Origin of the sequence: Uliginosibacterium gangwonense DSM 18521, assembly GCF_000373965.1 — a bacterium.
GTDB classification, from domain to species: domain Bacteria; phylum Pseudomonadota; class Gammaproteobacteria; order Burkholderiales; family Rhodocyclaceae; genus Uliginosibacterium; species Uliginosibacterium gangwonense.
Map to the genome: position 1 here is coordinate 115,344 of NZ_KB892839.1, position 57,671 is coordinate 173,014.

Annotated in this window: 43 protein-coding genes (2 of these 43 cut by a window edge); 16 read left to right on the forward strand and 27 right to left on the reverse strand. The window is 54.8% G+C overall.

Annotation, left to right across the window (positions count from 1 at the left end; all coding sequences use genetic code 11):
• A protein-coding gene (locus B145_RS28580; RefSeq protein WP_018606704.1) for a hypothetical protein crosses the window boundary here: on the forward strand, nucleotides 1-40 show its final stretch. Its footprint begins 839 nt before the window's first position; only the last 40 of its 879 coding nucleotides appear in the window; its start codon lies off the left edge, out of view; it ends in the stop codon at nucleotides 38-40.
• Between the two features lie 239 nt (nucleotides 41-279).
• On the opposite strand, the gene B145_RS0108715 is transcribed toward B145_RS28580, so the two are convergent.
• From B145_RS0108715 to B145_RS0108805, 12 genes are all read right to left on the reverse strand, one after another.
• Nucleotides 280-4,002, reverse strand: coding sequence for a hypothetical protein (locus tag B145_RS0108715; RefSeq protein ID WP_018606705.1), 3,723 nt, complete (start codon nucleotides 4,000-4,002; stop codon nucleotides 280-282).
• 692 nt (nucleotides 4,003-4,694) lie between these two features.
• Nucleotides 4,695-5,273, reverse strand: a complete 579-nt coding sequence (locus B145_RS28585) for a hypothetical protein (RefSeq protein ID WP_157288331.1) — start codon at nucleotides 5,271-5,273, stop codon at nucleotides 4,695-4,697.
• A gap of 6,953 nt (nucleotides 5,274-12,226) precedes the next feature.
• Entirely contained in the window at nucleotides 12,227-12,724 is a 498-nt protein-coding gene (locus B145_RS0108730; protein ID WP_018606707.1) for a CesT family type III secretion system chaperone, read from the reverse strand.
• Between the two features lie 1,043 nt (nucleotides 12,725-13,767).
• Entirely contained in the window at nucleotides 13,768-14,082 is a 315-nt protein-coding gene (locus B145_RS0108745) for a hypothetical protein (RefSeq protein WP_018606710.1), read from the reverse strand.
• 139 nt (nucleotides 14,083-14,221) lie between these two features.
• Nucleotides 14,222-14,704: a lytic transglycosylase domain-containing protein gene (locus B145_RS0108750; RefSeq protein ID WP_018606711.1), complete on the reverse strand. Its 483-nt coding sequence runs from the start codon at nucleotides 14,702-14,704 to the stop codon at nucleotides 14,222-14,224.
• Nucleotides 14,701-15,156: a type III secretion system chaperone family protein gene (locus tag B145_RS0108755; protein ID WP_018606712.1), complete on the reverse strand. Its 456-nt coding sequence runs from the start codon at nucleotides 15,154-15,156 to the stop codon at nucleotides 14,701-14,703. Before B145_RS0108755 ends, B145_RS0108750 begins: the two co-directional genes overlap by 4 nt.
• Nucleotides 15,157-15,240: 84 nt before the next feature.
• Nucleotides 15,241-16,266 (reverse strand): hypothetical protein, encoded by a 1,026-nt coding sequence (locus tag B145_RS28590; RefSeq protein ID WP_157288332.1) that lies wholly within the window; start codon nucleotides 16,264-16,266, stop codon nucleotides 15,241-15,243.
• A gap of 360 nt (nucleotides 16,267-16,626) precedes the next feature.
• On the reverse strand, nucleotides 16,627-16,845 hold the full coding sequence (locus B145_RS25005; RefSeq protein WP_018606721.1) for a hypothetical protein: 219 nt from the start codon (nucleotides 16,843-16,845) through the stop codon (nucleotides 16,627-16,629).
• A gap of 537 nt (nucleotides 16,846-17,382) precedes the next feature.
• Complete coding sequence (gene lptA / locus B145_RS0108790; RefSeq protein WP_018606722.1) at nucleotides 17,383-17,970, reverse strand: lipopolysaccharide transport periplasmic protein LptA; 588 nt, start codon at nucleotides 17,968-17,970, stop codon at nucleotides 17,383-17,385.
• 36 nt (nucleotides 17,971-18,006) lie between these two features.
• Nucleotides 18,007-18,588, reverse strand: coding sequence for an LPS export ABC transporter periplasmic protein LptC (gene lptC, locus B145_RS0108795; protein ID WP_018606723.1), 582 nt, complete (start codon nucleotides 18,586-18,588; stop codon nucleotides 18,007-18,009).
• Nucleotides 18,585-19,109, reverse strand: coding sequence for a KdsC family phosphatase (locus B145_RS0108800; protein ID WP_018606724.1), 525 nt, complete (start codon nucleotides 19,107-19,109; stop codon nucleotides 18,585-18,587). Before B145_RS0108800 ends, lptC begins: the two co-directional genes overlap by 4 nt.
• A complete protein-coding gene (locus B145_RS0108805; RefSeq protein WP_018606725.1) occupies nucleotides 19,109-20,128 on the reverse strand; it encodes a KpsF/GutQ family sugar-phosphate isomerase in 1,020 nt (339 codons plus the stop codon). The genes B145_RS0108800 and B145_RS0108805 overlap by 1 nt, the downstream gene beginning before the upstream one ends.
• 101 nt (nucleotides 20,129-20,229) lie before the next feature.
• Here B145_RS0108805 and B145_RS0108810 point away from each other — a divergent pair, with 101 nt between their 5' ends.
• On the forward strand, nucleotides 20,230-22,200 hold the full coding sequence (locus B145_RS0108810; protein WP_026258976.1) for a monovalent cation:proton antiporter family protein: 1,971 nt from the start codon (nucleotides 20,230-20,232) through the stop codon (nucleotides 22,198-22,200).
• 49 nt (nucleotides 22,201-22,249) lie between these two features.
• On the opposite strand, the gene B145_RS0108815 is transcribed toward B145_RS0108810, so the two are convergent.
• The gene (locus tag B145_RS0108815; RefSeq protein ID WP_018606727.1) at nucleotides 22,250-22,921 is read right to left on the reverse strand and encodes a prepilin-type N-terminal cleavage/methylation domain-containing protein; all 672 of its coding nucleotides are present in this window, start codon (nucleotides 22,919-22,921) and stop codon (nucleotides 22,250-22,252) included.
• A 207-nt stretch (nucleotides 22,922-23,128) separates the two neighbouring features.
• Here B145_RS0108815 and B145_RS0108825 point away from each other — a divergent pair, with 207 nt between their 5' ends.
• A complete protein-coding gene (locus tag B145_RS0108825) occupies nucleotides 23,129-24,853 on the forward strand; it encodes a sensor histidine kinase (protein WP_018606729.1) in 1,725 nt (574 codons plus the stop codon).
• On the opposite strand, the gene B145_RS28060 is transcribed toward B145_RS0108825, so the two are convergent.
• From B145_RS28060 to B145_RS0108845, 3 genes are all read right to left on the reverse strand, one after another.
• The gene (locus B145_RS28060; RefSeq protein ID WP_083917693.1) at nucleotides 24,826-26,787 is read right to left on the reverse strand and encodes a pseudouridine synthase; all 1,962 of its coding nucleotides are present in this window, start codon (nucleotides 26,785-26,787) and stop codon (nucleotides 24,826-24,828) included. The two genes, B145_RS0108825 and B145_RS28060, sit on opposite strands and share 28 nt — an antisense overlap.
• Nucleotides 26,788-26,850: 63 nt before the next feature.
• On the reverse strand, nucleotides 26,851-27,492 hold the full coding sequence (locus tag B145_RS0108840; RefSeq protein ID WP_018606732.1) for a transglycosylase SLT domain-containing protein: 642 nt from the start codon (nucleotides 27,490-27,492) through the stop codon (nucleotides 26,851-26,853).
• A gap of 11 nt (nucleotides 27,493-27,503) precedes the next feature.
• A complete protein-coding gene (locus tag B145_RS0108845) occupies nucleotides 27,504-29,210 on the reverse strand; it encodes a proline--tRNA ligase (protein ID WP_018606733.1) in 1,707 nt (568 codons plus the stop codon).
• A gap of 143 nt (nucleotides 29,211-29,353) precedes the next feature.
• Here B145_RS0108845 and B145_RS0108850 point away from each other — a divergent pair, with 143 nt between their 5' ends.
• On the forward strand, nucleotides 29,354-29,899 hold the full coding sequence (locus B145_RS0108850) for an RNA pyrophosphohydrolase (protein ID WP_018606734.1): 546 nt from the start codon (nucleotides 29,354-29,356) through the stop codon (nucleotides 29,897-29,899).
• Complete coding sequence (gene coq7, locus B145_RS0108855; protein ID WP_018606736.1) at nucleotides 29,892-30,518, forward strand: 2-polyprenyl-3-methyl-6-methoxy-1,4-benzoquinone monooxygenase; 627 nt, start codon at nucleotides 29,892-29,894, stop codon at nucleotides 30,516-30,518. The genes B145_RS0108850 and coq7 overlap by 8 nt, the downstream gene beginning before the upstream one ends.
• Nucleotides 30,519-30,782: 264 nt before the next feature.
• Here the strand turns inward: coq7 and B145_RS0108860 are convergent, their stop codons facing one another.
• The 3 genes from B145_RS0108860 to B145_RS0108870 all read right to left on the reverse strand — a co-directional run bounded on the left by B145_RS0108860 (nucleotide 30,783) and on the right by B145_RS0108870 (nucleotide 36,960).
• Nucleotides 30,783-31,220, reverse strand: a complete 438-nt coding sequence (locus B145_RS0108860) for an OsmC family protein (protein WP_018606738.1) — start codon at nucleotides 31,218-31,220, stop codon at nucleotides 30,783-30,785.
• A gap of 707 nt (nucleotides 31,221-31,927) precedes the next feature.
• Nucleotides 31,928-34,339: a glycoside hydrolase family 94 protein gene (locus B145_RS0108865; protein WP_018606740.1), complete on the reverse strand. Its 2,412-nt coding sequence runs from the start codon at nucleotides 34,337-34,339 to the stop codon at nucleotides 31,928-31,930.
• 152 nt (nucleotides 34,340-34,491) lie between these two features.
• Complete coding sequence (locus tag B145_RS0108870) at nucleotides 34,492-36,960, reverse strand: glycoside hydrolase family 94 protein (RefSeq protein WP_018606742.1); 2,469 nt, start codon at nucleotides 36,958-36,960, stop codon at nucleotides 34,492-34,494.
• A gap of 338 nt (nucleotides 36,961-37,298) precedes the next feature.
• On the opposite strand from B145_RS0108870, the gene B145_RS25010 reads away from it, so the two are divergent.
• Nucleotides 37,299-38,123, forward strand: a complete 825-nt coding sequence (locus tag B145_RS25010) for a hypothetical protein (RefSeq protein ID WP_018606744.1) — start codon at nucleotides 37,299-37,301, stop codon at nucleotides 38,121-38,123.
• Nucleotides 38,124-38,161: 38 nt separating this feature from the next.
• On the opposite strand, the gene B145_RS0108880 is transcribed toward B145_RS25010, so the two are convergent.
• The 3 genes from B145_RS0108880 to B145_RS0108890 form a co-directional block, all read right to left on the reverse strand.
• Entirely contained in the window at nucleotides 38,162-39,022 is an 861-nt protein-coding gene (locus tag B145_RS0108880; RefSeq protein ID WP_018606746.1) for a TIGR02285 family protein, read from the reverse strand.
• 105 nt (nucleotides 39,023-39,127) lie between these two features.
• On the reverse strand, nucleotides 39,128-40,855 hold the full coding sequence (gene ycaO, locus B145_RS0108885; RefSeq protein WP_033406745.1) for a 30S ribosomal protein S12 methylthiotransferase accessory factor YcaO: 1,728 nt from the start codon (nucleotides 40,853-40,855) through the stop codon (nucleotides 39,128-39,130).
• Nucleotides 40,856-41,084: 229 nt separating this feature from the next.
• Entirely contained in the window at nucleotides 41,085-41,816 is a 732-nt protein-coding gene (locus B145_RS0108890) for a substrate-binding periplasmic protein (protein ID WP_157288333.1), read from the reverse strand.
• A 203-nt stretch (nucleotides 41,817-42,019) separates the two neighbouring features.
• Between B145_RS0108890 and B145_RS25015 the strand changes: the two genes are divergently transcribed.
• Nucleotides 42,020-43,261, forward strand: coding sequence for an MFS transporter (locus B145_RS25015; RefSeq protein WP_018606754.1), 1,242 nt, complete (start codon nucleotides 42,020-42,022; stop codon nucleotides 43,259-43,261).
• A gap of 153 nt (nucleotides 43,262-43,414) precedes the next feature.
• Here the strand turns inward: B145_RS25015 and ulaG are convergent, their stop codons facing one another.
• Nucleotides 43,415-44,479, reverse strand: a complete 1,065-nt coding sequence (gene ulaG / locus B145_RS0108900) for an L-ascorbate 6-phosphate lactonase (RefSeq protein ID WP_018606756.1) — start codon at nucleotides 44,477-44,479, stop codon at nucleotides 43,415-43,417.
• 392 nt (nucleotides 44,480-44,871) lie between these two features.
• On the opposite strand from ulaG, the gene B145_RS0108910 reads away from it, so the two are divergent.
• The 7 genes from B145_RS0108910 to B145_RS0108940 all read left to right on the forward strand — a co-directional run bounded on the left by B145_RS0108910 (nucleotide 44,872) and on the right by B145_RS0108940 (nucleotide 50,622).
• Nucleotides 44,872-45,324: a PTS sugar transporter subunit IIA gene (locus B145_RS0108910; RefSeq protein WP_018606761.1), complete on the forward strand. Its 453-nt coding sequence runs from the start codon at nucleotides 44,872-44,874 to the stop codon at nucleotides 45,322-45,324.
• Nucleotides 45,325-45,337: 13 nt separating this feature from the next.
• On the forward strand, nucleotides 45,338-45,994 hold the full coding sequence (locus B145_RS0108915) for a 3-keto-L-gulonate-6-phosphate decarboxylase UlaD (protein ID WP_018606763.1): 657 nt from the start codon (nucleotides 45,338-45,340) through the stop codon (nucleotides 45,992-45,994).
• 1 nt (nucleotide 45,995) lies between these two features.
• The gene (locus B145_RS0108920; RefSeq protein WP_018606764.1) at nucleotides 45,996-46,871 is read left to right on the forward strand and encodes an L-ribulose-5-phosphate 3-epimerase; all 876 of its coding nucleotides are present in this window, start codon (nucleotides 45,996-45,998) and stop codon (nucleotides 46,869-46,871) included.
• Complete coding sequence (locus tag B145_RS0108925) at nucleotides 46,868-47,569, forward strand: L-ribulose-5-phosphate 4-epimerase (protein ID WP_033406689.1); 702 nt, start codon at nucleotides 46,868-46,870, stop codon at nucleotides 47,567-47,569. Before B145_RS0108920 ends, B145_RS0108925 begins: the two co-directional genes overlap by 4 nt.
• A 43-nt stretch (nucleotides 47,570-47,612) precedes the next feature.
• Nucleotides 47,613-47,873 carry an HPr family phosphocarrier protein gene (locus B145_RS0108930; RefSeq protein ID WP_018606766.1) on the forward strand — a complete coding sequence of 87 codons (261 nt, stop codon included), beginning with the start codon at nucleotides 47,613-47,615 and terminating at the stop codon, nucleotides 47,871-47,873.
• Nucleotides 47,874-47,877: 4 nt separating this feature from the next.
• Nucleotides 47,878-49,683 (forward strand): phosphoenolpyruvate--protein phosphotransferase, encoded by a 1,806-nt coding sequence (ptsP, locus tag B145_RS25020; protein ID WP_018606767.1) that lies wholly within the window; start codon nucleotides 47,878-47,880, stop codon nucleotides 49,681-49,683.
• Between the two features lie 159 nt (nucleotides 49,684-49,842).
• On the forward strand, nucleotides 49,843-50,622 hold the full coding sequence (locus B145_RS0108940) for a DeoR/GlpR family DNA-binding transcription regulator (protein WP_033406691.1): 780 nt from the start codon (nucleotides 49,843-49,845) through the stop codon (nucleotides 50,620-50,622).
• Between the two features lie 106 nt (nucleotides 50,623-50,728).
• Here the strand turns inward: B145_RS0108940 and B145_RS0108945 are convergent, their stop codons facing one another.
• The 4 genes from B145_RS0108945 to B145_RS0108960 form a co-directional block, all read right to left on the reverse strand.
• Nucleotides 50,729-52,081, reverse strand: a complete 1,353-nt coding sequence (locus B145_RS0108945) for a hypothetical protein (protein WP_211209792.1) — start codon at nucleotides 52,079-52,081, stop codon at nucleotides 50,729-50,731.
• Between the two features lie 449 nt (nucleotides 52,082-52,530).
• Entirely contained in the window at nucleotides 52,531-53,382 is an 852-nt protein-coding gene (locus tag B145_RS0108950) for a pyridoxal phosphatase (RefSeq protein ID WP_018606772.1), read from the reverse strand.
• 76 nt (nucleotides 53,383-53,458) lie between these two features.
• Nucleotides 53,459-53,740 (reverse strand): PTS sugar transporter subunit IIB, encoded by a 282-nt coding sequence (locus B145_RS0108955; RefSeq protein ID WP_018606773.1) that lies wholly within the window; start codon nucleotides 53,738-53,740, stop codon nucleotides 53,459-53,461.
• A gap of 26 nt (nucleotides 53,741-53,766) precedes the next feature.
• Nucleotides 53,767-55,215, reverse strand: a complete 1,449-nt coding sequence (locus B145_RS0108960; protein ID WP_211209793.1) for a PTS ascorbate transporter subunit IIC — start codon at nucleotides 55,213-55,215, stop codon at nucleotides 53,767-53,769.
• A 554-nt stretch (nucleotides 55,216-55,769) separates the two neighbouring features.
• On the opposite strand from B145_RS0108960, the gene B145_RS27385 reads away from it, so the two are divergent.
• Nucleotides 55,770-57,395, forward strand: coding sequence for a methyl-accepting chemotaxis protein (locus tag B145_RS27385; RefSeq protein WP_157288334.1), 1,626 nt, complete (start codon nucleotides 55,770-55,772; stop codon nucleotides 57,393-57,395).
• Between the two features lie 57 nt (nucleotides 57,396-57,452).
• A protein-coding gene (locus B145_RS27390; protein ID WP_018606776.1) for a hypothetical protein crosses the window boundary here: on the forward strand, nucleotides 57,453-57,671 show its 5' portion. 192 nt of this gene lie beyond the right edge of the window; 219 of the gene's 411 nt are visible here — the first part of the coding sequence; its start codon is at nucleotides 57,453-57,455; its stop codon lies beyond the right edge, outside the window.

Below are 57,671 nucleotides of genomic sequence, written 5' to 3' on the forward strand. Positions count from 1 at the left end.
CGGTACGCAAGATACCACGAGTTCGGATTCTTCCATGTGATGCTTGGTGTTTTCCGTATTTGCTGAACAACCAATTGCGGAAGAGCTGAGGAGGGACTTCAAGAAGTAATTTGAAGTCCCTCTTTTTTGTACTTGCTTATATGAAGCAATGTGGGTTCCATGAAGGGAGGATTACTCAAAAATGGTTATTGGTGGTCTGAGAGAAGGGCTGGTGCAATATTAATTGTGGTCCACAAGGGGCCGGCGCACAATGCATGTGCTTTTGCGGACGACGGATATTTAACTTATGTCATATCGATTGTCGATGTGCGCACCTTCTGCGCTGTGTTGGGTGCTGAGTTGGACGCCTACGTTGATGCCCTTCGTTGTTTGAGTCGACAGACGTTTGTACGATCGTAGGGAATATGGCTGTGTGTTGGCAGGTTCGCTCCATTCGGCATTGTTGGCATCCGCAAAGGCGGCGTGACCTTCATCTGTCAGTGCCGCTTGCGAACCTTCAGGTTGACGCTGCGCCAGGGTTTTGCAGGAATCCAGCATATTGATTCTATCAACGGCTTCTGGTGTGAGCATATTGCGTTCTCCGTAAGAGTGCATTGGTGTGGCTTCCTGCCGGATTTCATGCAGGAAGTTCTGTAGATTCGCTTTTTCGTGTGCTTCGTCACGTCCCCTTCCGTGCGCAGCACGTGCCACACTCCACTTGTTCATCTGTGGTTCGATATGCGCGGCGAATGAGTCTGCATTCTGATGTTCATCTTCTATAAACGAAACTGGCAGGATGCGACCGGATCGATACACAGCTTCTCGGCGCAGGGTGTGGCCTGCAGCAAACACGTCGAGGGATGCGTTGATTGCGCCATCTGTATTGCCTGAGGTAAACGTCAGCCCGGAGTCCTTGAGATTGAGGCCCGCGCCCATCTTTACACCTGCTGTGGCCCGCGCACCCCAGCCCTTGACGTGACGATCTATCTTCATGCCGCCGGTGGCATCGGTGTAATGCCGGGTGAGCGAGCTATTCGCTTCGGCGCTTATGCCTCCTCCAGCCGTGACCCGGGCAAAAGGGGCTTTGACGGAGATGCCGGCTTCAACATTGACGCCATGTTTTCTGCGGGTTTCTCCTGCCTCGCCAATACGGTTGACCACCAGGGTTGGAAATTCCTGTAATAGCTTTTTGAGCAATGACACCTGTGCTTGTTCGTTGAGCAGCGTGTCTTCACTTGCTGTGGCCGAACGGGTTGTGCCGTCGACGATGATATCGAAGAGTTTTGCAAATTCGGCGCGAACCTCTGACACTGGGCGCCCGATGCGGGGGATACGCAGGGAGATGCCATCTACCTTTGAGGTTTCTTTGCCATAGAGCAAGGCATCGGCGCTGCCGCCAGCTTTGATGACACCAATATTCGGCCCCACTGAACCGCCAAAGCCGACTTGGTGACCATGTTGGCGTTGCGTGCCAATGACGATTTCCATGTCATAGGTTGTCATGGCGATCTCGAACACAGCATGGCGTGCCAGATGTTTCCTGGCGTCAATCCGGCCACGTACAAACAAAGCCCCAGCCAAGGCTGAAAGGGTTGTGGTGATTTGGCGCAACCCGGCGCTGAAAATGCCGCCACTGGTGAGCCGCAAGCGGGCTGAGCCATCCATATTGGCGATGACCTCTTTGATGGTTTCTCTGAACTTCTCCTTATTGAAGTGATTGATGCGCGTGTCTTTACCGTAAGCTTCCTTGTGCGCTTCGGCCAGCTTCTCTTTAACGGCATTACTCCATGCCAATGGTGTATCTTCAGAACTAGGGAGGGATGTTTTCAATGCTTCGTCGAACCAGCTTTGCAGCAGCTCCATGTCAATGGTTTTGCCACTGAGGCGTTTGATCTGTTCCGTGGGGCTGTCTGTCACCATCGTAGGGTTTCTCTGCCCTGTGCCGTATTGGTGGTTGACGAGGTTGAGAAGTCTGGTCGTGATGTCGGTGATTGCGGCTGTATCGAGTTTGTATCGGTCGATGCAAACCTCATGAGGGAGCGCTAGGCAATGATCGAGGACGGCGGCACGAATCAATTGTTCAGATACCTTGTTTGGGCCGCCAGCGTGCGTGCGTGGGGCTTGTGTCAGCAAATGGTCACGTAGGCCCTCTGCGGCTTGTCTGAGGGCTCGGTCAAAAGCGACCCGATGCTTACTGAATGCAGTGCCGCGCTCAGTCTGTTGCGTGCCATGTCGTAAGGCCCGGAAGGCTGATTTTCCAGACATAGGATTACGCACATTGAGTATATTGTTGTCGCGTGAGGCTCGGTCTATCCATTTGCCCATCTTCAACATCCATGCCTCAATGGTGGCGAAATCCGAGTTGCTGCCCGTGTCGTGAAGATCATTCCTCACTGCGTTGAGCGCCCAGTTGTGAGGTCGTGCGCTGGTGGGGTCTCCCGCCAAGCGTGCCGCAGCGCAGAGGATGGCTTGGCCGGGTACGCTGGCCTGCAGGGAGCCTGAGAGCAGGGCTGATATGGGTGTGTGTTGGTGCACCTCTGCCTGTGAAGGGGGCGCAGGATGGGAATTGGCGGGCGCCTCATCAGCCACTGTTGCCGGTACGTTGTAGAGCAGATCGGCGAGCGTGATCCGTTCTCTGACCCCATCGACGTGGGTTGATGCCTTGGTGTGAGGCATTGGAGGTGTATGGGTTGTGTGTGCCTGGGCGTTGCCATGGTGCGGTTGGGTGGTGGGGGACGTTACGGTATCAGGCAGAGCGGCGATGCTTTTCAGTACCATTGCAAAGTCACGCTTCAGTGCCTCAGGCACCGCCCGACCAAGGATCGCCTGTAACACTTCGAGCCCGCTGGGCGTGGTGGCTAGCTCTCTTGCTACATGCCAGGCATCGGCTGATTGGATCAATTGAGTAGCGGAGCCTTCCTGATGCCGGTGCCAAGCATCTGTGATGTCCGCGACAGGGTCCAGTCTGTGTAGCGCGGCCAATGCCTCATGAGCCCTTATCGCATTGCCTTCTGTGGCGGCTGCAAGTGCCTGTACGAGTATGACGGCCGGAGCTCCTGGCAGCCCTACCGGTGCAATATGTGCCGGCAAGGCCGCTGCATGGTGTAGTGCCTGTGTGAGCGCTTCAGCGCTAAGCGGTGCTGGCGAGGTATGACCGAAATGGCTTGCTACAAGGGCCGCCAGATCAGGCTGCGCACTTTCCATGGCATTGATCAGGGCATAGTGTGGGTCCGCTTTGCGGGCTGCTGTTTGCGCGATGGTTTTGCCTGTTTCGCCGCTAATCTCTACCGCACGCAGCAGCAGCGATGGTAGTGGAGCACTATTGCCCGCATTGGCGAAGAGATTGTCAGCCTTGGCAAGTAGAGAGATGAAATTGCCCTGTTGCACAGCAGGTACTGATTTGTTGATCACGGCCAGTATGATGGGGTTTTGGGCATTCTGTGCGGCCAATAGCGATGCCAGCCGCCAAGCATCACGTTGCGCCAGGGTCTCGGTATGTGCAGGCGAGTGCGATTGTTGCAGGCCTGTCGCGATGTCATGCAGGGGATCAAAGCCGTGCAGGCTGTTGAGTGCAGCAACGCCACGTGATGCATCTGACCCCGTTACGGTGGACAAAGCTTCGATAAGCAAAGTCTGCCAAGTTATCTGCGTACCGGAATCCGTGTCATGGGTATTCAAGGGCTCAAACCCGCGTACAGCATTGCGTAAAGCCGATTTTGATAGCCAAGCCTGGGGGGTATTGCCAAAATGGGTATTGATGAGATTGCTGAGTTGGTGGGCTTCAGATGGCGTTTCGCCAAGGGGCCGGGAGGTGGCGCGGACGGGGTCCCTGGGGGCTGAAGGCGCTTCGGTAGAATTGCGTCTGGCTATTTGCGCTCGCCATGCAGGCGGCGCCCCGGTGTGTACTTCAGGGCGTACCCCCATGCGTTTGCCTTTTACCGGGGACTGTTTTTGAGTGAATGGTGTATCGACGGTGTTCCGACCAAGGCCAAAGAATCCCTGTACTTTTTTGAATATCTTCATGTCTGTTCATCCTTTAAGGGGGAGGCTTCTGTATGCCTGCAATAGTTGGTGGCGATGCATTTATCATTTTTATTGTGTCTTGCTAAGAAATTTTGATTTTCTAATATGACAATTGTTCGTGCATGGGATTGTTTTGTAAAATATCAAATTTATATATGATTAGTTGTTCGATATTTTTGCGAAGAAATTTTCTTTTGTGCGTGTCTGGGTGGCTATGTGAGTGTGCGATTGCGCTTGGTGGCGGATGCGTCTTCAGCCGTAAATGGCTGACTGACTGAATTTGTATGGCGTGGCTTCGCGCCAGGACATGCGTGTTCGCAGTTTGGCCCTTGAGATGAAAAATAACAGGCTATATATGGCAATGCGAATGGATTGGAAGTCAACCTTGTGTCACGCAAGCGGTTCGGGGTGACCGTGTCGCCTTGATTTACAGGCGAGATCTGTTTTACTGATGTGTATCAGTAAACAAGGTTGCTTTGTGGTAGCAATTTTCCAGACGACAGGTGGTTGGGAAGGGGAGGGGCAATCGAGTGGCTTCCGCGCAGATAGGCAAATCTGACAAAGCTGTATACAAAATATTCTATTGAAATATTTTTTGAGTCATGGCGCAGCGCCACCGTAGTCAAAAGACAACGGTGGCGGGTAGAGCAATCATATTGGGTGCTTTCTGACTGGTCGGATTAAGGGGGCGGTTACGAGCCCAGCAATTGTGCCCGCAATAGTCTTGACCACGATTTACGGTATTCCGGTTGGGGCTGTGTGGCCCCATACGAGTGGGGAAGTGCCGGGATGATGCAGTCCTTGAGGAGCTTTACCAGTTCGTCGCCGCCGAGCAGGAGTACATCACAAGCGTTCAAGTGAGCGAAGCTGGCTCCTTTTTCATCGCCCGTGTGGACGAATATTGCTGTATGCATGCCCGCAGCAACGCTCCGCGTGGCAAAAGAGCGGAGTTCATTGAAGTCATAAAGCTGGTTGCTTGGCGAGGTATGGGCTTCAAGAGCGATCCAGCCGTAGCGCCGGTAGTGTACGCGGCAAAGATAACGGTCAACGGTGCAATCTTTGTCTTCCTCGAAAGCGGCAAGTACAATTTCCCTCAGGAATATGTGAGAGATGGGGCGCAGATAGGGCAAGATGTCATCGGTATCGATGGTGCGCAATTTTTCAAGTTGGTGGCGGGCGTGAGTCGCGCCGTGGGTACGACCCAAATCCAGAAATGGGTGAATCCCATTGCGCCATACTTGATAACGACCTGCGAGTTGATTGAGTTCCATATTGGGCTCCACTGATTGAGATCAGGATGAAATGCGCGGAAAGCGACTTTTTATCGCCGCTCTCGCGTTGTTACAGCATTGGTCGGCGTTGCCCACTGCGGCTAATATTAATTTTGCAAATGTCATATATCTGTGTCGTCAGATGGTATCGCTGCCCTGAGTTGAGCGTCCGAACCCTCCGGTTTTCTTGGGCGAAGGAGGTGCAATGTTCGGTGCTGGTGTGGCAATGTTCTGGCGTGTGCTTTCCGGGCTACGGTTGGTCTTTGATGCAGGTGCCGTATTGCTTGCTGGCATTGTGGGGCTATTTTTCGCTCCTGCTTTGAACATCTCACCCCAACCAAGGGCAGGGTCAGACGTATGTGCCGGGTTTGTACGATTTGGCGTTGCTGCCGGTGTTGGTGGTGCGCTGTTGAGCGGTGTACCAAATGTTTTTTGCATGGGTGGGCGTGGCGCGCTGGTGCCATTGCTCGCCTGGAGTGACGAGGATTTTTTAATGCCGATTGCCCGTTTGACTTTCTCGCCGAAGCCTTTGTGATGGCGGGATTCCGCCTGCGGTGCCTGCGGCGATGATGGGGGAGGGTTTTCACTTGGTCTGGACGTTGTTGGCTCAAGTGCCGGATTGGCGTTCTTGGTTTTCTTTGAACCTAATTTGCCAAAATGCAGGCCGAGGAAGTGTTTACTACTTTTTTGCGTTTTGGCTTCGTTGTTGGGTTGTTCCTCGGGTATGGAAGCCAGGTTTGGCTGCTTTCGAGCTGCTTTTTGTGCTGACACTTGTGCCAGTAAGGCGATCGGGTCAATTTCATCGTCATACGACTCGATTTCTTCCGCCGAAGTTTGGCTGACCCTGCTGCCGGAGCGGCTGGGGTGCGTGGCCTCGGGCTGCGACGGAACATGTAGCCTCGTGACGACAGCTTCGTTTGCGGAAGGGACTTCGCCTTGGGGCGGGGTGAATACATCCGTCATTGTCCGTACCGGACGTTCGAAGCTTGGCTGTGTCTGCCGCAGTGTTGCTACACCTGATCGTGTGAAGGCGCCACGGCCACGCGAGACATCACTCAAGGATTCTTGTGCTGTCGGCAGAAGTTCGGCTCGTACTATGCGTGANCCCCAACCATGCTTGAGATGAGTTTCGGCCAGAAAGCGTTCTTCGGTAGCGGTGACCTCATGCCTCAAAGTCAGACCTAATCCCAAACCATGCCCGATGGTGTTGCCCTCATTGTTTTTGGCGCAATGCACGACGCAGTGATAATTCATGGGCTCTGATTCCATGATGTTCATGATCTGCTCTGCACTGAGGCGGATGTTGTCTTGGTGGTTTGATGGAGAGCCCTCTTCTGCCTCCAAACGGGCGTTTTGTTCTGTGCTGAGCGTCGAGCGTGGAACGCCTAAAATCATCAGACGGTTGGCGAGGTTGACCTTGCGTGGATCCATCTCGAACACCAGGCGTGTCTCGTTGTAGCCCCTCAGACTGGCATAGGCAGCCTTAACATCCTTGATGCCTGGGATGGCTGCTTCCACTTCGCGCGCCTTCTTCATGACCGTGCCGAGCTTGAGGTGCGAAGAGACATTATGCTGGGTAGGGTCTTTTTTGGGAACGTTGAGTTCGATGCGGGCTGAATCCTGGACCATGGGTAGGTCCAGTTCGGCAGCGTGGCTCTTTAAGAGCGTTGATTCGGCATCTAGCATGAACTTGCAGGCCAAATGCTCATCCACGTGCTTTGCTTCTGTCGCCAGTGTTTTCATTTGTGCCTTTTTCGCAGGGTCCGCGACCTGTTCGATATTATCTCCATGGCATACTGCCGACTCCATATCCTGCAGTTTGCTGACCCAGGCGCTCAATAGTGTGCGCATGGCATGGCGACCTTCCGTGCTGGTGACGTCAAGAGATTCCAGATTCTCCGCGCCAATTCCAGTCGGCAGAACCCCTTGGGGTATTTCCAGTTTTAGGCCAGGCACTTTGCGAGCATTGTCCAGCAAACTCTTCCAATCGCTGTTTGCAATGGGGGCCGTTTTGACGAAATCCGCTGTGCGTTTGTAGTGAGAGTTCCAGCTTGTTTGCAATTCGGCCGCGGAGACATCCAGCCCCAGGCTCGCGGCTCGGGCACTGGCGACTCCCGCGTCAGCTTTTCCTGTCTGGATATTCGGTGCATTGCCGAATCCATAAGCGGTCAAGCCAAGCGATGCACGTGGGCCGGAGTCCCCCTGATATTCAAAACCATTGCCTTTGGCGAAGCCCAAGCGCAAATGCAGTTCCATGGCGACTTTGTGATAGATTTCTAAGCCGAGTGCAGCCCGTAGCCCGAAATTGCCATTGAATTTTCCCCGCTTGCCCGCGTCCTGGCCTGGGTTCCATGATGCAGGGTTATGTGCGCCAAATTCTTTATCTTTAGCAAACCAGTCCTGACGGGCGACGATTCCTGCACCGCTTCGAATGACGCCTTCGGTTTGCCTCAGATTCAGGCCGATCCCCCCTTGATCGATACCCATCTTCATCAGTTCGAGGGGAGCGACCTTGTCATCAAAGAGCATGCGGCCAAACTCGTGAACTTTTTCTGGGAGCAATACAATTGCTCCGCCCTTGGCGCGGGTATGCGTACCTTCAAGCATAGCATTGGCATAGCCGCCAAAGTGTTTGTTAAGCTCTTCGTTGTGTAAACGCCCGGTTGAGGTTGGGGTCGGCTTTTGCACTGTGGGGGCTATGCCGAGGTTAGCGCCCATGCTCGCCGTTCCAGCCATGCCGCGCGTCATGAACACGATGACGGGGCCTTGTTCGGTCTGGTTGTGGTTGGAGCCGATGGCTTCTACGCCAACGAAGCTTGAGCGGTTGCCGCCAAGGTTGAGGATTCCGCCGTAACTCAGGGTCGCAAGTATGCTGTCATGTTTACCGCCACAAGCGAGGTAGGTGCCTGCCCCAAGGTTTTTCTGGATGGACCAGCCAAACACCGTGCGTGGGTTGAGCGAATTGACGGTTTCCGCCCATTTGTTTGCCCCGAGTGCGACAAATTCTTCCTTGGGCATGGTCTTGGCCTGTTGGAGATCGAGATCTGTCTTGACTAACTCGTAAAGTGGGGATCCCGGGGTCAGTCTTGTGCCACGGTTGTTGATTTGATCACGCAGATCGGTAACGGCTTCTACCATGGCCTCATAGGCATGCCAGCCTGAAAAACCGCAGTGCGCTAGTTGATTGGCGCGTGCTGTTTTGTGAGTGGTTTCAATTTCCTTGAGGGCTGATTCTGCCGTAGATGATATTTGCGTAGTGCCAGTGCCGCCTTCCGTTGCATGGACAGTGCCGAAGGTACGAACCTGAACTGCTTCGGCAAAATGTTTCATGGAAGCGATCAGGGCGGCGGATTGAATCGAATGGCTACCGTGATAGGCGGTGAAGTTCGATAGCGCGCCACGGCGTCCATCCCAGAGCTTGATATGGTTCTTTTCAAGCAGTCCGATGCAGGTCTTGATCTTGTTGATCGATTGTTGTTCGGCGGGCGAGAAGAAGTGCAGTTTGTCCTGCCCGATGCTGTCCCAGAACTTCTTGACTTGCGGGAGTGCATCACGGCTGTTGAGAGTGGTCTTGTTCAGTGAATGTGCCGCGAGGCTGGCTACCTTTCTCATCCTCTCAGGGCTACGTTCCGTGGTGCGGTCCGGTCCCAGCACGTGCGCCGTAATACACATCTGCTCGAGAGCTTCCAGGCAGCTACCCAGGGTATCGGCCACGACTCTATTGGCGACCGGGTGAGTCAGCATGTCAGGTTGAGGCGTGGTGATTTTGGCTAGATTGTCGGAGATCGGAGATTGGATATTCGGGAGACTTTTCATCGTCTCCCGTATCGCCGCATAATCCTTGGCGAGCCCCTTGCGCCCCCACAGGTCTTGCTTGAGGCGTACCAAGGCCATGGGGGGCTCTTGCACGGTGAGCCGACCGAGCTGATAGACTCGTCGCCCTAAGGCCCGGATCGGTAGTGTGCCGTAGTGAGCCAGCTTTTTGGCGGTGGAGGCGCCTTTCTCCAGATGCCGGTTGATTGCCGCGTACTGCCCTCCAAGCACCGTCCACTTCAGTGCCGTGCGTTGAGTGCCTAGTACAGGAGGGCGGAATGCATCGTTGCGGTCCATCCCAACACGAGGGTCTTCTCGACTTGTGCTGACATCCTTGAGGGTATATCGATGTTCGGTAGTGGGAGCGTATTTACGCACCTTGCCCGGCATATGTCCCAGGAATTTGTTCACAGATTTTGGAAGGCAGCGCAGCATTGATTTTGGCTGTGTGCTGTTTGCTTCCGTCGTATGCACGGGGACTTGCAGGATACGATAGCGGTCAACGGCTTCACCACCGTTTGCTTCGGCACGTTTCACCTCGATTACGGGGGTGCCGTAAAGCGAGGTCGAGAGCTGGGCGCTATGTTTGCTTTCATCTGGAATCTCTTTGCCCTGGGCATCTTTCCATTCCAGTGCGCGGTTGACCCACGTTCCCTTGAATTCGTGTGATGCGCTGCCATCCGTATGAGGATTCGGCACAAATTCGAGCAAGGCTGGCGGGGTATTTGTGTGTGCGCCATCCTTTTGGGCTAAAGCGAACAATCTCCCGTTGTCGCCAGAGACGGTGATTTGCTTCGGTGTAAAGGATTGGTCGCCAATCTTTGCTGGAGGCAGATCGAGTCGCTTTCCTTCTGTACCATTACTGGCTCGTTCTGTTTTGGAGATGCTACCGTGTTGTGTCAGCTGATACATTGCGCCACTTTTGTCGGCGGAGAGGTCAACAATTGGTGAATCGTTTGCATGCTCGGTGATTTCAGCGTGACTGGCGTGCGTGACATGGGCGTTGGCGATTGCTGGACCAGGGTGGGCCGTCAGGCGATTGGGGCTCAGCCAGGCGGAAGGCGCAGCACCGCCCAGCTCGTTAACCTCGCTGTGGGCAGGCAGTTGTTTCATGCGTCCACCAATATTAATTTCGTGGATCGAGGTTCGCTCGCCTTCTCCCAGCAAAGCGTAGACTCGCTTGCCGAAGGTTAATTCGTTTGCTCCGGTAACGATTTTCTGCACATTCTGCATTGGTGAGCCATCGTGCATCCTGAGTTGTTCCCAGCGGCCAATGCCTTGATGCTTGATGCAGAGTTCCCCCTTGGTGTTCGTTGCCAGATAGGTATTCTGGTCATACTGGATTTTCGTTTCCGGCTTGATGGTTTCCGATTGCAGGCCTTGTTCGCTTTGCATGATCGTGGCATCGGCTTTGTATTGTGGCACCCATTTCTGCTGGTCATAGACCATAGAAATCCGGTGCCCCTGGTCGCTGGCCAATACAGCATGCAACAGCGGGGTGGCAGCTCCAGATGGGGTGTCATAACCGACCGTTTGAACATGCCATTGATGGCCGATATCCAGCGGAATCTGAGTGGCAAGTTTGGCGAACGCAGCATGCTCACTGGCCTCGGCACCAGTGAGGCGTTGCCAGTGTTGCGTGCCATCCAGGGCTGCAGCCTGGTGCAAGGCTACAAATTCACCGCCCGTCGTGTGGCCGCACATAAGCTGCCCGCCCGGTACTGGCACGAGGTTTTTGAGCCCGGGCACTTCGGCGAGGAATGTTGCCTGACCATTACTGGTGAGCTGGAAGGCTTTGCCCGCATGATCGACTGCCACTGCTACAGCTGTTGAGGTGTTCTCGGTGCTCGGCAATACGTGTACGGACTGGTAGCGATCCAGGTTCTGCAGCGCCGGGCTCAGGGCGGCCTTCCCCAGTTCCAGCGGGTGACAGCGCATAAGCGCATGACCCACATGGGCGTAAAGATTGCCATCGGCATGTTGACTTAATGCCTGGGCTTCTCCTTGGTGTTGCCAGCTTGGGGGTTCGCCGCCCTTGTTCCAGACATACAGTTTGCCTTGTTCCAAACGCCATGCGGTGCCTTGTTTTTGCCCTTGGGGTGTGGGCAATTCATATATCCCGCTGAGAAGGCTGATGGGAGGCGCCTGAAGCTCACCCTTGGCCGTCGATTTGACCGCATCGAATGCAGCAAAGGGAATGTGCTCCCCACGACTGCCGATCCAGCGTCGGCCTCCATTTTTGTATTCCGCCAGGGCGCCATGACTCATGGCGTGAGGTTCAACGTCCCGGCAGCGGTGACCATCCATTGTCTTCAACGCATTCTGTACGATTTTTGCACGGGCACGCTGCTGTTTGCGTTGGGCACGGTTGAGCTTGCCCAGCCCCGTAGCACTGACCTTGACTCGCCCTTCTTTCACGGTGATATGCGGGCCACGGAAGGCAAACTGGCGGTGGGGGCGTTGGGCAAAACCCTGCAATTCAGGCGCATTTCGTTTGGCAGCCCGTCCGGTTTTCTTGTCGACCGCATGCCCGATCTTGTTGGCTACCACCAACATGTTATGGGTGAGATTGATCGCGGGCCCTTCTACCTTGAGTCCATATACGCCTTGGTGCTGGAATTTGAGCTGGGCACCCTCAAGTGGTTTGATGCCGACATCGCTGTTCTTGCCGGTGATGGCTGCAGCCAGGTGCTTGCTTGCAGGAACCAGGGTATCCGCTGCCCGATGCTTGATAGGTTTGACTACGGCGCGCTCCAGGCTCTTCGCAGCACCTTGTACGCCTTTGGCAACAGCCTGGGCGGCTGATGCGTTGGATGAGGGGGAACTGGTTTCTTCTGGGGATGGGCTCACTTTGCGTGAATGGCGCAAGAGTCCTCCCAGGCGCCCGCCACTCTGGGTGCGTGCCCTGGTTGGGTTTGATGCTCCCGGAGGAGTTTGAGGTGCTTCGTGTGCCACGCCATGGCCTGTAAAGCAGGATTTGATGCCGGTCAGAATCTTGTTTGCCATTTGAATTTCCTTGTTCGACGCTCTTCCCCTGGAAATCAAGAACAAGGAGATAGTGGTCAAAACTCAACGGATGGTCGTAATATGTTATATAGATAAGCTCTCAATATGGCATCGCTGACGATGCCTGTGGGGAGTTACGAGGGATCCATCGCTTCGAAGAGATAGTCGCGTATCACCGCATCAATCACATCGCAGGCTGCTTCGACAGTACTTGCAAGAGTCATAGGATTCAGATGGCTGCCTGCGAGTTGCTTGACCAGCACCAGGCCATGCTCGTCGTCGACAGCCAAAGAGAAACCTGTGTTGGCTACAAGCATCAGATTGAGTTCCAGCATGTAAACTGCCCAGGGTTCGTCACCAATTGCAATAGGCAGGCGCATCATGTAGCAGGCATTGACTAGCTCTGTCTCAGACACGTCCGGATCAGCGGGCAGCAAATAGTGATCGTGACCCGCAAAGCTGAAGCACCCCGCCTCATCGTTCCAGTTCGCAGCATTGTTCTGAAGCAGACGCGAGGCGTCCTTCAATAGCTGAAGACAATATTCGGAAGCCGGGCCGTATTCGGCGAACTCATCTTCGTCTGGTGAAAGAAGGGAGGGCGTTTGTGTGAGTTCAGTATTTGGCGAAAGCATTGTTATGTTCCCATTCAGTATTTGCTGCAAAGCTCAGGCAGTACCGATTAGGGTGCATTGGGCGCTGCGTGAGTGAGCGGATATAAGCTACGAATATTTAATTACATGGCATGTATTTGACACTTGCACCGATACGGGGTGCTACTGTGGTGCGAATACCAGGTTGGCCATGCGAAGATTTTATATTTGACGATTGCGGGCTACTATTTATCCGCAAATAATATGGATAGACAAAGGGCGTTTTTGAAAGGCGATGATGAAGGGAGTAAGTGCTTGAGTGTCAGAAAGCGAGCGAGTTTTTTGTAGCGACAACAGCTTACGGAGGAGATTAAATTCGCTGTGAATAACGTTAATGCTGTATGCATTGATGCGTGTTTTGATGGTTGTGTGGCGGATCAGGTGTTGCCTGTAGCATTCATCGCACAAGAGGCAGTGGGAGCCAACGTAGAATGCGCTGCGCAGTATGGCAACATGCGCAGCGTATGCTTTGATAAACTCCTACGCTAGATCCAGTGCCGGCCACACTAGCGTATGAGAGGTCCCCGCTTTTGGCAGGCTGTTATTGAAAAGCGGGGAATGCTTTGGCTCGAACAGAGTAGAGCGGGACTGTTTGGCGCTTCGTCTGTACAAGGGAGCTGTTTTTACAGTCTCCCCAGAGCGCTGTACCGCCTGCCTGGCTCGGATGTAGACTTCGAAAAGGCGATCCTTCTTGGCTTCGGGGCTTTCCAGATAGTCAATGATAAGTTGGGCCGTAGGCGCTTCCTCAATGCGGGAAAGAAGGTATTCCCATACCTTGAGTTCCATTGCGGATTTTTTCTGGTTGGAAGGAGAAAAGCTACGGTACAAATCGAATATTGAGTTCATTGTGTTCTCATTTCTCGATGTCGCAGATGGAGTGCAGATGGGTTCTTGCTTTGCGTGGGTTTCACAATGCCTGCGTGTTCCGCGTGTTTCAAAATTGCCAGAGAAGACGCTATTGCATTTGCGAACGAAGTGATAAGGATTTTCGGATGGATACATCATCGTTTCTCTTGAACGATGAATTACTTGAGCTTCAGTGTCGGGGTGTCGTCATCACCGTCATCCTCGTCAGGATCTTTGCTCTTTGGTATATCCAGCTGCTTGGGCTTGTTCTGTTGATAGATATTCATCAGTTGTTGTTCTGCATACGAATTGAACGCCTGGGCGAAGGCTTCGTTTTGTGTGCCTGAATTTGTTGTAGTAGTGTTGTTTCCGTCGTTTTTCTTGTTATTGGGTTCTTCGGGCTTATTGTTGTGACTATTGTTTTTGCTCGGTTTTTCTGGAGTTGATGTGTCGTAACTGTGGTGATGCGAAGAGGATGAAGAAACTCGGTTCATGATGATATCCTTCAATTCGATTTTGAATGAAATGTAAGAGTCCAGCTTTTTCCGTAATAATCTGCAGTTACGAACAACGGCAAGATGGATTCATTTGCAGCGTAACGCGGGGCCGTTCTGGCCTTGATGGAAAGACGAATCATCGATACGAAGTGCGAAGTTCAACGACCTGCTTTTGCGTGCCGAGTTGGTCGATCAGCGCCTTGATGCTGTTAGAGTATTTATCGCGTTCAGATGCGCTCTCTGAATGATAGGCTCCGACGGCTTTCCAATTATTGCCATACTTGTTCATCATTCTTCTAAGATGCCATGCTCCGATATAAACACTGCTGCAAGAATTCATCAGGTGTTGGCGGGTTATGCCATAGTGTGATAACTCCGGCAGATGAATGGAGTTGATCTGCATCATGCCGTAGTCGGTTGAACCATTATGATTGACATGGACTGCGTCAGGATGGCCACGAGACTCTTGCCAGGCAATGGCACGTAATACCAGGTAGTTGACGTGGTGATAGGTAGCGGCTTGCTGAAAACAGTCTGTTGCTGCATATAATGGCTGTGTCAGAAGAAGAGTGGCGGCTATGATGAATGCACGTGCCAAATGTGTTTTGATAGATCTCATGCGCGAATCCATAGGAAGGAGCCTTGTGCGAGTTGTTCGAACATTTCATCAGTGGTTTGAAGAATGTTGTCACGCCAATATCTGCCGTGTTCAGAATAGTGCGCGAGCAAATCTGCCAGCCAAGAGCCATCGATATCGTCATTGAGGTCCACCCGTGCCAGCAGGATGATGCCGCCTGTGCCTTCGTCGACCCCCATTTGCGCCTGGTCTTGAGCATAAATGGTGATATTGGCTTCAAGCATCAGGCGGAATACAGTCAGTGTCCGTCCTCCGGTCACGATTCCATATTGGAAGTGGACATACATGGTATCTGGATCGTCATCATAGTTTTCCAGTATGACGTCAAATCCTTCAACCACGATGGCACGTGTCTTAAGCACGTGGTCAACGGCAGGGATACTGAGTTCATGACAAAGTTCCGTGACGACGTCTGTATAGCGCTGTGTGCTCATGAAGGACGAAATTCAGTATTGCGGTATGAAACAGGCGGGTACTGGGCAATATGCTAGCCTGTGTGAACCGGAGGTAACGGCAGCTTAACCACCCTGAGAAGATCCTTTGATGTTGGAACTGACCGTTTTTGTGATGTTTGCGAGTGATGAGGCAAGGTTCAGCATCTGCTGGTTTTCGGCTGTTACCAGGGTTTGTTTGGTTCCCTCTTCGGCTAAGCGGCGCATTTCCTGGATGGTAGTGTTCATATCGTTGTGCTCCGTAGGACTCGCGGACGGCGGTGTGCCTGAAGGCTGACGGTGTGCTTTGCTGTGCGCGGGTGATGACCCGAATTTCAGACGTGGCTTGACGGAAATGCCAATCGGTTTTTTTTCTTTGTCTGTGTTGTGCCGTGTCTGGGGGATTTTCGTCTTCGGTTCTGTCCTCGACACGCTGGGTGAGCCCGCAGATTGTTCCCTGTGTGGGGATTCTGGTTGAACCGGTGCCTGGGGTTTCGCTGTTTGCGTGTCAGCAATGGTAGGTTCGGTCAAATGCGGGGTCGTGAGTGGTGCGTTTTTTAAGCTTGTATTGATCGATATGTCTTTGGGTTTCTGCATTGCATGTGTATCAGAAGTCGTCCCATGCTTGATGGGATGGCGATTCATAAATCCCGCAATTTTCAGGCGGGGTTTGACACTTATTCCATGGGCTTGTGCTTTGGTTGGCTTAAATGTCTTTTGAGCCGTTGAGGTCGGGCTTGTAGAGCTTGGTGTTTCAGCTGCGTGAGAGGGCGTGGGCGGTGTTGCAGAACTGCGCTGTAACAATGCAGCGATCTTCAAGCGTGGTTTGACAGACAGGCCTGATGCAAATGTGGTTTTGGGGGCAGCGGGAGTATTTTGTGCCGGAGGTGCCGCATTTTTTGAGTTGAAAATGCGTGCTGCCAATGCCGGGATTTTGAGTTGTGGCTTGACTGAAATGCCCTTGAACTTTGCTTGAGGCGTCAATCCTGAAAGCAGGCCAGAAGGCTGCGTGGCTTGATGGCGAGCGGGTTCTTGCGGCGTGACTTCAGCGTTGTGATGTTGAGCTTCACTGGGTATCCCATGTATGGACGCATTGTTGATTTTACTGACCATGGTGTTTGCCTTTCTCACGCTGATTGTTGGCTCAGCTAAAGCGCCTGTTACACTGGCATGAACATTTCCTATTGGTATGTAGTCTAGGTGTCAAGGTGATTGCGAGTGGTAGAGGTTGCGAAGGAATGTCTAGAGTTCCGAATCGCAAGCACTATCCAGGGGGGGCTCGTGATACGCTATTGCCAAGGCATATGATCCTTGCAGTCGAACGAATTGGCATGCCTTTTGGCGAAGAGGCGCCTGCAAATGGAGGTGGAATTTCTCAAAGCGAAGCAGGCCGATTGTGAAAAAAGTGCTTGCCACAACCGGCCTTTGCAACAGACCACACAGATGTGTGGCGGTGAATACCAACGGTAATGCTTAGCCGCCTTGCGAAGCACTCTTGATGTTGGAGCCAACACCCTTCATGATGTTGGCCAGACCTGCAGCGAGGGACAGTTGCAGTTGGTCTTGGGCGGTGGCGATGGTCTGGGCGACACCTTGTTGGGCCATTGAGTGCATGGCGCCGATTGCTGCGTTGGTGTCGAGGGATGTGCCTAGAGCTGCTGCGCCGGAAGCGCCTACAATGGTTCCTGCCATGATCAATCTCCTAAAGTTAAAGTACGCAGTACATCTGTTCTGAAATGAACACCTTCGTCAGCATCGCTTTGCGATCAAGTGAGTGTTGAACCCCTGCTGGAGAAACCCAACCGAACCGGTGCTTGACGTGAGGCTAGAATAACGAGTTGTTTTTCCTGCGTAACTCGGCATTACGAAGAAACCGTATTTTATGCGAAGCATCAGAGCGTGTTTCTCTTTGGGTTTTACGCAGCGGAATTTTCGGTATTCTGACTTGAAGCTTTGAATGTAAGCGGTAGGAAGAATGAGATTGTATTTTATGTAATTAACATATACGGTATGCCTGATTCAATCGTGGTGCGCATGTTTGCGTAATCGTACCAAGATCAATAAATGGCTTGGCATGCCGTGACACGCCGGAGTATTTTCTGGTTAAGTAATTTATACGTCATTGTGCTTTTTTAAGCTTGCATGTAAAAATGGGAAGTCCGAACCACCTTGCGATGGCTTGGACTTCCCATTGTAGAAAATGAGTGGCTTTTTAAACGGTGTAAATGCTTAAGGTTTGGAAGGCTCTTTGTTTGTATTTTTGGTTGTTGCCTTGGGCTTGGGTTGCAGAATGACTTCAGTCTGCTCGCCACCCGAAATGGAGGTTCCGTTCGGGCCGTTGGTGACGCGGAAGGTTTCGGAATAGCCGTCGCGCTCGATATAGCGTCCGCGTACATCTCCGTCGGATTTTTTGATGTGGGCGCGCTCGAAGAGTTTGGCTTTTTCGCTGCGGGTGTCAAACTCGATGCGTTCTGCTTCGCCTTCGATATATTCGTTGCGCCCTTCCTGCTTTTCGCGGAAGTGGGCCAAGCCACCTGCACCGCCTGTGGCGACGCCCTGGTAATAGCCGTCCGGGTCTTCTTTGACTTCGAGCTTGTCGGTGAGGATCTGGCGCGTGCCTTGGGTCAGGATGACGTTGCCTTGGTAAACCTGGGTTTTACTGCGGTCATCGGTGAATGAGGTGGATGACTTGATCCGCACAGGTTGGTCGCGGTCTGCGGGTTCGGCCAAGGCTATGTGGGGCAGGTATGCCAGCATGGCAATCAGTGTGGCACGCAATAAGGGAGTGGATGCAAGACCTGTTTGTTTGGTAGTCATGATGGTTCTATTTGGAATATTGGGCTTGACAATGGCTTAGCGCTTGCCTGCGTGGGTGGGACTTTCCAGTGTTGCGTCAACTTGATGCATGCGCAGGGTGCCTTGGACATTGTCCCACTCTGCTCCCGTACCATCAATTTTGGTGGCACCCTGAGTCATGGTGACAGGGCCTTCTGCTGTAACGATTTCGTCGTCTACCCGAACAAGCATCGTCTCCGCCTTGAGCACTTGTATCTTGGGGTCGTTGGTGATTTGACGGGTGGCGACTACATTGCCATTGAGTGTGACTTCGCGGGTCATGTTTGAGCCGTGCCCGCTCTTTGCACTCAGGTGCATGACGCGCTGGTCACGGTTGAATATCAGCCGTGGCTCTGTGAAGGTGGCGGTATCGTTTTCTGCGTAGTGCTGCATTGTGTCGGCGACGAGGTGGAATTGGTGCTTGCCGTCGACATTGAAGTGGTCGAGTTCAAGTTTCTCTACAATCGCATCGGGTGCCCGGGGGTCACTGCGCAAGCCGGATGTTTGTTCATTGTTGACCACAAATTGCAGCCAATAGGTGGAGGCGGCCAGAAAAGCGGCAACAGCGAGTGGAAAGAAGTGGCTGAGGCGTTTGATCATGCGAGGTAGGCTTCCAGCATGGCTTCGAGTTTGTTCTGAGTGCGCAGGATATGATCGCACACTTCGCGCACGGCACCTTTGCCGCCGCCTTTGAGGGTGCAGTAATCTACGTGCTGTTTTACAAAGTCGTGACCATCGGCCACGGTGGCTGAAAAGCCACAGGCGCGCAGGATGGGGAGGTCTACCACATCGTCTCCCATGTAACCGATCTGCTCACGCTGCAGGCCAAGCGAGGTGGCCAGTTCGAGCATGACCTCGCGTTTGTTGTGAACACCTTGGTAGATGCGGGTGATCCCCAGGTTTTCAGCACGGCGCGCCACCATTTCGGATTGGCGCCCGGTGATGATGACGACTTTGATGCCTGCTTGTTGCAGCATTTTCAGGCCATGACCATCCAGGCTGGAGAAAACCTTGATTTCGTCTCCGGCGGGGGTGAAATACAGATCCCCCGTTGTGAGTACACCATCCACATCAAAGCCCATCAGGCGCAGTTTGGCAGCAGTGTTTGTGGCGTGGCTCATCAGATGACTTTCGCGTCCATGAGGTCGTGCGTATTCAGGGCTCCGACCAGTTTGCGCTCTGCATCGCAGACCAGTACCTGGGTGATGTGGAATTTGTCCATCATCTGCACGGCTTCAACGGCCAGCGCTTCAGGGCTGATCACGCGTGGGTTGGTGTGCATCACGTCGGCAATGGACACGCTCCGGATGTCGCCAATGCGCTCTAGCAGGCGGCGCAGGTCACCATCCGTAAATATACCCAGTACATGGCTGTCGTCGTCGCAGATGGCGGTCATCCCCATGCCTTTGCGAGAGATTTCCAACAATGCTTCGGCGAAGCTGGCGGTGGGGGGGACGCGGGGAAGCTCTTCGCCTGTGCGCATCAGATCCCGTACCCGGGTGAGCAGCCGCCGCCCCAAGGCACCACCTGGGTGGGAGCGGGCGAAATCATCCGGCCCGAAGCCACGCGCCGTCAGCAGTGCCACGGCCAACGCATCACCAAGCGCCAATGCGGCAGTGGTACTGGCTGTGGGGGCCAGATTATGCGGACAGGCTTCTTCGGTGACGGCTGCGTTCAGGTGGACATCGGCCAGTTCTGCCAGGGGGGAGTCATCCCGCCCGGTGATGGCAATCATCTTGACGCCCAAGCGCTTGATGATCGGGACGATAGTCAGGAGTTCTTCTGTGCCGCCTGAATAGGAAAGCCCTATGAATACGTCGTTGTGGTCGATCATACCAAGATCGCCGTGGGCCGCCTCGCCAGGGTGAACGTAGTAGGCCAGGGTGCCGGTCGAAGCAAGGGTGGCGGCAATTTTGCGGGCGATATGTCCTGACTTGCCTACGCCGCTGACGATGACGCGCCCTTTGCTTTCGAGCACGATGCGTATGGCGCTGGCAAAGCGTTCATCCAGGCGTTCGGCAAGGGCCGCGACTGCTTCAGACTCGATGCGCAGGGCGCGACGGGCTGTGTCCAGCAGAACGGCGCTGGAGGGAATTTCATACTGCCCTCTGGGCAGTTTTTGTTGGAGGTTTTGGCTCATTGGTTTGCAGCGGTTAAACTAGTGAAAGAGTATAGCAAAGCTGTAAGCCCAATCCCTGGTTTGCTTTGCGGCCTGATTTTCAGAAAAAAGACAACGACCCCATGCATGGAACCCTTGAAATCGTGCTCGTGCTTCTGGCTGTGGCTGTCTGCGTGGTCATTGCCTTTCGCGCCTTGAGCCTGCCGCCTGTCCTTGGCTACCTGCTGGTCGGTTGCGTGCTCGGACCGCATGTGGCGGGAGTGGTTCCCGATACCGTGCAGGTGCGTTATCTGGCCGAGTTCGGTGTGGTGTTCCTGATGTTTTCCATCGGGCTGGAGTTTTCCCTGCCGCGCTTGTTTGCCATGAAGCGTATTGTGTTGGGGCTGGGGGGCTTGCAGGTGCTGACGGCCTTGGTGGTCTTTACAGTGCTGGGGCGTTTCTGGAGTTTGAACTGGGCTGGCAGTTTTGCCGTGGCCAGTGTGTTGACCATGTCCTCTACAGCGGTGCTGTCCAAGTTGCTGGTTGATCGCTTGGAGCTGGAGTCGGCCCATGGTCGTCAGGTAATTGGTGTGCTGCTTTTCCAGGATCTGGCCGTGGTGCCTTTGTTGATCCTGATCCCTGCCTTGGCTGAACCCGCTGATCGCTTGGTGCCGACCTTGTCTATGGCCGCGCTGAAAACAGTGGGTGTGTTGGCGCTGATCCTGTATATCGGCCATCGCCTGATGCGGCGCTGGTTCTTGGTGGTGGCCCGGCGCAAATCTTCTGAACTGTTCATGTTGAATGTGTTGCTCATCACCTTGGGTTTGGCCTGGGTGACTGAGCGTGCTGGCCTGTCTCTCGCGTTAGGGGCGTTCCTGGGCGGAATGTTGATTTCAGAAACCGAATACCGCTTCCAGGTGGAGGAAGACATCAAGCCATTTCGGGATGTGCTCCTGGGGCTGTTCATGGTCACCGTGGGGATGTTCCTCGATGGCGGGGTCATTCTGCACAATTTCCTCTGGGTGGCGGGGCTGTTGCTGATCATGCTTGCCTTCAAGTTCGTACTGGTGGCGCTGGCTTCCCGTTGGCTGGAGGGGCAGGCGGGGGCTGCCGTGCGGTCTGGTTTGTGGTTGTGTGCGGGCGGGGAGTTTGGCTTCGTGCTGCTGACTATGATCTCGGACGTAAAGCTGGTGCCCGATAGCGTTTTGCAGATCGTGATGGCGACCTTGGTGCTCTCGCTCCTGATCGCCCCCCTGATTGTGGCCGCCAGCGACAAAATCGTGCTGCGCTTTGTGGCGTCCGAATGGCTTTTGCGCTCCATGGAGTTGACTCGCGTGGCGGCGCAATCGATTGCAACGGATCGCCATGTGATCATTTGTGGGTATGGCCGTACCGGGCAGTATCTGGCGCGCCTGCTGGAGCAGGAAAACATTGGGTATGTGGCGCTTGATCTGGACCCCGACCGCGTGCGGGAGGCGGCGGCGGCGGGTGACACGGTTGTGTATGGGGACTCAGTGCGCCATGAAACCCTGGTGGCCGCAGGGCTGATGCGTGCAAGTGCGGTTGTGATCTCTTATAAGGACACGGCGGCGTCAGAAAAGGTGATGCACCATGTGCAGCAGGCTCGCCCGGATATTTCCATAGTGGCGCGTGCGCGCGATGAACGGGACATGGAGCGACTGTTTGAGCACGGGGCGGCTGAAGTGGTGCCAGAGACCCTGGAGACGGGCATCATGCTGGCAACCCATACATTGGCCCTGATCGGGCTGCCCTTGAGCCGGGTGATCCGCCGCATGCGGGTGATCCGCTCACAGCGTTATGAGACCATGCGGGGATACTTTGTCGGCGCATCGGACGTGGATGAACGCCCCGATGCTCTGCTGGAGCGGCTGCATTCCCTGACCCTCTTGCCTGCGGCCTATGCGGTAGGAAAAACGCTGGGTGATCTGGTGCTGGAGCCTCTGGGCGTAAAAGTGGTCTCCATCCGTCGCAAAGGGGTGCGCCGTGTTTCGCCGGAAGAGCATACGAGCCTGGAGTCCGGGGATGTGTTGGTATTGCTGGGTGTGCCCGAGGATTTGGCGATAGCCGAGTTGCTCTTGCTCAAAGGGGGCTGAAAAACACATGGCCCCGGAGTACGGGGCCATGTGTTTGAGGCAATGAAGCCTAGAAACTGGCGCAGATAGTGTAAAGCGTGCTTTCTGCGGGGGCAGATGACGAGGCAACCGGGGTGATGGTTCCATCGCTATTCGATATTCCGAAGCGCACTGAGCCTTTGTCTGAGCTGCCATCATCCATGGTGGTGTCGACCTGCTGGGCAATCCGCCCGGAAATATTGCTTTGACACACGAACAGGCGCCCCGGCCACCCAGCTACAGGGACTGTACTTTGCACGCCGATACGCCCGCCTTCTGTGTTGCGGGGGAGCCAGTCTGTGAGGGACGCGGCACTTGCCGGGTCTGTTGTATCGCCAGCCGCCAAGCCTGCCAAGCGTAAATGTTGCCACAGCAGTACAGACTCATCTGTTGCTGTGCTTGAATTCCAGACTCCGCCAATTAGGCCGTCGCCCGGTGTGCCGGTTGCATTGACTGCTCCGCTCAAATGCTTGGCAGCATTGGCGTCATCGCCGGGCAGGGCGCGGAAACGATCCTGGTAAGCGGCAATCATGGTGGCGGTATTGCGGAAGTCACTGATCACAGCCTTGGATTTGGCGCTGTTGATCAGCTCCTGCCCTTTCAGTACGCCACCGAGCAGCAGGCCGATAATGACCAGCACAATGGCGATTTCAACCAAAGTGAAGCCCGATTGTTGGTGTCGGGCAAGGCGATAATTTTTCATTCTCTGATTCTCCACAATCCAGGCGATCAAGCGCCCTCATACGGGGCGGAATGATAGGGGATTAGCAAGTAAAATGCCTGATATGTGGAGAGAAAATTCTGCCCTTTTGGGCTTCCTGATCCTGATGGCCTGTCAGATTTCTGACGTTCTGGTGAAAGAATGGCGCCCTGTGTTTTTTACTGACGCAAAGTGGAAAGGTTCGCGCACATGAGGCTCAAACGCGAAACGCTCATGCTTTTGCTGGTACTGGGCTCATTCCACCTGGGGCTTCTGCAAGATCCTGCCACGCCTTTGAGTAAGGCGATACTGTTGGTCCACCTGGGGCTGGTATTGCTGTGGCAGCGTTTGGTCAGCCCCAATTATCAGGTGTCTGGCCGGACGCTGGCGGGGATTGTGGCTTTGATCGGTTTGATCGGAGTTTTTATTTCCTGGGGGATGGTACTGGTCTGGAGCCTGATGCTGGCGGGCGCAATCGGTGGGCGTTTGTTTGTGCATAGTCAGCCCAGGGCACGGGTACCTTATTGGCTGGCACTGGTCGCCGTGGTGGTCGGGCAGGTGGGGCTGGTGGTGCCTGAGCTGCTCAAGCTTCAAGGGCAGACAAGTGGCGCCTTGACTATGATAGCTGCCTGGGGTGTGTGGCCACTTTTTCTGCTCATTATGGTGATGCCATTGCAAGAGGATGAAACAGCGCAGTCTGGCGAAATGGACTTGGTTGGCAGCCTTTTGATTGTGTTGGTGTTCACGGGCATTATCCTGGGGGCACTGGCGCTGATGTTCCTCTATAAGCTTGATTATCTGAGCGCCCTGTTTTCTGCCTTGGGGCTGATGGCGGCCTGTCTGCTGATTTTGGCGTGGTTGTGGGCGCCGCATGGCGGCTCGGCTGGTTTGGGGTTGGAGGTGACTCGCCGCATGCTCTCCGGTGGTGGCGATATGCCATTGGATCGATGGTTGGATCAGTTGGCGGATCTTGCCATGCAGGATATCAGTCCTGAAAACTTTCTGCGTAGCATGTCGCAGGGCTTGCTGCATTGGCATGGTGTCTGTGGAATGCGTTATGCGTATGGGGCAGGTGCATGGGTGGTTTGTGGTGAGGAAAGCGCGCAGGGCTATCGATTTGAGCATCGGGGCTTGGTGATTCAAACCTTTACCCGTCAGCCCCTGGCTAATACTGTGCTCTGGCAGTTGAATCTGCGTTTGCGGATGATGGTGGAAATCCATGCTGCCAAGCTGCAGGCCCGTCAGTTGCAGGCAGATTCCTACTTGCGTGCGGTCCATGAGACGGGCGCACGCGTCACACACGAGATCAAAAATCTGCTGCAATCTCTGCATGGTTTGTGTTTTGCGGTGATATCCGCAAAAGACTCAAAGGATGATCGCGCCTATCAGTTATTGCTCAAGCAATTGCCGGTTATTGTGGAACGTCTGGAACAGGCTACGGCCCGGATTCGCAAACCCAGTGCGCAGAGCATGCGCATGGAGGCAGTGGCGCGCTGGTGGCCGCGTCAGCAGGAACGTTATGCCGATAAGATGATCGTGTGGTGCGGCAATGCCACAGGTGATCTGGACGGTGAAATACCCGCTGCATTATTTGACAACGTGCTTGATAACCTGTTGGAAAACGCTCTATGCAAAGCAGGCGTGTTGGTCACCGTCACACTGTCGGGGAATGTCGCTGGCTGGGAACTGGAGGTGAGTGACGACGGGGCTGCCATCGCTGTTACGCAGGCAGAATCCCTGTTTTTGGCGCCCATGCCTTCAGATAGCGGGATGGGGATCGGTTTGTATCAGGCGGGGCGTTTGGCCGAATCAGCAGGCTATCACCTGCGATTGCTCCGCAACCGAGATGGCGAAGTCTGCTTTAGTTTGAAAATGGCCGGAAAGGAACCCCCTCCGGCCATGAGCGATCAAAATACTTCGTGTTCGCCCAGATAGCGCCACATGCCAACGGGTAGTTTGGAGAGCGTGACGCGACCAATGCGGATGCGCTTGAGGCCCACAACGCGCAGCCCCACCAGCTCACACATCCGGCGGATCTGGCGCTTGCGCCCTTCGCGCAGCACGAAGCGGAGCTGATCCTCATTTTGCCAGCTGACTTTGGCGGGCATCAGTTCGACCCCATCCAGTTCCAGCCCGTGGTTGAGCATCTTCATGCCTTCAGCGCTCAGATTGCCTTCCACACGCACAAGGTATTCCTTCTCCACCTCGCTGCGTTCCCCGATGATCTGTTTGGCAACTCGCCCATCCTGGGTGAGAACCAGCAGGCCAGTGGAATCGATATCCAGGCGCCCTGCGGGGGCCAGCTTACGCAGGAAGCGTGACTCGATACGGATCTTGCACGGGTCTTCTTCCCAATGATTTTCATTGGTGACCAGGACACTGGCGGGCTCATAGCCATCTTCAGCCTGACCGGAAACATAACCAATCGGCTTGTTAATCAGGATGGTGATGCGTTGGTTTTGCGCTGATTCCGCCTGGATGCTCAACTCGATCTTCTGTTCGGGCTGCACCTTGCTTCCCAGTTGATCCACGACCACGCCATCCACCTTGACCCAGCCGCGCTCGATGTACTCGTCGGCTTCCCGGCGCGAGCACAGGCCCAGTTCTGTCATGCGTTTGGACAGGCGAACAGAACCTTCCTGATCATCTTCCCGAGGTTTTGGGAGGCGTTCAGCTTGGCGGGGGCGCCATTCCGAACGCCAATCCTTGCGCTCTTCGCGGGGAGCGGTTTCGTTGTTGGAATACTCGGTTCGCTGGTATTTATCTTCTTCCTCCCGGAAGCGCGGCGAACGGCTTGGGCTGCGGCGTTCCTCGGTGAATTGGGGCGCCTCATCACGTCGATCACTGCTGAATCGGCGGCCTTCGCCGCGTGGGGTATCGCCAGCGGGACGGCGGTCATCAAAGCGTGGGCGGTCTTCGCCGTGAGGGCTGCTTGGACGTTCGTCACGACGGAAGCTGGGGCGCTCGCCAGAGCGAGAATCCGAATCGGTGCGTGGGCGACGATCTCCGTCAAAACGGCGGCCTTCACCGCGTGGAGCATCATCGTGCGAACGGGCAGGGCGATCACCAAAGCGTGGGCGGTCTTTGCCTGCGGGGCGACTGGGACGTTCGTCACGACGGAAGCTGGGGCGCTCACCCGTGCGCGAATCGACATCTGTACGCGGGCGACGATCTCCATCAAAGCGCCGCCCTTCACTGCGTGAGGCATCACCGTCTGGACGACGATCACCAAAGCGTGGGCGGTCTTCACCGTAGGGACGGCTGGGGCGTTCGTCACGGCGGAAGTTGGAGCGATCACCAGAACGTGAATCGGAGTCGGTACGCGGGCGACGATCTCCCTCAGAGCGACGACCTTCGCCACGTGGAGCATCATCATTCGATCGGGCAGGGCGGTCGCCAAAGCGTGGCCGGTCTTCGCCGTGAGGGCGACTGGGGCGTTCATCACGGCGGAAGTTGGAGCGATCACCAGAACGTGAATCGGAGTCAGTACGCGGGCGACGATCTCCCTCAAAACGACGGCCTTCACCGCGTGGGGCATCATCATGCGGTCGGGCAGGACGGTCCCCAAAACGTGGCCGATCTTCGCCATAGGGGCGGATGGGGCGTTCGTCACGACGGAAGTTGGAGCGATCAACGGAGCGAGAATCACCTTCCCGGCCTGAGCGCGCATCCGAATAGGGGCGACGGCTGTCATCCCTACGCGGGCCTCTTTCCTCTTCATTGCGAGGGCGGGGACGTGGGCGGGGTGTGGAACCGTCACGTGCCTCCAGTGCCTTGTTGGCGCCACGAATGGGGCGGCGCGGTGTTTCGCGCTCAGAGCCTTCGGTTTTGGCGGGAAGAGAGAGTCGGCGTGGTTTGGAGTCAGTCATCAAAAGCTCAATAGACCGCAGCAGGCTCCTTTGGAAAAGGCCCGAATGCGGTAAAAAAGGGGATCAGGGGGTTGGGGCGCCCGTGCCTGCCTGGGCAAACCGCATGGGCTGATAGTCCCAGTTCTTTTGCCAGGCGGCACGAACCATGTTGGGATACTCAGGCCGACCCAGGCTGCCGTTATAGCGGCCCAGCGCACGGAAGAGGTTGCCCTTTTCAATGTCCAGATAGTAGCGCAGGATGGTGCAGCCGTAGCGCAGATTGGTACGCAGATGGAACAGATCCTGATCTGGTTTGCCAATCGAGCGAATCCAGAAGGGCATGACCTGCATCAGCCCGCGAGCCCCCGCGCCGGACACTGCGTACTTGCGAAAGCCACTTTCAACCTGGATCAAGCCCAGCACAAGCTGGGGGTCCAGCCCGGCACGTTGGGCCTCGTAATACACGGTCTTGAGGAAATCGACGCGCTCCTTTGTGTCTGGGAAGCGCTTGGCGAGTTTGGGCGACATGGCATCCAGCCAGTGCAGCTTGGCTTCCTGGCTGGTGAACACGGGCTCGGGTGAGGCCATGTCGGCCACGGCACTATGCAAGGCAGCCTGTACGCTGGCTGCAAGCACTTCTTCACGTTGGGCGCCTGCCTGCGCTGCCTGGCTGAACAGGAGTACAGTTGAGAGCAGCACAGAGGGGAGCAGGCGCAGAACTTTCATAGGCGTACAGGTTAGAGCAACTTGGATTTGACGTGGGCGGCGATCTCGCCAACAGCGATTTTGGCGGCGGCCGCGTCACGGCGGCCCTGATACTCGGCCATGCCTTCTTTCAGACCACGGTCACCAATGACCACGCGGTGCGGCACGCCGATCAGTTCCCAATCGGCAAACATCACACCAGGGCGCTCATCACGGTCGTCAAGAATCACTTCGATCCCCGCTACGGACAATTCATTGTACAGGGCCAAAGCGGTGTCGCGTACCGCTTCAGACTTGCTCCAGCCCAACGGTACGATCACCAGTTGGAAGGGGGCGATGGCATCCGGCCAGATGATGCCGCGCTCGTCGTTGTTCTGTTCGATGGCTGCAGCCACGATACGGGTGACGCCGATGCCGTAGCAGCCCATTTCCATGACCTGCTCTTTGCCATCTTCGCCGATGAACTTACAGCCCATGGCTTCAGAATAGCGCTTGCGCAGCTGGAAGATATGGCCGACTTCGATGCCGCGACAAATGGCAATTTCCCCCTTGCCATCCGGTGAGGGGTCACCCGCCAACACATTGCGGATATCCACCACCTCGCACTCGGGGAAATCGCGCCCGATATTGGCACCCGTGTAGTGGTAGTCGCTTTCGTTGGCGCCGATCACAAAGTCAGCCATCGCGGCAACGGTGCGATCCATGTAGATGCGGCCTTTGAAGCCGATGGGGCCGAGCGAGCCGGGTTCTGCACCAAACGCATCGCGGATCGAGGCGGGGGCGGCAAAACGCAGCGGCGAGAACACGCCAGCGAGCTTGCCAGCCTTCACTTCGTTGAGTTCATGGTCACCACGCAGTATCAGCAGGACGGGCACCCCATCATCGCCTTCCACCACGACGGCCTTGGCGGTGCGCGTGGCATCAATCTTGAGGAAATTGGCCAGCTGTTCGATGGTCTTGATGCCGGGGGTGTGGATTTTGCTCAGTGCCTCTTGCGGAGCAGGGCGGGCGGTAGCTGGTGCCACGGCCTCGGCCAGTTCCACGTTGGCAGCAAAATCGGAATCCGGGCAATAGGCGATGGCGTCTTCACCCGTTTCGGCAATCACGTGAAATTCATGTGAGCCTGTGCCGCCAATCGCGCCGGTATCTGCTGCCACGGCGCGGAATTCCAGGCCCAGGCGGGTGAAGATGCGCGAGTAGGTATCAAACATGTTCTGATACTCGCGCTTCAGATCTTCAAAACTCACATGGAAGGAGTAGGCATCCTTCATCGTGAATTCGCGGCCACGCATTACGCCAAAGCGGGGGCGGCGTTCGTCGCGGAACTTGGTCTGGATCTGGTACAGGTTCTTGGGCAATTGGCGGTAGCTGCGCACTTCCTGACGCACGATGTCGGTAACGACTTCTTCGGAGGTCGGCTGCATCACGAAGTCACGCTCATGGCGATCCTTGAAGCGCAGCAGTTCGGGACCCATCTTCTCGAAGCGGCCGGTTTCCTGCCACAGCTCGGCAGGCTGTACGATGGGCATCAGCAACTCGACCGCGCCAGCGCGGTTCATCTCTTCACGGATGATGTTCTCCACCTTGCGGATGACCCGCAGCCCCATCGGCATGTAGTTATAGATGCCTGCACCAAGCTTCTTGATGAGGCCAGCACGCATCATCAGCTTATGGCTGACGATCTCAGCGTCGTTGGGGGCTTCCTTGAGGGTAGAGATGAAGAACTGGCTGGCGCGCATGATCAGATTTCATTGAAAAGCAGAGATAACCCATTATTGTACCTGAGCTTCCGGTTAAATGTCGTGATTCGCCACGAGGTGGTTTCATTGTTGGGCAATCTGTGAAAGAATTGCTTCAACTTCATGATATTCAGGTGGTTGTTATGCTCGACAGGGACGGATACCGGCCCAATGTCGGCATCGTCATCATCAACGCACGCAACGAGGTGTTCTGGGGTAAGCGCATTCGTGAACATTCCTGGCAGTTTCCGCAAGGGGGCATCAAGCAAGGGGAAACCCCCGAGCAGGCTATGTTCCGGGAGCTCCATGAGGAGGTCGGTTTGCGTCCCGAGCAGGTGCAGGTGGTTACCCGCACGCGCGATTGGTTGCGTTATGACGTGCCCAAGCATTGGATCAAGCGCGAATGGCGCAGCACTTATCGTGGACAGAAGCAGATCTGGTTCCTGCTCCGCTTGCTGAGCAAGGATACGGCCATCAATCTGCGGGCCAGTGGTCACCCCGAATTTGATGCCTGGCGGTGGACCAACTTCTGGGTGCCGCTTGATTCGGTGATTGAATTCAAGCGCGGTGTATATAAGCTTGCCTTGAATGAGTTGGCCGATATCCTTTTCCAAGGGGATATCCGCGAACGGCCCAAGAGCTACGCTCTGTCTTCTGAGTCGATTTCGCCAGAGGTTGGCAATGCTTGACCTGGATAACGCCATCGTTCAATTCGACCGTGCCCTGCAAACCCTGGCGGCCCGCCCATCCAGCACCCGCCCGGTGCCAGGGACAGGTTTGCCTGAGTGTGAGTTGAGCGAAGCCCAACGCAAGGAAATCGCCGGACTCATGCGGGTCAATCATGTGGGCGAGGTGTGTGCCCAGGCGCTCTATCAGGGGCAGGCGATGACGGCCCGGCAGGCTTCGCTGCGCCAATCGCTGGCCCATGCTGCTGACGAAGAGGTTGAGCATCTGGCCTGGACCCAGCAACGCATTGAGGAAATGGGTGGGCGTACCAGTCTCCTCAATCCCCTGTGGTATGGCGGGGCGCTGAGCATCGGCGTGGTTGCGGGCATTCTTGGTGATCGCTGGAATCTGGGTTTTCTGGCAGAAACCGAAACCCAGGTTGAACGACATCTGCAAGGGCATTTGACTCGGGTGCCAGAGGATGATCTGCGCTCCAAAGCCATTCTGGACCAGATGAAGCAGGACGAAGCCGGGCACGCCGCCCTGGCCCGGGAATTGGGCGCTGCGGAACTCCCCGCGCCTGCGCGCTTCGCAATGAAGCTCGCTGCCAAGGTGATGACTACCGTAGCATTCAGAATCTAGCCTGCATTTTCAACTTGTTTTGATTTCAGACGCCCCTACGAAGAGGGGCATCTGTGTTGATGCAGGATAACTTTGGCTTGCTGGTTTGATAGGCGAAGTGTCTGTTGCAATGGTGGGGTCTCTGGTTTGAGTCCTGCCAAGCTCAGCATCGGCATAAAGTTCAGAGAACATGCAATCTGCAAACAGTGAGTCACTGAACTATTCGAGACGCTTACAGCTTTCAGCAGTGCCCCGTATGGCAGTAGGGGCATAGTCGAATGTCAATCAGTTGCTGTCTGAACGCTCACTCGTTTCTACAATTTCAAAATCATGGGTGATTTCTGCAGTTTTGCCCAGCATGATGGAAGCTGAGCAATATTTGTCTGCAGAGAGCTTGATGGCGCGTTCAACCACCTCGGGTTTGAGTTTACGACCAGAGACCACGTAGTGGTAATGGATCTTGGTGAAGACTTTGGGGTCGATTTCTGCGCGTTCGGCCTGCAGTTTGACTTCGCAGCCTTCCACGGCATGGCGGCCACGTTTGAGGATCAGGACCACGTCGTAGGCCGTGCATCCACCCGCACCCGCGAGGATCATCTCCATGGGGCGGGGGGCGAGATTTTTCCCGCCCAGGTCCGCCGCTCCTTCCATGATAAGTGCGTGCCCGCTGCCTGTTTCTGCGATGAATTGGGCGTTGCCGGCCCATTTGACTGTGCATTCCATAATTTTCAATCTCGTCTGCTAGGGTGGAGTAGGGGATATTGGAAACGGTCTACGATCTTACTGCAAGGGCGTTTAGCCGCAAAAGGGTGGATTGATAGGTAGATCGTAAAACAGATTTGTAGTGCGGTATGAATGGTCTCTATTTGTTGCACTGCAAAATTCGGGTGCTACAATACCAAAAAGAAGAAGTTTAAATACTCCTTATTCATTCATAAAACAAGTTGATAAATGGTGGAAAAATCCATGTTTTAAAAGGATTTAATGCCCATAAGTCTGTTTGATTTATAGATAGAAATATTCAGTCTGAAACGCGCAAAAAAACCTTGCAACGCACAAGTCGATTGCGCATAATGAAATTGTTGATTCGACGGACACACAGTTTCAAGTCAGTCGTAATCGTTTGATTGTCTCCTCCACCCTCCTCCTTTGGTGTGGACTTGGCGCAGCTCTAAGTGAGCTGCGTTTTTTTTTGCCTTTTCGTCTTGAGGCATGGCAGAGTCGGCGATTGGCGCAATCTCCAGCAATGTCTATGGCAATCCATCTGAAGACCTGATTTAAATCCTGTTTCGATACCAAGGTCGTAGTAGATAAAGAAAATCGGGAGTCCGACGTTTGCGTACCCCCGATTTTGCCTGCTGAAATCTGCACAGATAAACAGATTTGCTACCGACGGCAGCGTTTCGGCTAATATGATCTTTGCTAATCGCTTATCCGAGTGTGACCACAACCTGATGGCGTCCTTCACCTAAAAGCGGCAAGGTACTTCCCGTGATGGGGGAGCCATCGACAGTGATGCTCTGGATGCCTTTGCAGACGTGGTGCGGGTTGCGTACCTCGATCTCGTAGATTGCACCACGGAATTTGCGGGTTGCACTGAAACCTTCCCAGGTGCTGGGGATGCACGGATTGATTTCTAACCCACGGTAGCTTGGCTGGAGGCCCAGAATGTGTCGGGTGGCAGCCTGATATGTCCAGGATGAGGTGCCCGATAGCCAGCTGTTGCGGCCCAGGCCAAATTGCGGGTGCTCATCCCCCAACATATTTTGCGGGTAGCAGTAGGGTTCCGCTTCGAATTCATCGATACACGTATTCTTGAACGCCGGATTGATCTGGTTGTAGTACTGGTAGGCCCGGTCGCCGTTACCGATGACTGTTTCGGCAATCATGACCCAAGGGTTGGTGTGCAGGAAGATGCCGCCATTTTCCTTGGCGCCCGGCGGGTAGGTGGAAACGCCGCCCAGGTTGCGGTCATAACCGTTGAAACCCGGTGCAGAGAGTTTCAAACCGTTTGCTGTGTTCAGATGCTTATTGACCGAATCTAGCGCTGTTTGGGCGCGTTCCGCTTCAGCAAAACCGCAAAGCACGTTCCAGCTTTGTGAGTTGATATAGATTTTGCCGTGGGTGTTTTTGTGCGAACCCAGTGGGCTGCCATCGTGATCAAAATAGCGGATGTACCATTCGCCGTCCCAGGTTTCACGATTGACTGCCTCTTTCATCTCAGCGTAATAGCCACGATAGCGCTGGGCAGCCCCCGTGTCCTGCAGGGAATCGGCTAGTTCGATTATTTCCAGCAGTGCTTTGCCAAACTGCGGGGCGATGAAGTTGGATTCGGCACCGGTGCGCAGGTTGACAGTGTCATTCCAGTCGGCAAATCCCAGTAGCGGCAATCCGTGTTGGCCGCGATGGGTCCAGGTGAATTCGATGGCGCGTTGCAAGTGCTCCAGCACCGTAGCGTCTTCAAGCGGCAGGTGCTTCTCGTCCTTGTCATAGAAGGGGATTCGCTGGTCAAGGAAAGAGAAATCGCCGGTTTCCTTTACGTAAGCGCAAACAGCCAGGATGATCCACAAGTGGTCATCGCCATAAAAATGTGGGCGGTCAGGGAATTCATGTGAATCGCCTGAGCTGGCTTCCATGGTGGATGGATAGAACTGATGCATGGCGGAACCGTCACGTTTTTGCACGTGCAGCAGCTTGGTGATCAGCCCCCGCGCACCGTCAGGATCGTTGGCGACCATGCCCATGGAATCCTGCGAACTGTCTCGAAAACCAATTCCCCGGCCGCCAAAGCCCAGTTGGTACAAGGAGAGATCCCGCGACCAGTTCTTGGTGGTGTTGCATTGGCGGGGGTTGTGAATGTTGATCATGCTGTTGAAATTCGCATCTGGCGTCTTGACCTGCAAGGTGGCCAGATATTCATCCCAGAACTTTGCTAGTTCAACCAAGGCTGCATCGACCTGTGCCGGATTGCGGAAGCGCGCGATGGCTTTGGCGTCGGCTTCGATTGATTCAGCCTGGGATAACTGAGTGATCAGGCGTGTGGTCTGCCCTGGGGCCACGCTGCCCAAGTGGTGGAGGAGGGCTGCGATGTTGTCGCCACGGTGCGCTTCGTAGTTGAGCAGTTCTTGTGCTTGCAGGGCCAGGGGCGAGCGCCAGCTACCGTATTCATTGTCGCCCAGGAAGCGTCTGCGGTCGGATTCGAAAGACGATACAGGCCGGTTGGACGTGAAATAATTGACAGCCACATCGCGCTTCATGAAGGCATACTGGGTCAGTGCCAACAAGCCTTCCGGCTGGCGTATGGCACGGCTCTGCATGGTTTGCGGCACCCAGTCTGCATTGGTGAATTGCTTGAGTGCATCAAAGTGGGTGTATTCCACGACCGGAATGGCATCAATCTCCAGCGCAGTGTCACGCAGGTTGGTGATCTTGATGTCACGAATCACGCGGTGTTCGCCAAAGGGCACAAACACGGTGACTTCGGTACGGATGCCGTAAAATTCTGAAATGTAGGTGGAATACCCTAGACCGACATGGCACTCGTATCGATCATACGGATCAAGGGTCGGCACAAAGAAAGGCGAAAAAATCTTGTAGCTGCCGTCAGTCTGCATGAAGCGCAAATAGAGGGTTTCGCCCTTGAAATCGGAGGCAGGCGCTTGAGGTAGATATTTGACGATGCGGTTCAAGGCCGGGTCGCCCTTGCAGATCAGCGCGCCTCCTGTCTGATCCACGAAACCACCAAAGTTCAGGCCCCCAATATAGTTGATCCACTTGACTGGAGTCTTGGGATTGGTGATCACATACTCACGACGAGCATCGTCGAAATATCCATAATTCATGCTTGCCTGCCTCCTTGTTTTAATATCCCCTTTGTTGGGGCTTGTCGCGTCTGTAGGACACCTTCTTCTGTGCAATGCTATTCCACATGTCTGCCCAAAGTTGGGCAGAATTGGCATCCGGAGCGAAACAATCGCTCCGGATTTGGGCCGTTTTACCCTAGAACAACTTCAACCTGGTGGGTCTTGCCGTCGCCAGCGAAGGGAATGGGCAGGGCCGCATCAAGCTCACGTCCGTCTATCGAGAGCTTTTTCACACCCTTGCATACGCCATTTGGATTTTTCACGGTGATGTTGTAGGTGTCGCCCCGGAATCGACGGGTTGCGGTAAAGCCGCTCCAGCTCTTGGGGATGCAGGGATCAACACGCAGGCCGCTGTAGTCGGGCTTGATGCCCAGCAGGCCTTGGCTGACCACGACGAAAGTCCAGGCTGCCGTGCCGGTGAGCCAGTTGTTCTTGGCTTCGCCAAAGCAGGGGGCATCCTTGCCCGCAATCATCTGGGCGTAGACATATGGTTCGCCACGGTAGGTTTCAATCTGATCCTGTTTGGCAGACGGACAGATGGATAGGTAATACTCCAACGCGCGTTCGCCTTCACCCAAAATACACCAGCCCAAGTGGACCCAGGTGTTGTTGTGGCTGAAAATCCCGGCGTTTTCCTTGACTCCAGGTGGGTAGGAAGTGACTTCGCCCAGGTTTTTGTCATAGGTGGAGTAGGCGGGTTGTTGCAGCACCACGCCATTCTTGGTGAATAGGTGTTTGTGGACCGATTCCATTGCCTGACGGGCACGGCCATTCTTTTCGCCGGCGCCGCCCAGCACACACCAGCCTTGGCTTTCGATGAAGATTTTGCCTTCTTCGTTGGTCTTGGAGCCGACGACTTTGCCTTGTGCATCGTAGGCACGGGTGTACCATTCCCCGTCCCACGCTACCCGTTCTACTGTTTCCAGCATCTCGGCATGGTGGTCGCGCATGCGCTTGGTTTCATCTGCCTTGCCCAGGAAGTCGTACAGGTCACTCATGTCGCGGGCGGCGTAAAGGAAGAGGCCTGCAATCATCACTGATTCTGCTTTGGAATCCTTCACGTCGCCTGCGGTCTGGAAGGATTCGTTGGGTTCGGTGGAGAAGCAGTTCAGGTTCAGGCAGTCATTCCAGTCAGCGTGTCCGATCAGCGGCAGTCCGTTGGGGCCGCGCTTCTTCATCGTGTAGGCGATGGAAGTTTCCAGGTGATGCAGCAAAGTGTGCGTGGCTGTGCCGGTGACATATTGGATGTCTGCATACCCGCAAGGTTCTTGCAGGATGGAGGTGTCGCCGGATTCCTTGATATAGGAACAGGTGGAGAGGACCAGCCACAGGTGATCGTCATAGAAGTCACCGCCGATATCGGCATTGCCCTTCTTGGTGAGTGGTTGATACTGGTGGTAACAGGTGCCGTCAGAGAGCTGTGTGGCGGCGATATCCAGAATGCGTTGGCGGGCACGGCTGGGAATCATGTGCACAAAGCCGAGCAAATCCTGGTTGGAATCACGGAAGCCCATACCACGGCCAATCCCGGTTTCATACATGGAGGCCGAGCGGCTCATGTTGAAGGTGGCCATGCATTGATACTGGTTCCAGGTATTGAGCATGCGGTTTGCATGTTCGTTCGGGCATTCTGCCTGGAAGTTGCCCAGCAGGTCGCTCCAGTACTTGGCCAGCGAGGCAAATGCAGCATCCACCGCACCAGGGGCGGAGTATTTGGCAAGAATTTCGCGTCCAAACTTCTTGTTCATCACGAAGGGCGCGTCGAACTTTTCTTCCTCACCTTGCTCGACATAGGCCAGCACGAAAGCAAAGGTTTCTTCGGCGCCGGGGGCAAGATCCAGATCGACCTGATGTGAACCGATCGGGTTCCAGCCAAAAGCCATGGAGTTGGTGGCTTGGCCCGCAAAGGGCACCTTGGCTTCATGCAGACCTTCATGGATACCGACGAAAGCGTCACGCGAGGTGTCAAAACCGGCGATGGGGCGCGTACAGGCGAAAAGCGTGTAGTGATTGCGGCGCTCACGATATTCGGTCTTGTGGTAGATGGCCGAGCCTTCAACTTCCACTTCACCAATCGAGTAGGTGCGCTGGTAGTTGGTCATGTCATTGAGCGCTTCGAAGAAGCAGAACTCCTGATAGGAGAACAGCTTGGGGCGCTTGTGCGCTTTGCTCTTGTTGCGCACGGTGACTTTCCACACTTCCAGGTTTTCACCTGGGGGAACAAAGAACAAGGTCTCGACTTCCAGCCCATCACGCTCGCCTAGGATGCGGGTGTAGCCCAGCCCGTGGCGGCATTCATAGCGCGTCCCCTTGGCCTTGACTGGTTTCCAGCCAGGGTTCCATACCGAGCCTTCATCATTGACGTAGAAATAGCGGCCACCCAGGTCATACGGCACGTTGTTGTAGCGGTAGCGCGTCAGGCGACGCAGCTTGGCGTCTTTCCAGAAGGTGTAGCCGCCAGCCGTGTTGGTGCACAGCCCGAAGAATTCGTCCTGCCCCAGATAGTTCAGCCAGGGTAAGGGCGTGTCAGGACGTGTGATAACGTATTCACGCGCTGCATCATCAAAATAGCCGAAGGCATTTGGGGCCTTGTCATTCATTTGTCTTCTCTTCCTTGAAGTATGGATAGCTGGCACAGTGTTTTCGGCGGACCACGGCACGATGACAAATGCACTTGGCACACACCTCGATAGTGCTACACTCATATTTATACATGAAAACGTTTTCACATTGCAAACGGTTTCAGCTTGAAATCGGGTTAACCCGGATCAATCGGATCTGTGCTGGATGGGTAGGGTCTGGCTGTGCTGCCAAGAAGGGTATAAACCCTGTCGGCTCAGGCCATTTGGCTCAGCAGCGGGCTTTCGTGGCGTGTCCGGGTTAAACTCTAGGTTCAAAATTACATATCGATTCAGTCTTGGAAATAAGGGAGGGGGCTTTGAATAGCAAGCATCTGGTGTTGCAGGCGGGTAATCTGAGCATGGCGATTGATCCGATGGTGGGGGCCCGTATCGTGTCATTTGCACTGGAGAGTAGCGAGTTGCTGACGCCCGCCTCTGTGCACGCCAATTACGGTTCCACTTTCTGGGATTCTCCGCAAACCAACTGGAACTGGCCGCCTCGGGCTGCATTGGATGCCAAGCCCTATGCGGTTGCGCAGGGTAAAGGGTGGGTGGAACTCACCAGCGAGGTGGATGCCTGCGGGCTGCAATTTGTGAAACGCATTCAGGCCAATGCTCAGCTTGGGCGGTTCGAGATTGATTACCGGATGATCAATCATTCCACGCAGCCCCTTAAGGCCGGGCCTTGGGAGGTGACGCGGGTGGAGGGTGGCTTGAGTTTCTTCCCCTATGAAAGTGTTCCGGGGCTACCCCCAACCGCCCTGGAGCCAGTGGTGTATCAGGATGGGATCTGCTGGTATCCCTTTGATGCGGCCTATCTGGAGGTCGGGCACAAGCTTTTCAGCGGTGCTCGTGAAGGATGGCTGGCGCATGCGGGGCCTGCGCGTACCTTGTTCATCAAGACTTTTCCAGATACCCAGCCCCAGGACTACGCGCCCGAGCAGGCCGAGGTGGAAATCTGGGGGCACGACAAGGGGGCTTATATTGAGCTGGAGAACCACGGCGTCTATCAGACAATAATGCCAGGGCAGCAAACCAGCTACAAAGTGAATTGGTATCTTCGTCGCTTGGCTGATGGCGTGAATGCCACAGTGGGCAACGCCGAGTTGGTTAAATTGGTGAGGCAGATCATCGCCGCGTGATCAATGCACGACAGCAACTGAAATCCACGTCAGGGCGTTTAGTTGTGGGTTTTGCCCACTCCCTTGCGCTGATCATCATAGTAGCTGCGTATCTCGGGTGGCAGCCATGCCCGGTAAGCTTTGAGCGCGGCTTCCGCTCCGCCGGTACGGATGATCTCATTGATCTGCGCAATGGCCTTTTCCCCCAGCGGGGACCTGGAACAACTGATGTGTCCGGCCAATAGAGAGGTGTCTTCCGCAATCGGAAGAAAAACATATTGGCTCGGGTCGCGCCCGATACGCCGTGCTGCGAATGACAGTTCGACGGCGTAGCCGATGACAGCATCCATCGATTGCCTGTTTGCCATACGGGTAAAACCGCTCAAAAAAATGTCGGATGCGGCAAAGGGCACCACAAATGAGCGTGCATTTTCTGCTTGCAGGAGGCTGTCGATGGTTGTGCCAAAACTGCGCCCCGAAGCGACGCCGACGCGGAATTTATGGCTGGCAAGGAGTTCCGACAGGCGCAGCTCCCCGTTTTCGTTCATATAGGGGCGGATACTGGCCAAACGTGATTGCAGGGTAATCAGCCCGTTGGGGAGCAGATCAATGATCCTGTCTGAGAAGAGAGCGTTTTTCTCCCTCGTCGGGGTCTTGATCATGGCTGGATTGCACACGTTGTCCCTGTGCTTGATCTCCTCCAGCGTGCGCAGGGTATTGGCTTCGGCCAGATCATGCTGGAATTGCGGCATCCGTGAGCGGATATAGGCTTCCCATTGATCTGCCGCACCGGTTTGTTTGTCAGGCCCACTGAGGATGGAGATCGGGGGGAAGTCAGAGTGATACCAGACAATCGTATCTGCCGCCCAGGCAAAGAGGGGCAGGGTAAAGAGCAGCAGGTATGCCAAGACTTGCTTCATGGGCTTACGTCATCAGACGATAGATCACAAGGACAGTCTTCAGGGTAGCCGTCTTCAGGCCAAGGTTCCAGTGTAATCCTTGGCCTGCAGGTTCATTCAAACACTTTATGCCCGTTTGGCTGCCTGAACTTTGGCATATGCAGCAAGCAGGCGCGCATGCATTTTGCAGCCTTCAAGCTGGGGGCCGGGCGCCTTGATACCAAAGAAGCGTTCCTCCCCGCCCAAGAGCTGTATGGCCTGGGCGACAGTGCCCTCGCCATACAGCGCGTGAAGTGCCTCGTCATAATGCTTGTCTTCTTCCAGTGCCAGGAGTGTTTCGATGCAGTGGTACACCTTGCGGCGAGATGGCGAGATTTGTTCGAAGTGGCGGACCCAATCCAAGCCCTCACGAATCGCGTTTTCGTCCCCGATCGAAAGCGCCAGCATGGTCTTGAGTTCGCCGATACGCAAATCCTCCCACACCGACCCGGCGTCGGCTGCGAGACCGATCACTGCGGCGACCAGCCGCTGGTCATCCAGCCCCTGGTCTTGCAGTGCTTCGAGCAGATCAGCCACTTCTTCGTCGTCGAGCTGGTCGAGGAGCAGGATGCTGGGCCGCAGATCGTTGCCGAGACTGTTGTTGTCATACTCCAGTTCATCAATGGGATAGATTTCAGACAGGGTAGGCACAAGAATGCGGCAGGCATACACACCCAGATGGGTGAAATCTGCAATATAGATGTCGTGGCCCGTGGCGTGGATCAATTCGCACAGGCGGTCGAATTCCTGCTGTGTATTGCCGGAGAAATCCCAGTCGCAGAATTCATAATCCGGTGCATCGGCGAGAAAATTCCAATGCACGATGCCGCTGGAGTCGACGAAATGAATCTCCAGGTTGGGCACCGAAGCCGCTTCTTCACGGTCGTGCCCAGGGGGTGGGAAGCCATCCAGCGCAGCCAATGCACGGCCTTGCAGCAACTCGGTCAGCGCCCGTTCGAGGGCTACCTCGAAACGCGGGTGTGCGCCAAAGCTGACGAAGCAGCCCTGGTCATGTGGATTGAGCAGGGTGACATTGACAACCGGATATTGTCCTCCCAGCGACGCGTCGCGTACCAATATGCCAAAACCTGCTTCGCGCAGACCATGAATGCCTGCGGCGATATGTGGGAAACGGGCGATCACCTCTTCTGGCACGGCAGGCAGACACAGGCATTCGCGGATCACGCGGAATTTCACGTGGCGTTCGAGCACTTCGGAGAGTGCCTGGGTACGTGCTTCGGTTGCGGTATTGCCCGCTGACATGCCATTGCTGACATACAGATTGCTGATCACGTTGACCGGGAAATACACCGTTTCACCATCGCGCTGGCGCACGTAGGGGATCGCGCAGATGCCTCGAGCCAGATTGCCGGAGTTCAGGTCAACCAGTGTTTCGGCATCAATATCTCCTTCAGGGTTGTAGATATCCTGCAACTCTGGCGTGAGGAGTTCTTCGGGCCATTCGTAAGCCCCCTCCAGGTCAAACCACCGCTCTTGCGGATAATGGCAGAAAGGCGCCTGCGCATTGGCTTCACCGAGGTAGTAGTGCGACCAGAAGTAATTACATGACAGGCGCTCAAAGAATTCACCCAATGCGCTTGCACGGGCAGCGAGTTCAGAGGCGCCTTTGCCATTGGTGTAGATCAAGGGGCAGTCCGCATCGCGCAAATGTACTGACCAGACGTTTTCCACCGGGTTGAGCCAGGATTGTTCCTCCGCACGGAACCCCAAGGCTGCAAGTTTGCCCTGCAAGGTGGCAATGGTGGATTCGAGCGAAGCGTCTTTGCCCGGAATGAAGTGTTCGGTCGAAGTCATGTCAGCCTCGCGCAGTGAATGTGAAATGGCAGCGCATTGTACGGTATAGCCGCCTGGCACAGCGTGTCAAAGCGCTGTAGCGCGAAGATTTGTCTCAAATCGACCAGCGAGGCAGGGCCGCTATGCGTCAGTTTCCAGAATATTGCGAGATTGTTCCTGTGCCAAGGTGAGGGGCTGGCCGCTAAACCCCCACAATAGAAATAGCTGGTATATTGTGGGGGTTTGGTAATTATTGGAAGCTGATCGCCTTGTTCAGTTTTTCAATGACTTCTGCGCCAACCTGTTTGCTGCACATGATATAGCGATATTCGCCTTGTGGCACATCAGGGAAATTCAGCGTTTTGACGTCATTGCTGGATAAACCTGCCTGAGAGATGAAGTAGCTTGCTTCTTCGGGCGAGACAAAGGTGAGGTCAGCCCGATCTGCCTTGATCATCTGGATCATCTGCGGTGACTCCAAGGTGACGGCAGTTGTGGTGGGTTTAATTTTTTTCACCAGATCGTCAATAAAAGTGCCGTAGGAGTAGCTCTCCTTGACGAGGAGCCGAGTCTTTTTGTCAGCCAGCAGGTCGGCCAGCTTGACGCCAGCGGGCGCTTTGAAATTGGCATTGGTCAATGCGGTCCAGGGTTTGTCTCGATAAATTGGTTTGGTGAACAGTGCAAACGCTTCACGGGCAGGGGTTTTGAACCACCCTACCGCGCAATCCTTTTCTGCATTTTGTTCCAGGATGGCCAATTGGCGATTTGATGGGGTCTTGGCCCATTTGAAGGCAATACCTGCTTTTTTGAAGGCTTCACCAGCAGGGCTCGCCGTTAGGCCACTGGCACCACCATTGGCCTCAGAGACGAGGTAGGGCGGGCGTTCGTTGTAATGCAGAGTGATTTCCCCTGCAGCCCAAGCGCCTGAGCTTGGGGCAAGAAAGAGCATACCCCATATAAATCCGCGAAGCTTATAAGACATAGCGTTCTCTCCGTAATTGGAATCGAAACTGCCTTTTGAGTCTAGCCTCGTGCGGGCGGTGATTGTATGTCCTCAAGTGAATTCATCCATACCCATAAGGGTGAGGTTCAATGCGGACGCGCACCCTGCTGTAACCGGGAATCTAGCCTTGGCGCAAATCGGCACGCTTCCTGGTATGGCCGTGCTCGCAGCAATGCCTGAGAATGAGCGCCATTGCATCAAATCAGGTTCGCCCCACTATGTCTTCTACACCCGTGTCGCCGCAAGCTGCGCGTTTTTCTACCAACAGCTTGTTCTTTGTGTGCGGTCTGCTGTTTGCCACTTGGGGCGTGCATGTCCCGACGGTGAAAGCACTTTATGCTCTGAGTGATGCCGGACTTTCCTGGCTGATGCTATCTGCGGGGGTAGGGGCTTTGCTTGGGCTCTCCCAGGTAGGGCAGATGGTGGCCCGATATGGCACGCGGCCCGTGATTTGGGCAACGGGTATCGGGATGTGTATTTCGCTTGCGGTGTTGCTTTTTGCTCCGGGATATCCGGCGCTACTGGCTGTACTCTTTGTGTATGGGCTTTGCAACGGTTCATTTGATGTAGCCATGAATGCAGAAGCGGTGGCGGTGGAGCATGCTTATCGGCGCCCGATCATGTCCTCTTTCCATGGGTTTTTCAGCCTGGGTGGTTTCGCCGGGGCTTTGGCGGGCTCCATGACGGCTGCAATGGGCATCGCGCCATGGCTGCACCTGGCGGGGAGCGCTGTGGGGGGATTTGTTGTGATTGCAGTGGCCTCCAGGTGGATGTTGCCACCCGAGGCGACGCATTCACCTGAGGAGGCAGGGCGTACTTGGAGCCTGCCCAAAGGGATTATCTTGCTGATCGGTGTGATGGGGGCGCTGGGCATGGTTGGAGAAGGTGCCATGTACGACTGGAGCACCCTGTACATGCGTGATGAACTCCACAGCACGCAACAAATTGCAGCTTTGGGGTATGGCGCATTTTCGGTTGCGATGGCGCTTGCCCGTTTTGGTGGCGATTGGGTGCGGGCGCGCCTGGGGTCCAGCGAGGCGTTGCGGCTATCGGCATGGGTTGCTGCCGCTGCGATGACGCTGACATTGGTTCTCGGTTTGCACTGGACAACTCTGCTGGGTTTTGCCGTGGTCGGCCTCGGGTTTGCCAATGTTGTGCCGGTGTTGTTTTCTGCTGCGGCGCGGGTTCCAGGGGTGACACCTGCCAAAGGGATTGCCGGGGTTTCCGCTGTCGGTTATGTTGGATTCATGATGGGGCCACCCGTTATCGGGGCCATCGCCCACCGTTTCAGTTTGTCTTCGGCATTGTTTATTGTGGCGTTATTTGCGATGGCCGTTGCCTTACTTACCCGTCGTGCTATGGCACAGGTGGGCGAGGAGCCAGGGGCCGAAGCTGTTGGGCTTCCCCAGATGTCGCAGGATTGATGTCTGTTCCTATCTCGCAAGGTGTTTGGCCGCATTCTGGGTTGGCAAATTGGAACAGAAGAGCGTCGATGAAAAAAAGCCCTCGTTGCCGAGGGCTTGTCAATTGTCTGAGGCAGCTTAGAGGCTATTTCATGCTACGTACAGACAAGGTTCTCACAGGAACGAGGTATAGGGCAGGTCGGGCTCCCCGGTAAAGCAGTCATCAAAACCACGGGGGTAATGGTATTCCATCTTGTCCTTGTCGGCGGGGAAGGTGAATTTGCCACCCACCTGCCAGATGTAGGGTTTGAACTTGTACTGCAGGCGGTCTTTCTTCATGTTCCACAGCATGGTGATTTCCATCGGGTCCGCTTGGAAGTTTGACCAGATGTCATGGTGGAAGGGGATGATCACCTTGGTGTTCAGGGCTTCGCCCATACGCAGGATATCTGAAGCGGTCATCTTGTCGGTGATGCCACGTGGGTTTTCCCCATACGAGCCCAGGGCTACATCAATCTGATGTTCGTTGCCATGCTTGGCGTAGTAGTTGGAGTAGTGCGAATCGCCGCTGTGGTAGAGGTTCCCCCCCGGGGTTTTGATCAGGTAGTTGACCGCACGGTCATCCATGTTGCCTGGCATCTTGTCCTTGGCGGTTTCTTCCTTCGGCAGGGTGACCAGCACGGTGCGGTCAAAGGACTCCAGCGCGACGATTTCAAGATCCTTGATCTTGACCACATCTCCCGGCTTGACGACGATGCAGCGTTCAGCAGGCACGCCCCACTTTTTCCAGAGTTCCACACAGGTCTTCGGGCCAATGAAGGGAACGGAAGGATCACAGTTCTTCATGACCGCTGCGGCCACGTTAACGCAGATGTGGTCGTTGTGATCGTGAGTAGAGAGTACGGCGTCGATATTCTTGATGGCAAACGGATCAATCACAAAGGGTGAAACACGCAGATTGGGTTGCAGGTTTTTGCAACCACACATGCGAGCCATTTGGTGATGCGGGTCCATCAGCGGGTTCTTCATTGAGCGCTTGCCCGTGCCGCACCACAAATCGATACAGATGTTGGCGCTCCCCGGAGTTTTGACCCAGATGCCCGTACAGGCCAGCCACCACATGGCAAAGCTGCCTGGTGCGACGACTTCGCGCTCAATTTCTTCATTGAGCCATGTGCCCCATTGCGGGAATGTGCTGAGTACCCAGGAATCACGGGTAATTTCATCTACTTTTGCCATGCTCTGTTTCCTTTCAACTGATCAGTTCAAACTGTTTTACTGAGTTGCCAAGCAATCGCTGGGGATGCCTTGATAACCTAAAACGCACAATAACGTGCAATTCGATCTAATGGTATGAGCAAATATAGAGCAAATCAAGATCGTTTTTGTTCTGATCTTGAGTGACATGAATGCTCTTTAGCCAAAAGCTTGAGGCTTTTTAAGCTAAGGAGATTCACGATTTTATACAGTTAAAACATATAGATAGGGTGTTTATGCGACTTCTTTCCAGGTCTCGTATACACTATCAATCCAATCGATCCTTCTTGATTTTGATCAAAAACATTCTTTTTTGCCACAAAACAATCTTTTCGATCACTACAATTGAACAAAATTCGAACACGGAGACAGGCATGAACTTGACCAAGCAGTTGTTGGAACTGAACACCATCCAGTTGCAGGCGCAGGCCACCAATTGGCAGGAGGCTGTTCGCGTCGGGGTGGATCTGCTGGTGAAGGCAGATACCGTTGAGCCCCGGTACTACGACTCCATTGTGCGAATGACCGGTGAGTTGGGTGCCTGGTATCTGTTGGCTCCAGGGATTGCAATGCCGCATGCCCGCCCGGAAGAAGGGGTGAAGAAAACCAGTTTTGCCTTGGTGACTTTGGCTACACCGGTGAATTTTGGCGATCCAGACAATGACCCGATTGACATTCTGATCACGCTGGCCGCCACCGATGCCAAGACCATGAATGAAGAGGCCATCGTCGAGGTGGTCACGCTGCTCGAAAACGAAGACACCGTCAGCCGTATCCGTGCAGCCAAGACGCGTGCAGAGATTGAAACCATTTTTGCTGAACTATAAGAGGAGACACACGATGGCACTACCCATGTTGCAATTGGCACTGGATAACAAGACCCTGGCCGATGCCCTGCAAGCAACCCGCATTCTGGCCAATGAAGTGGATGTGCTTGAAGCCGGTACGATCCTGGTCTGCGCAGAGGGGATGCAGGCGGTGCGTTGTCTGAAGGCACTTTACCCGAATCGCATTGTGTTGGCAGACATCAAGGCCGCAGATGCTGGCTCCATTCTTGCCAATATGTGCTTCTCCAACGGAGCAGACTGGATGACGGTGATTTGCTGTGCGCCGATTGCCACGGTTGAAACCGCCATGGCCGAAGCCCGTAAGCGCAGTGGTGATCTGGATGTTCAGATTGAATTGACTGGCTCCTGGACTTGGGAAGAAGCGGATGCCTGGCGCAAGGCTGGCGTCAAGCAAGTGGTTTATCACCGCGGGCGCGATGCCCAGGCTGCGGGCCAGTCCTGGTCAGAAGATGATCTGGCCAAGATCCGTCGTCTGGCAGACATGGGGTTTGAGCTTTCCATCACAGGTGGGCTGGTGATTGAAGACCTGCCTCTGTTCAAGGGTATCCCGGTCAAGGTGTTCATCGCTGGCCGTTCCATCCGTGATGCACAAGACCCGGCTGGCGCCGCCCGTGCCTTCAAGGCTCGTATTGCCGAATTGTGGGGCTGAGATGAACACGGCGGTACAGCATCCTCACCCTTGTCTGGGTATCTACGAGAAGGCGTTGCCAGGCGGCCTGAGCTGGCATGATCTGCTGGTGGCTGCTCGCGTGGCAGGGTACGACTATCTGGAGATGTCCATTGACGAGTCGGATGAGCGTTTAGCGCGTATCGCATGGTCGGCGGCACAGCGGGCGGAGTTTCGTCGTGCTGTCGAAGAGACCGGCATTCCGGTCAAGTCCATTTGCTTGTCTGCGCATCGGCGTTTTCCGTTTGGTAGTGCAGATCCGGCGATTCGCCAAAAAGCGCGCGAGATCATGGCCGGTGCCATTGAGTTGGCGGCGGACACTGGTATCCGTACCATCCAGTTGGCAGGCTACGACGTGTACTACGAGTCATCCACGCCTGAGAGTCTGGCCCGCTTCGACGAGGGGCTGGCCTGGGCAACGGAATGGGCTTCGCAGGCACAAGTGGTGCTGGCGATGGAGATTATGGATACGCCTTTGATGGGGTCTATTTCCAAATGGCTGGTGTATGCCGCCAAGATTCGCAGCCCCTGGTTCCAGGTCTACCCGGATCTGGGGAACCTCTCTGCATGGGGCAACCATGTGCCGACCGAACTGGCTTGTGCGGTGGACCGGATTGCAGCGGTCCACGTCAAGGATACCTACGCGGTGACACCGGATTTCCCCGGCCAATTCCGAAATGTGCCTTTTGGCAGTGGCTGCGTTGATTTCGTTGCGGCGTTCAGAGCTTTGGCGGCGGTAGGGTATCGAGGATGCTTCCTGGTTGAGATGTGGGCAGACAAGTCCCCGGACCCCATTGGTGATGCGATCCGCGCCCGTGAATGGGTGATCGGCAAGATGATTGAAGGAGGTTTGTGGTGACATTAGAGCAATTAAAGGAGCATGTGCTGGCGGCCAACCTTGATCTGCCGCGTTACCGACTGGCACTGTTTACCTGGGGTAATGCTTCAGGCATTGATCGTGAGCGCGGGCTGGTCGTGATCAAACCCTCTGGCGTTGATTACGATTGCATGACAGCTGACGATATGGTGGTTGTGGGACTGGATGGTACGGTAATGGAAGGCGCTTATCGGCCTTCATCTGATCTGGCCACCCATCTGGCAATCTACAAGGCATTTTCCGAGGTGGGTGGGGTGGTGCATACCCATTCGTCTTACGCTACGGCTTGGGCGCAGACAGGCCAGGATCTACCTGCCGAAGGGACAACGCATGCAGACTATTTCTACGGCGCGGTGCCCTGTACCCGGCTCTTGAATGACACAGAGATCAAGGGTGCCTACGAGCTGGAAACCGGTAACGTGATCGTGGAAACTTTCCGTGAGCGCAAACTGGATGCCTTGCAGATGCCGGGTGTGCTGGTGGCAGGCCACGGCCCCTTCACGTGGGGCAAGACCGCCAAGGATGCCGCCCACAACGGAGTGGTACTCGAAGAGGTTGCACGCATCGCCATCTTGTCGCGCCAGGCAGGCAGCCCGCGTATGATCAGCCAGACACTCCTGGATAAGCACTTCTTGCGCAAGCATGGCGCGGGTGCCTATTACGGTCAGAACAAAAAGTAGCAAGCCTTCCCTGAGGCAGGCTTGATATAGGAGGAGATACAAAATGCAAGTACGTGAAGTTGAAATCGTCAATCCGACCGGGCTGCATACCCGCCCAGGCAACCGTTTTGTGAAGAAGGCCAAGGAGTTCGCTTCGGAAATCCATGTGGTCAAAGGCGAGAAGCGGGTAAACGCCAAGAGCCTGCTCACGATCATGAAGGCCGGGATTTCGTTGGGTGACAAGATCTCTATCGAGGCAGATGGGCAAGATGAGCAGCAGGCGGTTGAAGAACTGGCTGCATTGATCGCTTCGTTCACGGAGTAAGTCGATGACTGCTTTAAAGGGTATTGCCGCCTCCCCAGGCGTTGTATTGGGCAGGGTGTTTGTCTACACCATGCCACGCCTGGAAGCAGTGGAAAGCCGTTGCCACGCGTGCCACCGCTGTGCTTGGTTTGGCTGCGAAGCAGGTGTCGAGGTGGGCGAGGGGAGTGTGGCCGAGGCTGAACTCAAAGTGTTGCACGACGGGATCGCCGCCGCCCGCGACCAGCTTGAAAATCTGGTAGAGCGTGTGCGTGCCGAGCGTGGCGACGATCTGGCGGAGGTGTTCGAAGGCCACTTGGAAATTCTGACTGATGAAGGCTTGGACGAAGAAATGTCTGCCGCCATCGTCGAGCGCAAGCTGTGCGCCTATGGGGCCATCCGCGAAGGTATCGAACATCAGCGCAATGAGTTTTTGGCTTTGGAGGATGAATATCTGCGCGAGCGTGCAGACGATCTGGCCGACATTGGCCGTCGGCTGCTCTACGCTACGGCTGGTGTGCCCTTCATGAGCCTGGGTGACATTCCCGAGGGGGTGATCATCGTTGCACGCGATCTGACCCCGTCTGATACTGCCCAGCTTGATCCATCGCGTGTGGGAGGCTTTGCGGTGGAAACCGGGGGGCGCACCAGCCATACCGCTATCATGGCGCGTACACTGGAATTGCCCGCTGTGGTGGGATGCGTCGGGATTCTGGATGCCGCGCAGCACGCACTTGAAGGCAAGGGCGAACTGGTGCTGGATGGTGGCAAGGGGGAGGTTGTGTTCAACCCCAGCGATGCTGAAATTACACAATTTGAGCAACGACGCGCAGCTTACCTTGCCGACCGGGAAGCCATGCTGGCCCTGGCTTCCTTGCCTGCAACAACACGCGACGGGCAGACGGTGATGCTGGGGGTGAATATCGGCACACCCGCCGATGCCAGTGCAGCCATCCCCTGGAATCCGGATGGTGTGGGGCTGTACCGTAGTGAATTCTTGTTCATGGATCAGCCCACGCTGCCCACTGAAGACCAGCAGTTCAAGGCGTATGCCACTGTTGCAAAGGTCATGAAGGGCAAGCCAGTGATCTTGCGGACGCTGGATGTGGGGGGCGACAAGCCTGTTGCGGCGATTCCCTTCCCCGAAGAGGACAATCCTTTCCTGGGCTGGCGTGGTGTGCGCATGTGCCTGTATGCCGAAGAAGGGAATCAGGGCGTGTTGCGTACCCAGTTACGCGCCGCGCTACGTGCGGCAGCTGAGGGGGATGTGTGGGTGATGTATCCCATGATATCCGCGTATGAAGAGGTGCTGGCGATCAAGGCTTTGCTCGCAGAGGTTCAGGCCGAACTGCATGCCCAGGGCAAGCGTTATGGTCAGGTCAAAACGGGCATCATGGTTGAAACGCCGGGTGCAGCGATGATTGCCGACAAGCTCGCAGAGATTGTCGACTTCTTCAGCATCGGCTCCAATGACCTTACCCAATACACCTTGGCTGCGGACCGTGGAAATCAGCAGATAGCCCGTTGTTACCAGACTTTCCACCCGGCTGTGTGGCGTCTGGTGGCCGAAGTCATCAAGGCAGGCAAGGCGCGTGGCATTCCGGTGGGCATGTGTGGCGAGTTGGCAGGCATTGAAGAAGCTGCGTTGCCTTTGTTGGGGCTGGGCTTGGATGAATACAGCATGAGTGCGCAGTCTTTGCCGCGCATCAAGCGCATTATCCGTGCTGCTAGCATGGATCAGGCATGCGCTGCCGCCCAGGCTGTGCTGCAAGCGCATACAGCGGCGGAGGCGCATGCTGTCGCGCATGCAGCCATGAGGGCTGTATTGGAGTGATGCCTCATGCGGGTCTGGCTTGTCCAGGCCCGCATTGCTGTTTAGCCACTTACTTTTTGATCCAGTTCTATTCAATACGAACCCCAAAAGAGCAGGAACGTTGAGTAATTTGAATGTTCCGGGTAGCATGAACACAAATATTAACAGGGTGAATCGATCATGAGTGGCTTTGGCAGGATTACATCACAACGGCGGCAAAGGCTCCTGAACCGCTTGGAGCAAGGCCCGACCCGCGTGGTGGATCTGGCTGAGGAATTCGATGTGTCGGAAATCACCGTTCGGCGTGATCTTGACGAATTGGTGGAAGAAGGCTTGGTGGAGCGTTTTCATGGTGGCGCCCGCCTGGTCGGAGTACCTGTGCCGGAAACCTCTTTCGCCGAGAAACCCCGTTTGCATGCGGATGAAAAAGAGAGCATCGGCAAGATGGTGGCCGGACTCATTGGCAACGATGAAACGGTTTTTCTGAATGCGGGTTCTACGACCTTGTCGGTGCTGCGCCACATGCATGGTCACCGTGTCCGCGTCGTCACCAATAATGCTGCGGCCCCGATGGAAGTGAAGGGGGATGCCAATCTGGAGTTGATTCTGGTGGGGGGGCTGTATCGCCCCAAGTCCAGTTCCTTGTACGGCGATCTGGCGGTGATGACGTTGTCACAAATTCATGCTTCATGTTGTGTGCTGGGCACCAACGGCGTGAGTGCGCGCACAGGGCTGACAAGCTCGGTCTATGGTGAGACCGTTATTAACCGTTTGATGGTCGAGCGCTGTCAGGGCAAGGTCATCGTGGTGGCCGACGGCTCCAAAATTGGGGTGACTTCCAGTTTTGCCTGTGTGCCGCTGGATAAGGTGTCGATTTTGGTGACAGATCGTTCCGCCAGCCCTGACGAGCTGGCTGCGATTCGCGCGTTGGGCGTGCAAGTGATGATCTGTGATGATTGACCGCCGCCGCATTTGAATTCGGGCAGTCAAAATGATTTCAGCCAAGCGCATCAGTTGCTGATGCACTTGGCGTGAGAGTCGAGGTGTGTCAATCTGCCAAGCGTGATTACAGTTTGCAAGCCGCCACACGGCTGACCTTGATGTTCTGGCCACCATCGCTGTGGGCCCAAACTACATCCCCGCTGGCTGTGCTTACAAAATCCTGAAATGTGCTGATCGGCGCGTTGGTGCTCACCGGCCCTTCGGTGATAGCTCCCGTGCTGGCGTTGGCTACGGCCAGAACAAGTTTCCCGCCTGATTTCCAGCCCAGCAACAGTTTGTTGCTACCTAATGCGGCCATATATGGGCGGAAGGGGTAGCTTGAATCCAGGCCCGTCGCACCGGCAATTGTAAGATCCGTACTGATTGCGCTGCCGCTGTTGGGCAACTTGGCAAGCTTGAGTACGAGTGCGCCGCTGCTGTTGGTCTGGATATAGTTCATCCAGAAGCCACTCCCGGTAATGGGGACCAAGCCGCCCAATGCTCGGCCCGATGCATCCGTGTCGTTCAGCCATTGCAGATCATTTTTTGCCGAGCTGCTGGTTGCCAGACGTGCCAGTTGCATGGCATTGGGATAGGCATCGCCATGGCAGGCAGCCCCCCAGGTGCCGTTGTAACCCAGGCGTACTGACCAGCTATGGCTGCATCCCCAATCCCAGCCGCCGCTCTGTACCGCACCATCAGTGCCAACAAACTTCAGGGTGTCACCCGCGTGGATATCTACTTCGCCTGTTACGTTGGGGCGCGCGGTCGACATGGCTCCCCGGTAATACACGCCATAGCGGCTTCCATCTGTAGCCAGCCGTGCAGTATGCCCATACCACCAGATGAACTGGGCGCCTACGCTATCCGCATTGCCTTTCTTGGTCAGTGTGGTGCGGAAACGGCTTGCACCGGCGTTGTCGATGCCCACCAGATCCATCTTGCCACAGACCGCATTGTCTGGCGTTGCGCTGGAATAGCAGTATTTTGACGAATAAATGTCAGGGTCATTGGAGACTATCGCCAGGACCGCGCCCTTGGCGTCAGCAAGTGCTGCATGCACCTGTAGCCCCGAAATATCCGGTAGGTAGCTTTTCAGAGTGTCGCTGGAACTCAGTGTGGCAAGCTTGATGACTGATTTGCTGGCATCCGTCCATGCAAGCAGTGCGGTGCCATCTGATTTGGGGGCAATGACAGTTGGTGTATATTCGTCATTGACAGAAGCATCGTCGACACTCACCGTCGTTGTGCGTATGCGATTCGCCAAAGTATCGCATGAACTGCTTGCCGCGTCGGTTGTGCTGCTTGTACCGGTACTGGCGTTTGTGCTGGTGCTACTGTCGGCGCTGCCTGTACCGGCGCTACCTCCACCACATCCGCTGGCAAGCGCCGCATAAACAAGTATGGCCAGAATACTCAGACGCGGAAAGTTTTTCATTTTTTGCACCAGTGAATTGTCGTGGAGTTGAAACATATTCAGTTCGGTTTGTTCCATACATATGGAATCAGGCCCCGACACCTTGTCAGGCGGATACGAATGAATCTCAGTTGATATATTGTTACATGGTGTTTCACGTGTACGGCAGTTAAAGCCGATAAATGGCATGCGTTAAAAAACCAGGTTTTTGTCACAAAGTAGCCGCTATCCCGCTACTACATACATGCTGATGGCGAAAACCGTTTATCGGATAGTGCTTTTTGAAGCGTTTGTTACGCATTATCAAGAGAAATCATCTGGCAAAAAAAGAGGCGTCCAGCAAGTCGGATGCCCCTTTATGACCACGAGGTAAGAGGTTCTTGTTCATCTAGCCATGAGAGCGATCATTTCTCATATATCCATGCTGGAATGGATGGTGTTCATCCATAAAACCATGCGAATAAAATGCTTCAGCGCAGCGCCAATACATAGCGTTGGAGTGCCAGGGCAATGGTGTTGCTGTCGTGATGTCCGATCACCTCATTGGCATGGGCTTGAACGGCAGGTACTGCATTGCCCATTGCAATCCCCATGCCTGCCAGCTTGAGCATACCAATGTCGTTGTGATTGTCACCAAAGGCGAGCACTTGCGAGGGGGCTATGCCTTGTACTGAAAGCCAATAGGCGAGGGTGCTTCCTTTGCTGTTGCCCTTTTGCGCCACGTCGAACCAATTACGCCCGGATTGCTCGAATTCCAGCCCTAGTTTTTGTGTGACCTCTATCGAGAATTGTTGATAGACCACGGGGTCTTGGGGAGAAACTATCATCTTCCAGACATTTTTTGCTTGGCTCACAAAGGATTCCAGGCTCTCAACGGCAGTGATCCCCTCGATAGCGGGGGTCTGCTTAGCGCCCCAATCAAGCAGGCGCTGGATTTGGATATCCCGTTGTTCGTAGGCGATCTGGTCGTCCGCATAGATAAAGCCCCTCAGGCCATGTTTGCGCAAAAGGCTTAACAGACCCGACGCCTGCGCTGTGTCCAGTGGTTTCGCAAACAAGGTCCGGCGTTGTTTGAAATCGTAGATGTAAGTGCCATTACAGCAGATTGCCGGGGCGTCTAGCTCCAGTTGGGCGATATATGGGGCGGTGGTGATATGGTGGCGCCCGGTGATCAGCATGACCTGGAGTCCCCGCGAACGTACCTGCCTGAGTGCGGTTTGTGTTTCAGGATGGATGCCCAGTTGCGCATCAAGCAGGGTGCCGTCAAGGTCAAGAGCCACCAGGCGGAAATCTGGCAGCACTGGTTTTTGCATGGTGTTCATAATGAGTTTCTGCAATAAAAAGCCCAGGCACGCCGTATGGGTATGCCTGGGCCATGGTATGAAGCGGAATGGACGATCAGGCCAGACCGGCTGCCTTGATCTTGGTTTCGATCTCTTGCACTGAGAGCAGGTTCTTCAGGCCGATCACTTTGGTGCGTTCGGTCGCCTTGAACTGGTTCATCAGCGACTCGGAGCAGAACACCACATCAAACGACGAGGCCTGGCTCTTGGCTTCGCCTACCGACATATGATGCACATCGGCAGCGATGTTCAAGGTTTTGAATACTTGCGAGATCTTCATCTTGATGATCTGGGAAGAGCCCATGCCATTTCCGCAGGCAGCAACGACTTTTAACATAGTGTGTCTCCTTGTTTAGTGCTGAATCATTCCACTTCAGCATTCTTGAAATAAACGTCCTTGTTTCGAGCATATTGCACTTGCGGGATGATCAGCATTGCGATGATGGTAATCGGGATGACGATCAGGCCGAAGTGCTGCATCGCCCAGCCGATAGGTGGCCACAAGATGTCTTGGTCGAAATTGCCATGCCAGCCGCCGAACTCGGCCAGTCCGAACGCACCGGCGGCAAATGCACCGCCCAGTACCTGGATGAGCCCTGAGGCGAAGCACATGATAGCCAGCGCCCGGAAACCCCCCATGCGATTGGCAAACACACCGATCGTGGCATTGTCGAAGAACACCGGCACAAACCCAGGGATGATCAGCACGGGGGAGTGGAACAGGATCAGCAAGCCGACTGCCAGGAACTGCCCCAAGGCACCGAATACGAAGCCAAACAGCACCGAATTGCCACCGGCAGCATCAAAACCATATGTAGCAGCGCAATCAATGGCCGGCAGGGATCCCTTGAGAATCTTGTCGGAAATCCCCTTGAAGGATTCGGTCATTTCCGCCACGAACATCCGTACACCAGCAGACAGGATGTAGAGATAGACTGCAAATTGCAGCGTGGTTTTGAATATGTACTTGATGAACCATTCGCCAGAACCTGGGTTGTAGAACTTGTTCTTGGCCAGATATTCCGGTCCGAGCAGGAGCAGAATTGCGCCAAAGAAGATCAGCATCAGTGTGGCGGACGCTACCACGTTATCGTTGAAGATCTGCAAGGCCCCAGGAAGCTTGAGGTGTTCAACAGATTTTTCCGGATTTCCGATTTTGCGACCGAATTTGTGCGCAATCCACACCCCGAACATTTGTTGGTGACCCACGGCGAAGCCTGCATGATCGGTAAGCTCTTGAGTGGCTTCCACCGTCAGGTTGGAGAACACCGCCCAGTAAGTGCCAACGAGCATCCCGCAGGCGATGACGCCATAGATGTTGTTGGTCAAGAGCGGCACACCGATAAAGATCAGCCACAAGCCTGTGGTCGCTTGTTGCACCATGATGTGACCTGTGATGAACAGCGTGCGGATCTTGGTGGTACGGCGACAGGCAACCAGCAGAATGTTCCAGATGAAGGCCACTAGCAGCGCGACCATGATCATCGAAGTGGTCCATCCTGCTTTCTCAAAAGCGGCATTGACTGCGTTGAAGCCAAAATACGGGTCAAGCACTGCGGCCTGCAATTGGAAGCGATCTTTCAGACCTACCAGAATTGGGCGGAAGGCGTTCACCAAGCCACTTGAGCCAACTTGCAGAATATAGAAGCCAACGGTTGCCTTGATGAAACCGCTGAAGCATTCATGCCAGGGCTTGGAAAGTAGTGCATAGCCCACCAAACAGATCAAACCGATAAAGATGGCTGGTTCTGCAATGATGTTTGCAAACAGCCCCTTCCATGCGGGGATCACCATGCTCATTAAAAAGTCCACGTCTTCCTCCTCTTGGAACGCGTTACACCCAAACGACTACTGAATTTGTCTCCCCTGCGTGCGAAGTGTCGTGGCCGTTTGTATGGTGCCTGGGAAACAGACCCCTTGCCATCCCCTTTGCGCATTTTTGAGCAGGTTATGGACTTAGCTTAGCTCTTTTTGAATGTTTGTGTTTGCTTTTTGTTCTATGTTTTTATCGATTTGATCGATTTGATATGTTTTTGAAAAGTTTTTTGATCGTGATCAAGTTTCACACGGAGGCTTTGATTTCCTGATTGCCTGTGATTATGGCATTGCCCGCTTGCTATTGAGAAACACGTAAAAATCTTGAGTAAAGTCAGTATATTATTGATTAATATGGTTGTTTTTGTTTTTTGTGTCTTCTTGAAAAACGCTGAAGAAGCGTCCATAAAGTGATAGGCTTTGCGTAAAGACGGCGGCACTATGCCGACATACGGAAGTCTTTTAAAACGATCAAAACAATCCATATTTTGATTGATATGCAAGACGCTGGATGGCGTTTCTTTATCCAAAAGCTACCAGAAGAGGTTGATATGAAGATCAAAGTGTACTTTGTTGTCGTTTTCTCTGGCATGTTGGCGCTCAGCGCGGTGCCTTTTCTGGTCAGTCATTTTGATGCTACCTCCCGCGAGCAGTTGACGCACACTCTGCAAGGGCTCAAAACCTATAACGATTCCTTGGTTGCTGTAGGGGTTCAGATACGTGGCGTGCAAAATGCATTGGTCCGTGCCGTCTTGGAAAAGGCGGCGAGTGGCCCGGATCTGGATAAGCTGACTGCCGTGGTGGCACAGCGGAATGGCGATCTGGACAAAATGTTCAAAGATGCTGAAACCCAGTTCGATCAATTGCAGCGTTTGCAAGACGCGGGAGGGAAGGCTTCGGGCAGGGAAAATTTTGAACGTTTCCTGAGTAATGCGCGGAGCTATTCGGGGGCCATTGCAAAGGTTTTGGCGGGTGGGGATTTGTCCGTCAAGGCCATCGATGAAGTCGCGCCATTCATCAATAACGGGCTGGGTGAGACGGGCAAGGAAATCAAGAACAGTAACGTTTTGATGGAGCAGGCATCGGCCTCCCTGCTCAGCAATGGTGAGCGTTACAGATTCATCTATATTGTCACCAGCTTGCTGATGGTGCTGGCCATTGCGGCTACATTTGTGCTGATCAATCGCAAGATCTTTGCCCGCTTGTTGTACTCGCTGTCTTTGCTCGAAGAGGTGAAATCCGGCAATTTGAGTGTTCAGGTTCGTGAGCGGGGCAGTGATGAGATTGCCCAATTGCTCAATGCCATTGGGCAGATGGCCGAGCAACTTGCCCTGATGGTTGGCAAGGTGCGAGACAATTCCCTGCGCGTGGTGCAAGAGACCGAGGAGCTTGAAGGTACTTCAAATGCAGTGCTCAATTCATCACGGCAGCAAGCGCACGTGGTAGAGGCTGCCGAAGATGCGTTAATGCAATTATCTGCCAGTATTACCCGGATTTCAGAAGCCGTAGGCGAATTGCATGGCCGATCCAGGCAGAGCATGCAGATTACGCAAGATAGCATGAGCAGTTTGCAGGAATTGGCCGGCGATGTAAAAACTGTTCAACATGCCATTGGCAATATCAATCAGTCCGTGGGTAACTTCATTGCCCAAACACGCTTGATTACCACGCTGACCCGGCAAGTGCGTGAAATAGCCGATCAAACCAACCTGCTGGCGCTCAATGCATCAATCGAAGCAGCTCGTGCTGGTGAGCAAGGGCGCGGTTTTGCTGTTGTTGCCGATGAAGTGCGGGTATTGGCTGAGCGATCAAGCGTGGCCGCCAACGAAATTGACAAAGTGACCATGGAATTGGGTACCCAGTCTGTTGCGGTTGAAGGCGCGATGTCTTCCGGGCTGACAGCTATTGAAGGAAGTCTTGCCAAGGTACAAGGGGTGAGCACTGCACTTGATCGAGCACGCGTTGCGGTTGAAATGGCCAATCAGGGGGTGGCAGAGATTGCAGATTCTGTTCGGGTACAGAAAGCCTCTACGACAGATATCTCTGGCCAGGTAGAAAATGTTTCCAGGCTCGCCAAGGCAAGTTCTGCGGCGATGGAGGGAACTGTGGAAGCGTACGTTCGAATCAATCGTGATGCCAAGGACTTGGCTGTCGCGGTGAGGGTTTTCAAGGTGTAGTTACATGCGTGAATGACAGCCAGACAACAATAAAGACCGGCTGAAGGGAGGAGACACATGGTTGCAGTAATCTACAAAAAAACGCCAAAGGGATTGGAGGAAATTGAGCGCCACAGTTTTGGCCTGCACCGAAAGATACGGAGCGTGCTCATTATGGTGGATGGGCGTACTGATCTGCTGACCTTGAAGCAACGTGCCACGGCATTGGGCGAGCCGCCTGATGTATTCGATACTTTGATTGAACAAGGCTATATCGAACCTGCAACGCAAATATTG

Coding starts and splice junctions, on each gene's coding strand:
- B145_RS0108800 (WP_018606724.1), bottom strand. CDS start 19,109: ATGAGCCACGCCACAAACACTGCTGCCAAACTGCGCCTGATGGGCTTT.
- B145_RS0108950 (WP_018606772.1), bottom strand. CDS start 53,382: ATGAACACCATGCAAAAACCAGTGCTGCCAGATTTCCGCCTGGTGGCT.
- coq7 (WP_018606736.1), top strand. CDS start 29,892: ATGCTTGACCTGGATAACGCCATCGTTCAATTCGACCGTGCCCTGCAA.
- B145_RS0108805 (WP_018606725.1), bottom strand. CDS start 20,128: ATGAGCCAAAACCTCCAACAAAAACTGCCCAGAGGGCAGTATGAAATT.
- B145_RS0108940 (WP_033406691.1), top strand. CDS start 49,843: ATGAGTGGCTTTGGCAGGATTACATCACAACGGCGGCAAAGGCTCCTG.
- B145_RS0108730 (WP_018606707.1), bottom strand. CDS start 12,724: ATGCTTTCGCCAAATACTGAACTCACACAAACGCCCTCCCTTCTTTCA.
- B145_RS25015 (WP_018606754.1), top strand. CDS start 42,020: ATGAGCGCCATTGCATCAAATCAGGTTCGCCCCACTATGTCTTCTACA.
- B145_RS0108860 (WP_018606738.1), bottom strand. CDS start 31,220: ATGGAATGCACAGTCAAATGGGCCGGCAACGCCCAATTCATCGCAGAA.
- lptA (WP_018606722.1), bottom strand. CDS start 17,970: ATGACTACCAAACAAACAGGTCTTGCATCCACTCCCTTATTGCGTGCC.
- lptC (WP_018606723.1), bottom strand. CDS start 18,588: ATGATCAAACGCCTCAGCCACTTCTTTCCACTCGCTGTTGCCGCTTTT.
- B145_RS0108945 (WP_211209792.1), bottom strand. CDS start 52,081: ATGAAAAACTTTCCGCGTCTGAGTATTCTGGCCATACTTGTTTATGCG.
- B145_RS0108715 (WP_018606705.1), bottom strand. CDS start 4,002: ATGAAGATATTCAAAAAAGTACAGGGATTCTTTGGCCTTGGTCGGAAC.
- ptsP (WP_018606767.1), top strand. CDS start 47,878: ATGACTGCTTTAAAGGGTATTGCCGCCTCCCCAGGCGTTGTATTGGGC.
- ycaO (WP_033406745.1), bottom strand. CDS start 40,855: ATGACTTCGACCGAACACTTCATTCCGGGCAAAGACGCTTCGCTCGAA.
- B145_RS0108930 (WP_018606766.1), top strand. CDS start 47,613: ATGCAAGTACGTGAAGTTGAAATCGTCAATCCGACCGGGCTGCATACC.
- B145_RS0108815 (WP_018606727.1), bottom strand. CDS start 22,921: ATGAAAAATTATCGCCTTGCCCGACACCAACAATCGGGCTTCACTTTG.
- B145_RS0108810 (WP_026258976.1), top strand. CDS start 20,230: ATGCATGGAACCCTTGAAATCGTGCTCGTGCTTCTGGCTGTGGCTGTC.
- B145_RS0108755 (WP_018606712.1), bottom strand. CDS start 15,156: ATGAGCACACAGCGCTATACAGACGTCGTCACGGAACTTTGTCATGAA.
- B145_RS25005 (WP_018606721.1), bottom strand. CDS start 16,845: ATGGCAGGAACCATTGTAGGCGCTTCCGGCGCAGCAGCTCTAGGCACA.
- ulaG (WP_018606756.1), bottom strand. CDS start 44,479: ATGGCAAAAGTAGATGAAATTACCCGTGATTCCTGGGTACTCAGCACA.
- B145_RS0108910 (WP_018606761.1), top strand. CDS start 44,872: ATGAACTTGACCAAGCAGTTGTTGGAACTGAACACCATCCAGTTGCAG.
- B145_RS0108870 (WP_018606742.1), bottom strand. CDS start 36,960: ATGAATGACAAGGCCCCAAATGCCTTCGGCTATTTTGATGATGCAGCG.
- B145_RS0108955 (WP_018606773.1), bottom strand. CDS start 53,740: ATGTTAAAAGTCGTTGCTGCCTGCGGAAATGGCATGGGCTCTTCCCAG.
- B145_RS28590 (WP_157288332.1), bottom strand. CDS start 16,266: ATGGTCAGTAAAATCAACAATGCGTCCATACATGGGATACCCAGTGAA.
- B145_RS0108865 (WP_018606740.1), bottom strand. CDS start 34,339: ATGAATTATGGATATTTCGACGATGCTCGTCGTGAGTATGTGATCACC.
- B145_RS0108920 (WP_018606764.1), top strand. CDS start 45,996: ATGAACACGGCGGTACAGCATCCTCACCCTTGTCTGGGTATCTACGAG.
- B145_RS0108825 (WP_018606729.1), top strand. CDS start 23,129: ATGAGGCTCAAACGCGAAACGCTCATGCTTTTGCTGGTACTGGGCTCA.
- B145_RS0108850 (WP_018606734.1), top strand. CDS start 29,354: ATGCTCGACAGGGACGGATACCGGCCCAATGTCGGCATCGTCATCATC.
- B145_RS0108890 (WP_157288333.1), bottom strand. CDS start 41,816: ATGTCTTATAAGCTTCGCGGATTTATATGGGGTATGCTCTTTCTTGCC.
- B145_RS0108840 (WP_018606732.1), bottom strand. CDS start 27,492: ATGAAAGTTCTGCGCCTGCTCCCCTCTGTGCTGCTCTCAACTGTACTC.
- B145_RS0108880 (WP_018606746.1), bottom strand. CDS start 39,022: ATGAAGCAAGTCTTGGCATACCTGCTGCTCTTTACCCTGCCCCTCTTT.
- B145_RS0108745 (WP_018606710.1), bottom strand. CDS start 14,082: ATGAACCGAGTTTCTTCATCCTCTTCGCATCACCACAGTTACGACACA.
- B145_RS0108750 (WP_018606711.1), bottom strand. CDS start 14,704: ATGAGATCTATCAAAACACATTTGGCACGTGCATTCATCATAGCCGCC.
- B145_RS27385 (WP_157288334.1), top strand. CDS start 55,770: ATGAAGATCAAAGTGTACTTTGTTGTCGTTTTCTCTGGCATGTTGGCG.
- B145_RS28585 (WP_157288331.1), bottom strand. CDS start 5,273: ATGGAACTCAATCAACTCGCAGGTCGTTATCAAGTATGGCGCAATGGG.
- B145_RS0108915 (WP_018606763.1), top strand. CDS start 45,338: ATGGCACTACCCATGTTGCAATTGGCACTGGATAACAAGACCCTGGCC.
- B145_RS28060 (WP_083917693.1), bottom strand. CDS start 26,787: ATGACTGACTCCAAACCACGCCGACTCTCTCTTCCCGCCAAAACCGAA.
- B145_RS0108845 (WP_018606733.1), bottom strand. CDS start 29,210: ATGCGCGCCAGCCAGTTCTTCATCTCTACCCTCAAGGAAGCCCCCAAC.